Origin of the sequence: Bradyrhizobium rifense (assembly GCF_008123425.1) — a bacterium.
Classification (GTDB): domain Bacteria; phylum Pseudomonadota; class Alphaproteobacteria; order Rhizobiales; family Xanthobacteraceae; genus Bradyrhizobium; species Bradyrhizobium rifense.
On the sequence record NZ_VSSS01000087.1, the window covers coordinates 1 to 48031 of the forward strand.

The following is a 48031-nucleotide window of genomic DNA, read 5'->3' on the forward strand; positions in this document are numbered from 1 at the left end:
CAGCCTCGACGGGCAAAACACACAAATCTTCGGTCAATCCGCCTCACTAAAATGATTCCACTTTACCGAAATTCGGAAACGGCGTATGTGTCGCGTAACCCGGCCCAAGGAAGAGGGGCGTATCGCGATCGTCACGAACGCGGGCCGGATGGCGGTGGACGTAGGTCACATCGGCGCGAAGGGTTTTGCAGGGCGGGCAACCGTGAGCGAAAGCCTCGCGCACACGACCGGTGTGATCTGCGTACGGCGAAATCGTGTGGTCCTGACGCCCGGGGTCTGTGCGTCAAGTCTCGCAGTGATGCGTGTGGCCCAACCGGGCCCTCACATCAGTCATCCGCGAGACGACGGGGGCAATAGTGCATCGCTCCCCGGGGAGAGCACGACATAAGTCGTAAACCCACTGCGCAAGGAAGGCCGGATGTCTCGGCTTCACCTGTATGCCGCTGTGCAGCTTCTCGTAGCGCAACCATCGCACAGTGGACCGCGGGTGCCAGCCGGCACCCGGTCTTCCCTGCGCCCTCTTTCAATTGAGGGCAAGGCGACCAAGCAAAGCTCGGGCGAGAAAGGCCGCGAGGATGCGAAGCTGTGTCTCCACCTCGTCATTGCGAGGAGCTCTTGCGACGAAGCAATCCAGAGTTTTTCCGCGGAGGGACTCTGGATTGCTTCGCTGCGCTCGCGATGACGGCGTGGCGACGCATCGCATTTTACACGACCGTCATAGTCTCTAATACCCACTAACCAACGCGCGACTTAAAACTGTCATAATCACTAAAATGGAACGGCGGCTGCGGCCTTTTTACACGCCATTAAGCGGGGGTGCATTGGATGCGGCGGGAAAGTGCGTTGGGGACTGCAATGAGTGCCGCGAAGAAGATGCCGGGCAAACCGGCCACCGAAATGTTTGACGACATCCCGGTGCTTCAACGCAAATGGCGAGCCGCGTTGAAGCCGGGTGACCGGCTGCCACGCTATGAGGACGTGATGCTCGGCAGCTTGGGGCGGCTGGCCGACCATATCGCGTTGCTCAAGGGGGACGGCGCTCTCGAACTCTCGCGCAGCGGACGATACGTGCAGAAATGGCTCGGCGAGGAGCGCTGGGACATTCCGGTCGCCGAGCTGTCGCCGGATTGCGCCACCGCGCTGTCGGAAGCGGTGGCAAGCGCGCTCAAGAACGGACAGCCGCACCAGGCCAGCACCCATTGCGTGCGCGACGGCATGGTCCGGACCTACGATGTACTGGCATTGCCGACGGCCTCGCGCTGGGGCGCGACGCTGGTCGGCGCCTACGTCAACGAGCGCGGCGCGCAATATAATCTGCTCGACGCGATCTTCGCCTCGACCGATGACGCGGTGGTGTCGCTGGCGACCCTGCGCGATGCCAACGGCGTGCCGTTCGATCTACAGGTCGTGCACCACAACAGGAGCGCCGGGCTGCTGCTGCAGGCCGCGAGCGGAAGCCTGCTGTGGCGACGGATCGGCGAAGGAAACACGCTGCTGGCTTCGTCCGAGATCATGAATTTTCTGCTCAAGGCCGTCTCCGGTGGCCGCGGCGAGCAGCTCGAGATCGAGCACGAGGGCCGTTATCTGCGGCTCAGCGCCACCGCCTTCGCCGACGTGGTCTCGCTGACAATCTCCGATGTCACCGCGCTGAAGCGCCGCGACGCCTCGTTCCGCCTGCTGTTCGACAACAATCCGATGCCGATGTGGGTGTTCGACGCCGAGACGAAGCAGTTCCTTAGCGTCAACGACGCCGCTGTCCAGCATTACGGCTACAGCCGCGCGGCGTTCCTGCGCATGACGTTGCCCGAGATCTGGCCCCAGGACGAGTGGGACAGCCATGCCGAGGCGCTCGAACGCATCGGCGACACCTATCATTCCTCGCGCAACTGGCGGCATCTGCGCGCTGACGGCAGCGAGATCGAGGTGCTGACTTTCGGCCGCCGCGTCGCCTTCGACGATCGCGACGGCTATCTGGTCGCGATGGTCGACATCACCGAGCGGCGCAAGGCCGAGGCGCGGATCGCGCACATGGCCCATCATGACGGGCTCACCGATCTGCCGAACCGCGAATATTTCCAGAAGCGCTTGAAGCAGGCACTCGATCGGGCCGCAGGCAAGCGCGTCGGCGTGCTCTATATCGACCTCGACCTGTTCAAGAACATCAACGACTCCTTCGGGCATCCGGCGGGCGACCGCCTGCTCAAGGAGGTGGCCGAGCGCCTGGTAACCGCGGTCCGCGGCGCCAATCTCGCAGCAAGGCTCGGCGGTGACGAGTTCGCCGTGATCCTGGCGGCCGACGTCTCGCCGAACGAGGCCAGCGCCTGTGCGGCCCTGCTGATCGACATGCTGAAAGCGCCCTACGACATCGACGGCCAGGAGATGGTGATCGGCGCCAGCATCGGCATCGCGCTGTCGCCGGGCGACGGCGTGACGTCGGAAGAGTTGATGCGCAACGCCGACATGGCGCTGTACCGGGCGAAATCCGACGGCGGCGGCGTGCATCATTTCTTCGAGCGCGAGATGGATCTCCAGGCGCAGAAGCGCCGCGACATGGAGCTCGATCTGCGCCGTGCGTTTGCCAATGGCGAGTTCGAGCTGCACTACCAGCCGCTGGTGTCGATCGTCTCCGACCGTATCTCCGGCTTCGAGTCGCTGTTGCGCTGGCATCATCCCGACAAGGGCATGATCTCGCCGGCGGAATTCATTCCGGTCGCGGAGGACATCGGCCTGATCACCCAGCTCGGCGAGTGGGTGCTGCGCGAGGCCTGCGCCGAGGCGGTGAAGTGGCCTGTTGACGTCAAGGTCGCGGTCAATCTGTCGCCGGCGCAATTCCGCAGCCGCAACCTGGTTCAGGTCGTGATCTCGGCTCTGGCGCAATCCGGCCTGTCGCCGAAGCGGCTTGAGCTCGAAATCACCGAGTCGATCTTCCTGGCCGAGACCGATGCGAACCTGGCGATTCTGCATCAATTGCGCGAGCTCGGCGTCAGCATTTCCATGGATGATTTCGGCACCGGCTATTCCAGCCTTAGCTATCTCCGCAGCTTCCCGTTCGACAAGATCAAGATCGACCGCTCCTTCGTGAAGGATCTGGCACTGCGGCCCGACTGCGGCGCGATCGTGCGCGCGATCTCCGGGCTCGGGCGCAGCCTCAACATCACCACGACCGCAGAGGGCGTGGAGACCGAGGACCAGCTCGACTGGCTGCGCGCCGAAGGCTGCAACGAGGTCCAGGGTTTTCTGTTCAGCGCGGCGCGGCCCGCAGCCGACATCGCAAAGCTGCTGGCCGATTTCGGCCAGCGCGCCTCACGGGCGGCGTAACTCGTCGGGGAAGCAGTCGTAGACCAGCGCCTTGAACGCCGGCGTGATGCGGCCGCGCTCGTTCTGGGTCTGCTGCATCAGGACGTAGACCATGTCGAGCTTGGGATCGACGCCGAAATAGGTGCCGCTGCCACTGTCCCATTTCAATTCGCCGATCGATCCCGCCGGCGGCGGCTTTGCGTTGCCGGGATCGGTGCGCACGCCGATGCCGTAGCCATAGCCGAAGCCGTCGCCGGGGAAATAGAAGTAGTCGCGGGCGACGCCGGAGCCGGGGCCGACGTGATCGGTCGTCATCGCCTTGAAGGCAGCGGGGCTGAGGTAACGCTTGCCGTCGAACTCGCCGCCGTTGAGCAGCATCTGCGAGAAGCGCTGATAGTCGGTGATGGTCGAAAGCAGGCCTCCACCGCCGGATTCCCATTCGGGATGGGCGAGGCGGTCGCGCTCGCCGGCGAGCAGGATCGGGTCGTTCGGCAGCGGCCGCGCCATCCGCGTGCGCTCCTCCGGCGTCGTCAGCACGAATTTGGTGCTGGTCATGCCGAGCGGATCGAGGATGCGTTGCTTGAGGAACTGGTACAGCGTCTGGCCCGAGATGATCTCGATGACGGCGCCGAGCACGTCGGTGGAATGGCCGTAGCGCCACAGCGTCCCGGGCTGACGGGTCAGCGGCAACTTGGCGATGCGGTCGGCGAACTGCCTGTTGTTGAACGGGCCCTCGAAAATATTGGCGGCCTGATAGACCTCCATGACCCATGGGGCGCCGATATAGTCGTAGCTGATACCCGAGGTCTGCCGCAGCAGATCCTCGATGTTGACAGGGCGGACCGGCGGCTCCAGTCCGAGCGTCGATGTGCCATCGGGCTCGATGCCGACCTTGGTGTCGGCAAAGAGTGGAACGTATTTCGACACGGGGTCTTTGAGCGCGAGCTTGCCTTCGTCGATCAGCATCATCGCGCCAAGGCACGTGATCGGCTTGGTCATCGAATGAATCGAGAAGATCGTATCGGGCGTCATGGCGAGGCCCGTCCTGGTGTCGCGCACGCCGAAGGTCTTGAGATAGACCGGCTTGCCGTGCTGCTGCACCAGGATCACCGCGCCCGGCAGCCGGCCGCTCGTCACCTCGTTGTTGAAATAGTCGGTGATGCGCTCGAGTCCATCCGGCGACGGGGCGGGGATGTCGGCGGCGCGGCTCCGCGCCATCGTGCCGGCCAGCATCGCGGCCCCGACCAGAAATTCACGACGCTTCATCCGGGCTTCCTCCCTGGTCGGGAACAAAGCCGCAAGACATTCGAGGCGTCAACAAGACTTCGATTAAAAGCGCGTCACGATTTCGGAAAGGACCGGTCGCGGACGATCCTCGCTCGGCTTGGTCGGCGTGCCCACGTGAACGAGGCCGGCGAGCTTTTCGTCCGCCTTGAGGCCAAGCCCGTCCAGCACGTCGCGATCGAACGAGAACCAGCCGCTCAGCCAGCAGGCGCCGTAGCCGAGCGCGGTCGCGGCCGTGACGATGTTCATGACGCTCGCGCCTGCCGACAATTCCTGCTCCCATGCCGGCACCTTGGGATGCGGCTTGGTGAAGCTGACGATGCCGATCACCAGCGGCGCATCGGTGAGGCGTTTGCGCTCGGTCTCGATGTCGGCTGCAGGGGCGCCGGGATTCTTCCGCGCAAAGACCTTGGCGATCACCTCGCCGGCGCGCTGGCGTGCGTCGCCTTCGAAAATGATGAAGCGCCACGGCGCGAGCTTGCCGTGATCGGGCACGCGCGCGCCGATAGTCAAAATGGTCTCGAGCTCGGCCGGCGAGGGGCCGGGGCCGGTCATCTCGCGCGGCTTGACCGAGCGGCGGGTTTTCAGGAGTTCGATAGCGTCGGGCACTGCGGTTACCTCATCGGCTGGTCGTCGGGCGTGCCATGTCCAGATAGGCATGCACGCCCGCAACCGAAAGCGAGTTTAGATCGATTTCAGGGATCAGACCGCCTCGCGCATCCGCCGGACATCCGGCGGGGTGGCCTCGTCGACCAAGGCTGCGATTGCCTCCGCGGTCGTCATCACCTTCTGGCCGTCGCTGCCGAGCCGGCGGATCGAGACCGAATGCGACTCGGCCTCTTTCTTGCCGACCACGAGCAGCGCCGGGATCTTGGCCAGCGAATGTTCGCGGACCTTGTAGTTGATCTTTTCGTTGCGCAGGTCGATCTCGACCCGAAGCCCTGCGCGCCGCGCCTGCTCCAGCACCTGCTTGGCGTATTCGTCGCCTTCCGAGGTGATGGTCGTGACCACCGCCTGCACCGGCGAGAGCCAGAGCGGGAAGTTGCCGGCATAGTGCTCGATCAGGATGCCGATATAACGCTCCATCGAGCCGCAGATCGCGCGGTGCACCATCACCGGCGGTTTCTTGCCGCCGTCATGGTCGATGTAGAACGCACCGAACCGCTCCGGCAGGTTGAAGTCGACCTGCGTGGTGCCGCACTGCCAGTCGCGACCGATGGCGTCGCGCAGCACGTACTCGAACTTCGGCCCGTAGAAGGCGCCTTCGCCCGGATTGATCTCGGTCTTGATGTGATTGTTCTGCGCCTGGATCTCGCGCAGTACAGTGGCCATCACGCGTTCGGCGTGGTCCCACATCGCATCGGTGCCGACGCGCTTGTCCGGCCGGGTCGAGAGCTTGACCGTGAGATCGCCGGTGAAGCCGAAATCGGCATAGGTCGACAGGATCAGATCGTTGATCTTGAGACACTCCTCGGCGAGCTGATCCTCGGTGCAGAAGATGTGCGCGTCGTCCTGGGTGAAGCCGCGCACGCGCATCAGGCCGTGCATGGCGCCGGACGGCTCGTAGCGATGCACCACGCCGAACTCGGCGAGCCGAAGCGGCAGGTCACGGTAGCTCTTCAGGCCGTGCTTGAAGATCTGGACGTGACCGGGACAGTTCATCGGCTTGAGCGCGAACCAGCGCTTGTCCTCGGCCTCGTCGCCGGCCGACTGCGCCGCGAACATGTTCTCGCGATACCAGCCCCAATGGCCGGAGGTCTCCCACAACGACTTGTCGAGGATCTGCGGCGCGTTGACCTCATTATAGTCGCCGGTCAGGCGGCGGCGCATATAGGCGATGAGCTGCTGGAAGATGGTCCAGCCCTTCGGGTGCCAGAACACGACGCCCGGACCTTCCTCCTGGAAGTGGAAGAGGTCGAGCTCGCGCCCGAGCTTGCGATGGTCGCGCTTCTCGGCTTCCTCGATCTGCTTGAGATAAGCGTCGAGGTCCTCCTGCTTGGCGAAGGCCGTGCCGTAGATGCGGGTCAGCATCGGGTTGTTCGAGTCGCCACGCCAATAGGCGCCAGCCACCTTCATCAATTTGAAGGCGTTGCCGACCTTACCGGTCGAGGTCATGTGCGGGCCGCGGCAGAGATCGAACCAGTCGCCCTGGTAGTAGATCTTGATCGGCTCGGTGCCGGGAATGGCGTCGACCAGCTCGACCTTGAAGGCCTCGCCCTTGTCGCGGAACACCTGTTTTGTCTTTTCGCGATCCCAGACTTCCTTCGTGAAAGGTTTGTCACGCGCGATGAGCTCGCGCATCTTTTTTTCGATCGCGGCAAAATCTTCCGGCGTGAACGGCTCGTTGCGGAAGAAGTCGTAATAGAAACCGTTTTCGATCACGGGGCCGATCGTTACTTGCGTGCCCGGCCACAGCGACTGCACGGCTTCCGCCAGCACGTGTGCGCAGTCGTGGCGGATCAATTCGAGCGCGCGCGGATCGTCGCGGTTGACGAACTCGATCTTCGCATCGGCTTCGATGGGATCGTTGAGGTCGGCGACTTCGCCGTCGAGCGCCATCGCCACCGTGCGCTTGGCCAGCGACGGCGAGATGCCCTTGGCGATATCAAGACCGGTGATGCTCTTGTCGAACTGGCGCTGGGCGCCGTCGGGGAAGGTGAGGGTGACTTTGGCGGCAGGGGTCACGGGCTTCAGATTGCTGAGGGAATATTGGAAGCCGGATTCGGACTTCGCTTGATCAGACTTCGCTTGATCGGACTTGGGATCAGACTTGGGTTGATCGGATTTGAGTTGATCAGATTTGGGCTGGTCGGACATTGCTTTTCTCCTGAGGCTCACTCCTGCGAACGAGCGCAGGTAAGCGGGAACGAGCGATATATCAGGCGATTCGGCCTGTGCAATCCGGCAATTCCAAGAAAGTGGCGCGCAAAAGCCGGGGCAGCGCTCCAACTATTTCGAACGACGCCCTTTCACTGGTCGCGGGCCTGTTCTACATGCACTTGCATGGAAAGTCCCCGCGCCGGCCGTTTCACGGCAACCGCCCTGATGCTTGGCAATCTCGTCACCGGTTGCTCGGTGCTGGCGCCGGCGGGGATGCTGCCGGAATTGTCCGCCGGACTCGGGGTCAGCATCCATGCGGCCGGCCTGCTGATCACCTTCGGCGCGATCACGCTGTGCATCGGCTCGCCGCTGACGGCGTGGCTGACCAGCCGCATCGAGCGGCGGGTCTTGCTCACGACCACGCTCGCGGTGCTCGCCCTTGGCAATCTCGCCTCGGCCTTTGCGCCCGACTATGTCAGCCTCCTTGTCATCCGCCTGGTGATGCTTGCCGTCGGCGCCCTCTACACGCCTCAGGCTGCTGGCACGGCGGCGTTGATCGTGCCGGCGGAGCGGCGTGGCAGCACGATTGCCTACATCTTCCTCGGCTGGTCGTTGGCTGCCGCCATCGGCCTTCCTCTGATCACCTTCATCGCCAGCCGATATGGCTGGCGCGCGGCCTATGGCGAGATTGGCGCGCTCGGCTGCATCAGCTTCCTGTTGCTGCTGGTGCGCCTGCCGGCGGGTCTGAAGGGCACGCCCGTTGATCTGACGACCTGGAGCGCGGTCGGGCGTAGCCGGACCATCCTGTTGCTGCTTGCGATCACCATGCTGCAAATGTCCGGACAATTCGTGGTGTTCACTTTCATGGGGCCGCTGCTCAAGAAGCTCACCGATGCCGGCCCAGATGCGATCGGCATGGTGTTCGGCACCTATGGCGTCTGCGGTTTCCTTGGTGTCGTCATCGCGACCCGCATCGTCGACACCTGGGGACCTTACCGAACCTCACTGCTGTTCACATGCCTGCTACTCGTGGGCATCACGGGCTGGGCGCTCGGTGCCGGTACGCTCATGTTGATGGCAGGCACGGTCGCGATCTGGGGATTGGGTTTCGCCTCGACCAATTCGATGCAGCAGGTGCGGCTGGTCGCAGCCGCGCCGCAGCTTGCATCGGCGACCGTCGCCCTCAACACCTCCGTGCTCTATATCGGCCAGGCCGTCGGCTCCGCCATCGGCGGACTGCTGTTCGCCCGCGAGCTGCTGTATCCGCTCGGCTTCGTGGCGGCCGGCTTCGTCGTGCTGGCGCTGATCCTGGTGGTCCTGAGCCGGCCCAAGCGGGCTGCCGCTCCAGCCTGAATCGTGCGTTTTCCTGTGCTCAAGGCGCTTGGCAAACCGCGCGGGAGAGCGCTAGAAGGCCCGTCATGGGGACCAAAGAGAGTTGACTGAAATGAGGATGATTCTGGCGGTTGCCGCGGTGCTCTATTCGGCCTCCGCGTTTGCGCAGACCGACAAGCCACCGATGGTGGGGGACAAGCCGCTGGTGCAGGTGAAGCCCAAGGGGGCCAAGGCCGGCACCAAAGAGGCCGCCGCCAAGCCGGCTGCAGCACCGAAGGGCAAGCCGCAATCGATCGCGGCGCGGCTTCAGGCCTGCCTCGAAACCGACGACGGCACCAAGGACCGGCTCAACTGCTACGACGCCATTATCCCGCCGACGCCCAAGCCGAAGCCGGCGAAGGCCAAGGGCTACGCCGATTGCCGGTTCTTCAAGGAAGAGGATGAGCGGCTGGCCTGCTTCAACGGCTTTGCCGAGAGCATTCCGAAGCTGCCCAAAAGCTAGAGATCAAGAGCTGAGGTTCGAGGGCCGGGCGCCTAGTCGGCGATCCGGCTCAGCACCGCTCTGAAGGCAACGCCCGGCACTTGCAGCGCGGTGCCTTCGAACTCGGCCGTGTCGCCGTCTTCCCGGCCGGCGAGCGTCAGCGTGATCCGGTCGATGCCGAACAGCGCCTTGAACAATGGGTCGTCGTTGTAGCGCTCGGTCGAGATCTTGACCCTGATGCTGTTGCCTTCGCCCGTGTAGGTGCCGATGAAGGCAAAGGCCGAATTGCCGCCGCGCATCTTGCCATCCGTCACGTAGACCACGCCGCAGCCGGTTCCGTGAACCGTGTGGAAGTCGACCTTGTACAGTCCCTGGCGCAATGCCTGTCCCCGCGCTATTCCAAGTGCACTGGTTCAAGTGCAGTCTGGCCGGCAAAATATGGTCGTGGCCAGCAGAAGCAATCCGGTTGCTGCCGGGGATTACCGGCCATCAACATCACATTTTGATCATGGCCTGATGGAGCTGCAGTCAGCGCGGCGGAAATGCCGGCGCGCGCAATATCCGGACTAACGACCTGATGCGGAAGAGTTGGTGGCTGCGACGCGTGTCAGCGCCAGCGCCGGCGTTGCCGACATCTTCACCAGCACGTCCTTGAGCGGGTATTGCGTCCACGCGCGATTGACGTAGTCGCGGTGGGTGATGCCGTCGCCGGTTTCGACGAACACGACACTGCCGGGACGCAAGGGTCCGTCCATGTCCTCGGAAACGCCGATGCCCTTCTGTCGCAACATGCTCATCAACTCGCGGTCGCGCCGTGCGGTGTAGTGAGTATAGGAGCTGACGAAGAAGCCCGAGCGATGGCTCTCGATCCAGGACGCGAACTTGTCCATTTCGCCGTAGACCGCATCGAGCAGCACGACGCCGCGGACGCGATCGCTGATGCCGCCGACCTCGAGACTCCAGGCGGTCGGCAGGAAGCCGCCGCTATAGCCGACGATCACGATCGGCATGTTGGCAAAGGCGCGTGCGCTGTTGGGATCGCCGGTCAGCTGCGCGAGGTGGCTGGCCGACTCCTCCATGAAGCGCTTGAGGCCACCAGGCTGCCAGAATTTTCCGGCGCTGGAGTCGGCGGCATCGACGGCCATCTGCGGCGCGAGCAGGACGGCATTGGCGCCGGAATCGGTGATCTGCTGCGGCACCAGCTGGCGATCGCGTACGTCGCGCTCGAGTGTTGCGCCGTTGCCGTGGAAAAACACCACGATCACGCCAGGCTTGCGCACATCGAAATGCTCGGGGACGTGCATGAGCACGCGGCTGTCGTTGTAGGTCTCGTCCTGCCAGAACACGCGTCCGGAGTAGCTGCGGTGGCCGCGGCGGTCGCCCTTGGAGATATTCAGGAAGGGCGCGTCGGACGCAGGGTTGTTGCCGAAATAGGGGAAGGCCGAGGACTTCATGCTGACGAGGGTCGTCAGGTCCTCACGCGGCGGACGCTGGTAGGGGATCTGCGGCGCGAGCGAGGCGACCTTGTACGGCGCCTGGTCCGGCTGTTGCTGCACGGCGCGCTTGGGCGAGAAGTCCGACATCTGCCGTTGCAGCAAACTCTCGCTCGCCGAGGGGAAGCGCTCCTTGAACTGCGGAGCCGGGAAGCGATCCTCGAACGTATCGCCGCTGGCAACTCGCGAATTGGTCTTGGCGACGGTCTGATCGACGACCGGGACATTGGCCTGCGAGTTCGCCGCGAGCGCCGCAGGATTGGGCGCCTTGCCGCATTGAACCAGTGTCAGCGACAACGGCACCAATCCTGAGATCAGGGCGACCCGAAGCGCACGACGACGCGTGCCGGACACCCTGGTCCGGTCAGCACGCATGTCTGCTCTCAATTTCGGAACGGCCCCGACCATCCACCCATGACCCCAAGTCACGACCCAAGTCACACGTCCATCGGCAATCTTAAGACAATTGAGCCGACTGGCGTTTAGGCGACGTTAAGTGTCCGGAGAAACTTCCCCACATCCGGAACGACCAAAAAAGACCACGCAAACGTGTCGCGATTGTGGGAGCGACGTGCGTATTTCCGCGGCCGACTACGGGTTTATTGCCCAAAGGCGGGCACAAACGGTGGCTAATTACCTAATTTGACCGCCTCATTTAACCCTTGTTAACCCTGCTTGAATTGACTGGACCAATCTGCACGATGCCTCCCATGAGGCGTGACGCCTGAGGCTGAGGACCCAGATGACGGCATCAGATGCGGGAACCGCGCCCTGGACCGGACGGCTGACCGGCGGCTCCGGGGTTTCCGTTCTGGTCGCAACCGCAATCGTCGTGGCCGACATGATCGGGGTCGGCGTCTTCACCAGCCTCGGCTTCCAGGTCAAGGACATCCCCTCGGGCTTCTCGATCCTCGCGCTGTGGACCGTCGGCGGCATCGTCGCGCTGTGCGGCGTGTTCTCCTACAGCGAGTTGGGCGCGATGTTTCCGCGCTCGAGCGGGGAGTACAATTTCCTCGGCCGCGCCTATCATCCGGCCTTCGGCTTTCTTGCCGGCTGGGTTTCGGCAACGGTCGGGTTTGCCGCGCCCGTAGCGCTCGCGGCCATGGCTTTCGGCGAGTACGCCAAGTCCGTTATGCCTGGGGTGCCACCGATCCCGCTCGCCATCGGTGTGGTGTGGCTGGTCTCGATCGTGCAATTGACCGGCGTCAGGCACTCCTCGACCTTCCAGCTGATCTCGACCATCCTCAAGGTCGTGCTGATCGTTGTTTTCCTCGTTGCAGGCTTCGTTGTCGGTACGCCGCAGCCGATCTCCTTTGCACCGCACGCCGGTGATCTCGCCCACATTGTCAGCGCGCCTTTCGCGATCGGGCTTGTCTTCGTGATGTACTCGTTCTCGGGCTGGAATGCCGCGACCTACATCATCGGCGAGATGAACATGCCGCAGCAGAACCTGCCGCGGGCGCTGCTCGCTGGCACGCTGATCGTGCTGGTGCTGTATGTCGCGCTCAACGCGGTGTTCCTCTACTCGACACCCATCAGCGCGCTGGCCGGACAGCTCGACGTCGCAAGCGTGGCCGGCAACGCCATCTTCGGCAGTCTCGGCGGCCGGATCGTCGGCGCGATGATCTGTTTCGGCCTGATCTCCTCGATCAGCGCGATGATGTGGATCGGCCCGCGCGTGATGATGACGATGGGAGAGGACATCCCGGCGCTGCGCGTGTTCTCGAAGCGATCGGTGAGAGGCGCGCCGGCCTATGCCATCCTGTTTCAGCTTGCGGTCGCCAACCTGCTGCTGTTCACGCGTAGCTTCGCGGCGGTGCTCGACTTCATTCAGTTCTCGCTGCTGTTCTGCTCGTTCTTCACCGTCGCCGGCGTCATCAAGCTGCGCATCACCGATCCCGACCTGCCGCGACCCTATCGCGCCTGGGGATACCCGTTTACGCCGCTCATTTTCCTGCTCGTGACCGCGTCCATGATGTACTACCTCTTGACCGAGCGGCCGGTGCAGTCGCTGTCGGGGATGCTCGTCATGCTCTCGGGCCTGTTGATTTATGCAGCTTTCCGCAGGCGGCCGGTCGCCGCTGCCACGTTACACAATCGCGAATAGACATGTTTCGACCCATGAGAATTGCGGCCGTCGCTCTTGCCCTTTTGGCCGCGGCCATCTCGTCCACGCGCGCGGCCGAGGTCACCTTCGACGATACTGCGCGCTTCCTCGCAGGCATGCAGCCTTCAGCGGACTCGCCGCTGGTCGCGCTCACCAGGGACCCGTCCTGGCAGCATCACGCAAAATTCTTCGACGGTGCCTTCGCCCAGCTCGAGCAGCGGCAATTGTCGACGATCCGGAGCTGGTCGGACCTCAATCTCGCGGCGCCGCGGCCGACCATGTTCTATTTTTTCAGCGGCCCGGATTTCCTCTACGCCAACGCCTTCTATTCCAAGGCCAGCACCTACGTGCTTGGCGCGCTGGAGCCGGCCGGTGCGGTGCCCGATCTGACCAGGCTGCCGCGCGGCTCGGTCAATGCCGCGCTCTACAATGTCGAGCGCTCGCTCGGCTCGATCCTGAGCTTCTCCTTCTTCATCACCAAGCAGATGAAGGTCGACCTGCACGCCAACCAGGTCAACGGCACCTTGCCGATCCTCTACGTCTTCCTGGCGCGCTCCGGCAAAACCATCCGCAACGTCGAGACCGTCGCGCTCGACGACAAGGGCGGGGTGCACACGGGCAATGACAACCCGGGGCCGAATGCCACGCGCGGGGTCCGCATTACCTTCGCAGGCGCCGACGGCGAGGCGCGCACGCTGTATTATTTCTCGACCGATCTTTCCAATTCCGGTGCGCGCGCGGCCGGCTTCCTGAAATTCTGCGAGACGCTCGGGCCCGGTAACAGCCTGCTCAAGAGCGCATCGTATCTCCTGCACGCGGGCAATTTCACCGTCGCCCGCGACTGGCTGCTCGCCAACAGCGCGACCATCATCCAGGATGATTCCGGCATTCCGCTCGCCAACTACAATGCGCGGCAATGGCGGTTTTTCCCGTTCGGCCGTTACCTCGGCCCGATCAGCGAATTCCCCGGTCGGTACCAGGAGCGCTACGCCGAGTTGTTCACGCGGGCGCAGCCGATCGATTTCGGCGTCGGCTATCGCTGGCGGACGCATGAGTCGAACCTGCTGCTGTCGGTGAAGATCCCCGGGAGCGAGGCCGCGCCGGCCGCGGAGACGACCTCGTTTGCCGAACCGCAACCGAAACCGCGGCCGAAGCGGCCGCGTCCGCCCGAGCCAATCCCGCCGCCGCCCGGACGCTTCTTCTGGTTCCGCTAGCGCCTGCTAAAGTGCTGCCTACGTTGTCGGGCTTTGTGCCACGACGACCAGCACCTCTGCCTTCTGCCGGCCGAGGCTCCTGACCTCGTGCGGTGTCTCGCCTGAAAAATACAGGCAATCGCCCTTGCCGAGGACGAGCTCTTCGCCGTCGAGCTTGATCGCGATCTTGCCGTTGATGACGAATAGCAATTCCTCGCCTGCATGCGAGGCCCGCGTCGCTGATTTATGCGGCGGGCTCAAGAGGAATGGCTCCATCATCTTGCGGGTGCGGCCGGTCACCAGCGGGACCACGCCAAACGTGTCCTGGAACAGCGGCACATTGCCATCTTCGCGGCGGAACAGCGTGTAGCGCGGCGCGGGCTCCGCGTTGGGGTCGAAGAAATTGGCAACATTGACCTCGAGCGCGGCGGCCATACGCAGGAGCGCCGCGAGCGAGGGGATCTTCAGGTTGCGCTCGACCAGCGAGATGTAACCGCGCGTTAGGTCGCTCTGCCTGGCGAGCTGGTCCAACGTCAGGCCCTTGGCGATCCGCGCCTGGCGGATATTGGCCCCGACCGCTGTCGCTTTGCTGACGTCAAGCACGCATGAGTCTCCGAACTGCTGATGCTTCTTTTGCAACAGATGCCGTCCGACTGCCAGCCCGGCGGCGCGGGCGGCCCGTCCGGGCGGCTGGCAGATGTATTCCTAAAGAAAACTCATGCGCAGAAATTTCAAGCAGGAGCGCGAATATTGTGAGCAGATGCGCTGGTATATCGCGCAAAATCGCCAAAAAATGGGGCAAATGACGCGTTCTGCCGCGATCAGTGGCAATCGCCGCGTTTCACGATATTGATTTCCAGCAGTAAACATGATCGATTTTGACCGTCCCGGCTGCCGATGGGCTCCGCGGACCGAACCAACTGCTTTTCCCTGGCGCCGGTACCTTTTGGAGAGATCGATGACCGTAGCAGACGACATAGCCCTGAACGTAGCGCCGGACGAGGCGGCGAGCTTGCGACGGATCGTGTGGTCGAGCGTGATCGGCACCGCGGTCGAATGGTACGATTTCCTGATCTACGGCACGGCGACCGCACTGGTCTTCAACAAGGTGTTCTTCGCCGCCGGCAACCCCGCGCTCGCCACCATCGCGGCCTTCGGCACCTACGCGGTCGGATTTCTGGCGCGACCGCTCGGTGCTGCGATCTTCGGTCACTACGGCGACCGGGTCGGTCGCAAGGCGATGCTTGCAATCACGATCATGGTGATGGGCATCGGCACCTTTCTGATCGGCCTGCTTCCGACCTACCAGCAAATAGGCATCGCCGCGCCGCTGCTGCTGATCGGATTGCGTTTCCTCCAGGGCATCGGCCTCGGTGGTGAATGGGGCGGCGCGGTGCTGATGGTGGTCGAGAACTGTCCGACCCACCGCCGCGGCCTGCTCGGCAGCATGGTGCAGGTCGGCAATCCCATCGGCAATCTCGCCGCGATCGGCATGTTTGCGCTGGTGGCAAGCCTGCCGGAAAGCGACTTCATGACTTACGGCTGGCGGATTCCGTTCCTGATCTCGATCCTGCTGGTTGGCGTCGGTCTCTATATCCGCCTCAACATGGAGGAGACCGCGGCGTTCCGTCAGGTTCAGGCCAAGAAGGATGTCGCGAGCCTGCCGCTGGTCGAGATCTTTAGGCATCATCGCAAGCCCTTCTTCACCGCCGTGGGGCTGAAGATCTCCGAGATTGCCTATGCCAGCATCGGAGGCGTGTTCGTGATGTCCTACGCCACGGCTAATCTCGGCCTGTCCCCCACGGTGGTGCTGAACGGTGCGTTCGCGTCATCACTGGTCGCGCTGTTCGCCATTCCCTTGTTCGGCTGGCTGTCCGACGTCGTCGGCCGCAAGAGGATGTTCTACGCGAGCTGCCTGTTCTCGGCGCTGTTTGCCTTCCCGCTGTTCTGGCTGCTGAACACCCGCGATCCCACCATCGTCATCTGCACCATCGTGGTCGCGATCACCTTCGGCCAGATGGTGATGTTCGGCATCGGCGCGCCCTGGTACTCTGAGCTGTTCTCCGCACGGCTGCGGTACAGCGGCGCCTCGCTCGGGTTTCAGGTCGGTGCGGCAATCAGTGGCGGTTTGACGCCGCTCATTGCAGCCTCGCTGATGGCCTGGAGCGGCGGCGCCACCTGGCCGGTGTCGCTGCTGCTGATCGCTTGCGCCGCCATCACGGCGACCGCAACCACGTTCGCGCCGGAAATGGCGAACAAGGAACTGACCTGATCCCGCAGCGCGCCGCTGCTTGCGGCGCGCCATCGCTTCTCACAAGGATTTTGCCATGCTCGATACCATCAGCGCCGGTTCGGCGCAGAGCGCGGCACGCCTCGGCTGGACCGGCGTGGTGCGCTTTCTTCATCTCGCCCCGCGTGCCTTTCTGCCGATGCGCGCCGCGGAATCGATCACTCTCGTCGCCGGCCGCGGGATCGAGGGCGACCGCTACATGATCGGCAACGAAGAGGGGTTTTACTCGCACAAGCCTGAAGAGGGCCGCCAGGTCACCCTGTTCGAGCTCGAGACGCTGGTTGCGCTGAGACGCGACGCCGGCATCGCGCTCGGCCCCGAGGAGCACCGGCGCAACGTCACCGTCGAGGGTGTGCCGTTGAACCATCTGGTCGGCCGCCGCTTCTGGCTGGGCGAGACCCTGCTGGAAGCAACGCGCCTTTCGATACCGTGCCGACATATCGAGGAGATCACCGGCAAGGCGATCTTCGATCCCCTGATCAACCGCTCTGGCCTCAACTGCAAGATCCTGCAAGGCGGCATCGTCAGGGTCGGCGACACCGTGCGGAACGTGACATGAAGGCGCGCCCGATCACGACGGTCAAGACGGTCGTCGCCGGCATCGAGGAGGCTGGTGCAGGCATCAAGCTGTTCACGCTGACCGACCCGGACCAATGGGAGCTGCCGCCGTTCAAGCCTGGCGCGCATATCGACCTGCATCTGCCGAATGGGCTCGTGCGGACCTATTCGCTGTGCAACGAGCCCGCCGACAACACGCGTTATGTCGTCGCGGTCAAGCGCGAGGCGGACGGACGCGGCGGTTCGCGCACCCTTCACGACGAGATCGGGATTGGCGATGTCATCGGCGTCTCGCTGCCGCGCGGCGGCTTAGACCCTAGTGCAGACATCGCACGCCATGTCTTCATCGCAGGTGGCATCGGCGTGACGCCGTTCCTGTCGATGGCGCGGCACCTCGCGCGAACGGGGGAGGCCGACTTCACGCTGCATCTGATTGTGCGCGAGGAGGTGCCGCTCTCCGCGCACCTCGCCTCGCTGATTGATGCGAGCAGCGTCGTCGTGCATCGCACGTCCCGGGCTGGGCGACCTGATCTTGCGGCGCTGGTCGGGGAGGGCGGATCGGAAACGTTTGTCGCCTGCTGCGGCCCTGAAAGCATGACTGACGATTTCGAGCGTGTGACCGCAACGTGGCCGGCAGCCAATGTTCACGTCGAGCGCTTCGTCGCACCGCCGCCCGTCATCGATCCCGACACAAAACCCTTCACGCTGTCATTGCTGCGCTCGGGCACCGAAATCCAGGTTCGGGCCGGCCAGACCATGCTGGACGCCTTGCAGGAAGGTGGCATCGACGTCGGAGCCTCGTGCTGCGGCGGCATCTGCGGCGCCTGCAAGGTCGGATGGATCGAAGGCAAGCCCGTGCACCGCGACCGTATCCTGTCGCCCTATGAGCGTGAGCGCTATCTCATGGTTTGCGTCGCGGGGTCAGACGGGGAGCGGTTGGTGTTGGACCTCTAGGCTACCAGTGCACGCTCTGGCTCGGCACGATGAATGCCGTCGTGCCGGGCGGCGTTGCAAGGCTTGTCGCCAGATACCAGCCGGAGCCGACGACGAGCACGAGCAGCGCGACGATCGCGATCATGTCGATGGTTCGGGGATCGTGATCCCGCGGATGAAAGCCAAGATGCGGACCAAGCCTAAAATGAAAATGAGGGCTGATTTTCCAGCGCATTGTTATTTCCTCCCTGGGGAGCAACACAACAACGCGAGGAAAAAGTTCCTGTTCCGCTCAGAGCTGCGATGCGCAAAGCACCGCAGCATGCTTACGAACCGTTGACGCCGCGCCAGCGGCCGTAGCGCCAGGGCAGGTACCAGCGCGCAGCTTTCGGCGCGGCGAGAGGCACGTTGTCGATGCCTGAGGTGCCGAATGGGTTGCAGCGCAACAGGCGTGCTAGCGTCATCCAGCCGCCGGCCCAGAGTCCGAACCGCTCGATCGCCTCATCGCCATACACGGAGCAGGTCGGCAGATGGCGGCAGTTGTAGCCGACCAGCGGCGACAGGGTGTGTCGATAAAGCCAGATCAGCGCGCGACCGAATCTGCGGGGTAGCCGCATCGCTTCGTTAGCGGGGGTGGAACATTGCTCGCAAGTTGAGTGCTTCATGTGCGCTGTGCCGACATCCTGTGCGCGCTGATGTGCAGTTCCAATGCAGGGAACAGCGGGCTGTTGTGTCCACGCCATAGTTTGCCTGCTTTCTGGGAGCACTGCAGCAAGTACCTATGGACGATCTGTATTCCCCCGGATACCATTTTTGTGACGTTCATGTGAGACTCACTGGAACGTCGAAACGGGGCTTGCCTGAACGCTCTTGGGGCTTGGGGAAGGGACCAGTTTGAAAGTTCTGAGGTCGCTCAATCTACGTGGCTGGTTGCTGGTGGGAACCGCCGCTTGTGGGGTCGTGTTGGCCGGTGCCGTCGCGACCTTCGGCTCGTCGGCCAGCGCTGGCGCTTCACTCGAAGAGCGCAAGCTGCCGATGAAATTCGGCTGGGTCGCCTGCGAGCCCAACTGCCGCGGTTGGGTCAGCGCGGTCGGCATCATCACTGCTGATACACCGAAAGATTTCGACGACTTCGCCCGCGGACGCCAGCTCGGCGGCGCGACCGTCGTGCTCGATTCCAGCGGCGGTTCCGTCAACGACGCCATCACGCTCGGCCGGCGCTTCCGCAATCTCGGCCTTCTCACCACCGTCGGCATAACTCAGCAGGGCGGCGGCGGGCAGAGCGCCCGTCCGGCGGTCGCCTCGGAAGCCTATTGCGAATCCATGTGCGTATTCCTGCTGCTGGCCGGCAAGAAGCGCTACGTGCCGGAAGCGGCCCATGTCCGCGTCCATCAGATCTGGATGGGCGACCGCGCCGATGACGCCAAGGCGGCGAGCTACAGCGCGCAGGATTTGATGATCGTGGAACGCGACATCGGCCGGCTCGCCAAATACACTTTTGACATGGGTGGGGCCGGCGACCTCCTGTCGCTCGCGCTCAACGTGCCGCCCTGGGAAGATCTCCATGAGCTCGACGCAGCCGAGCTGAAGCTGACCAATCTCGTGACGACCGATCTGGTGGCTGACGTGCTGCCGCATGTGGACGTCATGGCGCCTGCGCTGGCGGAGCTTGGGCCGAAGACGCAGGCAAGGTTCGGCGAGGAGCAGGCGCAGCCTGCCAAGTCGACCAAGACGGCGGAAGCTGTGGTCCCCACCGGGACCGTGGCAGCACCGGCCGCGGCACCACAGAAGTAAGAGCTTCAGTCCAGGCTCAGCCCTGCGCGGTGGCCGGCTGCTTCGCCTTGGCCTCGATCTGGCCGATCGCGTCCACCACGGCATCGAAGGTCAGCAGCGTCGAAGCGTGGCGCGCCTTGTAGTCGCGGACCGGCTCGAGGAATTTGATTTCCTCCCACTTGCCTTCGGGAGGCGAACCATTCTCTTTCAGCATCTTGCGAACGGTTTCGCGTAACTCACGGAGTTCGCTCGCAGTCGAGCCGACCACGTGACTTGCCATGATGGATGAAGAGGCCTGGCCCAGCGCGCAGGCCTTCACGTCATGCGCGAAGTCGGTGACGGTGTCGCCCTCCATTTTGAGGTCGATCTTCACAGTCGAGCCGCACAGTTTGGAATGGGCGGTGGCGCTGGCATCGGGGGCCGACAACCGCCCGAGGCGCGGAATATTCCCGGCCAGCTCGATGATCCGCTTGTTATAGATGTCGTTCAGCATGTGATGGAGTCCAGCACTTACCTGCCGGATCGGCCTTGGCGGGCGCGATCCATGGTCCTATATAGGGTCGGAACTGGCGGAAAAACAGTCCGGCGGTGCGTCGGCGATGATCCAGATCTGCATTGCCGGCGTTCTTGCCAAGAGACCTCTTTCGCCAAATACTGTTCTCTTCAGGCGTCCGGCGGCTTGTCCGCCCCGTCTGCCGGTGACACTCCGGCCGCGAGGCCGTCGAACGGAGTCGATATGGACGCTGCAATCAAATCCATCCGCCCGAGCAAGCCCTCTGACAAGCAGCTCGAGAGCCGCCCGGCCGAGCTCGATCCTGCCGAATTCCTCGCGGCCGCCGTCCGCGCCGACCAGCCGCGCCCGGCGCGTGCCGAGGCTGAAGCTGCGGTCAAGACGCTGCTCGCCTATATCGGCGAGAACACCGGGCGCGAGGGCCTGCTCGATACGCCGCGCCGCGTCGTCGAGGCCTTCGACGAGCTCTATCAGGGCTACCACCAGTGCCCCGCCGAGGTGCTCGACCGCACTTTTGGCGAGACCGCCGGCTATGATGACTTCGTGCTGGTGCGCGACATCGAGTTCACCTCGCAATGCGAGCATCACATGATGCCGTTCTACGGCAGGGCACACATCGCCTATACGCCGGTGGAACGCGTCGTTGGCCTGTCGAAACTTGCGCGCCTGACCGACATCTTCGCCCGCCGGCTTCAGACCCAGGAGCATCTGACGGCGCAGATCGCAGCCGCGATCGATGAGATCCTGAAGCCGCGTGGCGTTGCCGTCCTGATCGAGGCCGAGCATACCTGCATGTCGGTGCGCGGCGTCGCCAAGCATGGCGCCTCCACCTTCACCAGCCGCTACACCGGCATGTTCCGCGACAACCCGGCGGAGCAGGCCCGCTTCCTGTCCATGGTGCGAGGCATGACGCGCTGACCTCGCGAACAACTGGCGAGATTTGTCGTGTCCGCTCACTCCCACGAGATCGAGGAAGGCCTGGCCTTCCTCCCCAAGTTCGATGCGAACGGCCTCGTGACCTGCGTGGCGACGGACGTCGCCACCGGTGACGTGCTGATGGTCGCGCATATGAATGACGAGGCGCTGCGCAAGACTATTGCCACCGGCGAAGCCTGGTACTTCAGCCGCTCGCGCAATGCCTTGTGGCGAAAAGGTGAGACCTCAAGTCAGACCCAGCGCGTGGTCGAGATCCGCACCGATTGCGACCAGGACGCGGTCTGGCTTCGCGTCGAGCAGATCGGCGCCGCCTGCCACACCGGCCGCCGGTCCTGCTTCTATCGCAAGGTCGAGGCCGAGGGCGGTGGTGCAAAGCTCGTCTTCGTCGATGCTGACAGGCTGTTCGATCCGAACGCGGTCTACAAGAAATAGCGAGCTGTCATTCGGGGGCGCGAAGGCGCGAGCCCGGAATGACTCGGGGAGGGGTCGCCCACGGAATTAACCCCGCGTTAACCATAATTGTCCCACGGTGGGACGATCAGGCGTCCGAATTGCCGGCGCCGCTCAAACGCCGCGCGGGCCGGTCACGCCATCATGTCGGTCGACAATTCCAATGCCTCGCAGACGGCCGCAACCGACTCATCGCGGCGCGTTGCGGGCGCGATCAAGCAGGCTTCGAGCCAGACCGGCGTCAGCTTCGAATACATGCTGACCACCGCCAAGATGGAATCGGATTTCGATCCGTCGGCCGGCGCCACCACCTCGTCTGCCCATGGGCTCTATCAGTTCATCGACCAGACCTGGCTCGGTACGGTGAAAGAGGCGGGCCCCCAGCTCGGCTATGGCAACTATTCCGACGCCATCAGCAAGACCTCGTCGGGCACCTATACCGTCGACGATCCCTTCATGAAGCGCTCGATTATGAAGCTGCGCGACGATCCCGAGGCCGCGTCCAGCATGGCGGCGGCATTGACACAGTCCAACAGTTTCAAGCTCACCGGGCTGCTCGGCCGTAGGCCGTCCGACAGCGAGCTCTACATGGCGCACTTCATGGGCGTCGGCGGCGCGGCGAAACTGATCGCCAATGCCGAGGACAACCCGCAGGCCGTGGGTGCGCGGCTGTTTCCCAATGCGGCCTCCGCCAACCGCTCGATCTTCTACGCCAAGGATGGCCGTGCGCGCAGCGTTTCCGAAGTCTATTCGGTGCTGAACGCGCGCTATGCGAGCGCCTCGAATGCGAGATCCACGCGCAGCGCGATGGCGATGTATGGCGACACGCCGTCGACGACGCAGGTCGCGAGCGCCAACGGCGTGCAGCCCACCGTGCCGATGGTCAATGGCGCCGCCTATCTCCAGACCTTCCCGGATGCACGCGGCGTGACGCCGGTGAGCGCGACATCGTCGACGACGGTCGCTGACAACACGCCGATCACGCCGGCATTCCGTTCGATCTATCAGCCCGGCGATGCGACCCAGCCGGTCTCGACGACGGTGCAGAAATTGTGGGGCAACAACGCCTCGCTCACCTCGGTTGCGTCAGCGACGCCCGACGTGCGGCCGCCGCAGCCGCTCGATCTGTTCAGCGATCGCACCGGCGCGTTCTCGAGCTAGTTGCGCGATCGCAGCCGTTAGGCTGCTCTGTTCCCTTAACAAATCATCAACAAAACCAGCCAGTTATGGTGAACGCTTTGTTAAGCGTCGTGGTTTATTTTGTGTTGCAGGTGACAAGCCGTCACCGTTTCGTTTTTTCGTTGCGTAAGCCGGAAGCACAATGATTGTTCGGCAGTTCATCAATTGGATCAGGACTGCGCCCGCCGGTGAGCGGGCGGAGGCAACGCGGGCACTGGCCCGGGCCTGGCTGATCTCGGATCTTTCTCACGACGACCGTGTCGCTGCCGAAGGCGCGCTGCTGATGCTGCTCGACGATCCATCGCCGCTGGTACGGCAGGCGATGGCCGAGGCGTTTGCGCGCAGCACGGATGCGCCGGCGTCGATCGTGCGGGCGCTGTCGGCGGACCAGCCGACCGTGGCGCTGCCCGTGCTCGAACATTCGCCGCTGCTGATCGATGCCGATCTCGTCGACATCGTCGCGACCGGCAATGACGAGGTGCAATGTGCGGTCGCCCGCCGCATCGCGCTGCCGGTCTCGGTCTGCGCCGCCATTGCCGAGGTCGGCTGCGCGGCCGCTGCGCTGGAGCTGATCGAGAATCCTCACGCCGAGCTGGCACCGTTCTCGTGGAATCGCATCGTCGAGCGTCACGGCCATCTCGCCGCGATCCGCGAGGCGATGCTGGTGCTGGACGACATTCCGGCCGCAACGCGCGCGGCGCTGGTGGCAAAGCTCTCCGAGACGCTGGCGCAGTTCGTCGTGGCGCGGAACTGGCTGAGCGCCGACCGTGCCGAGCGCGTGACGATTGAGGCGCGCGATCGCTCCACCATGAACATCGCGGCGCGCTCGCGCGGCGACGACATGCAGGGCCTGGTGAAGCATCTGCGGATCACCGGCCAGCTCACCGCGGGCCTGATCCTGCGCGCGCTGCTGTCGAGCAATCTCGAACTCTTTGATGCGGCACTGGCCGAATTGGCCGATCTGCCGCTCGCGCGCGTCTCCGCGCTGCTGCACGACCGTGGCGGCAACAGCCTGCACGCGCTGCTCCGTCGCGCCGGGCTGCCCGAGGCGACGTTTGCGGCGTTCCAGGTCGCGCTCGATGCCTGCCACGAGCAGGGCTTTGTCGACACCGACGACACCGCGGCGCGGCTGCGTCGGCGCATGGTCGAGCGCGTGCTCACCCATTGCGAGACCGACCGCGGTGCCACCGAGCCCCTGATGGTCCTGCTGCGCCGCTTCGCCACCGAATCCGCGCGCGAAGAGGCAAGGTTGTTCTGCGATGAGCTCGTCGCGGAAGACACAATCGATCCGGTGTATGACGATCTGATCGCGGCGTAACGAGACGCCGTAGGGTGGGTCCGAAGGCGTAACCCACCTCTTTAATTTCGGCGGTGACAGAAGTGGTGGGTTACGCTGCGCTAACCCACCCTACACTCTCTGCAATGACGAGAGGAAAGCGCTATTCCGCCGGCACGATGCTCGGCGCGAGGATCACTTCGAGATGCTCGGGGCGGTCGCGGTTGACGTCGGCGAGGTAGTCGTCGGCGACCTTGCGCAAACGGCGGCTGAGCTCGGCGGAGACGCTGATGCTGTCGAGCTTGGTGTTCTCGTGCACGATGGCGAGGATCGCGTTGATGTGGTGCGTGAACAGCTCGGCTGGTACCCTCTCGAGATCCGGCGCGTGCTCGAGGATGCGACACAGGCTCTCGGCAGCGCCCGCCGCGGCCGGAAAACCGAACGTGGCGGCGTCGCCCTTGATGTCGTGCGCGGCGTGGAACAGCTCGTCGCGCCGTCCCTTGGTGAAGCCGTCGTTGCGGATGGCGACGTAGGCAGACGACAGCCGATTGACCTCGGTCGTCATCCAGATCTTGAACTCGCCGGACAGATCGGCAAGCGCCTGCTCGGCGCGTGCGATCGGATCGTCCATGTCCTTTTTATCGACCCGGCGCAGAACTTTACGCAGCGGATTGGGCTGCGTGATGATTTGATGCGTGGCGAAGGCCTTGACCTCGATGTCTCGTGCGCTGTTCTTCGCCATGATGCCTGCCTCGTCGGGTGAGACGTTGCGCTAGATGGAGGAGCGGGCCTTGTCGAGCAGCGAGGGCTGCTGGAGCACCTCGTGCTTTTCGCCGACGCGGCGCTCCGGGCCCATATAGGCGGAGTTGGTGTTGCGGCGCCGGTCCGGGCCGAAATAGGTCTTGGTCTTGATGAAGGGCCGGGGACTGGCGACCACGTTGAGAATGCGCTGGTAGAGGCCCTTGGCCGAGATCGGCTTGGCCAGGAATTCGGTGACGCCGGCATCGCGCGCGACTGTGACGCGGCGCTTCTCGGAATGGCCGGTCAGCATGATGATCGGTGCGTAGGGGTTGCCCTTGGAGTCCGGCTGCCGGATCATCTGCGCGAGCTCGAGCCCGTCGAAGATCGGCATCGCCCAATCGGTGATGACGATGTCGGGCACGTAGTGGCTGTACATTTCCAGCGCGGTGGCGCCGTCCTCGGCCTCGTAGACCTCTCGCGCGCCGAACGAATGCAGCAGCGTCCGCAGAATGCGGCGCATGTGCGGATTGTCGTCGCAGACGAGGAAGCGCAGCTTGTTGAAGTCGATGCGAAACATGACGCCAAGGCCAAAGGGTCAACTTTCATTAACCATATCGCGCGGAGGGTTAACGAAGCGTTGCGAACGGGCGTCCGGCCTGCCCCCGGGCAGGGAGCTCAGTAGCCGAATTGCTCGCGCAGGATCCGTTCCTCCAGGCTGTGGCCGGGATCGAACAGCATGCGCATCGAGATGGTCTTGTCCGACAGGATCTCGACGCGCCGGACCCTGCGTACCTCCTCATGGTCGGCGACGGCTGCGACGGGCCTCTTGTCGTCTTCCAGCACCTCGATCACGACATAGGCGGTGTTGGGCAGCAGGGCCCCGCGCCAGCGCCGCGGCCGGAAGGCGCTGATCGGTGTCAGCGCCAGCAGCGCGGCGTTGATCGGCAGGATCGGCCCCTGGGCGGAGAGATTATAGGCGGTCGAGCCTGCCGGCGTCGCCACGATGATGCCGTCGGCGATCAGCTCGGGCATGCGCTCGCGCTCGTCGATCAGGATGCGCAGGCGCGCCGCCTGGGAGGTCTGGCGGAACAGATAGACCTCGTTGATGGCGTGATGCAGGTGGACGCGGTCATTGGTATCGGTCGCGCGCATCAGCAGTGGGTTGATCTCGGATTCATGCGCCGCCTCAAGCCGCGCGCGCAGATCGTGCGCCGAGTATTCGTTCATGAGGAAGCCGACCGTGCCGCGGTGCATGCCGTAGATCGGCTTTCCCGAGCGCATGTGCTGGTGCAGCGTCTGGAGCATCAGCCCGTCGCCGCCGAGCGCGACCACGACGTCGGCCTCGCCCGGATCGCAATTGCCGTATTGCGTGGTGAGCTGGTGGAAGGCGGCCTCTGCCTCGCTGCTCGGGCTGGCGACGAAGGCGATCCGGTCGTATCGCGATGGCTTGGTCATGGCTTCCAGGCAGGTGTCGCTGGCTTGAGAAAGAGTTCCGCCGAGGTCGTCTATACGACCTGGGCCTCTATTGTCGAGGATGCCGCCCGGCAAGGCAAACGGGTCGGTTGGGGACGGCAAAAGCCATGCAGATCGGCCCGGAAAGCCCTTCCGGGGCCCCCGATCCCCCAAACTGTCGCAATTGCCGGCTACAGCTGCGGCCAGCGACCGACGGGCAGGTCAGGGAGAACAATCATGATCATGAGCTTGCCGACGCTGCGCTACGCGGGGCTGGTGCTGGCGGTGTCTGCCTTCGCGTTCGCGGGGTTGGCGCCCGGAGACTCGGCGCGCGCGGACGATCCGCCGCAGCCGCGCAACGAGGCGGCGGCGCCCGTGGGACAGAAGGGCGGGCGCGGCGGCAATGCCGCGCAGGCCTCGCCATCGACCGCCGACCAGCATCGTCTGCCGGGCGACCAGACCACCAGGCAGACCCTCGATCTGCCGGGCCGAACCCTCAACTTTGCCGCGACCGCCGGCTCCATCCGCATATTCGACGAGAAGGGGGAGCCGCTCGCCGACATCGCCACCACGTCTTATGAGCTCGACGGTGCCGATCGCGCCACGCGCCCGGTGACGTTCCTGTTCAACGGCGGGCCCGGCGCCTCGTCGGCGTGGCTCCAGTTCGGCGCGGCCGGGCCGTGGCGGCTGCCGCTCGACGGCGAGGGGCTGTCGCCGTCGGCCTCACCCGAGGTGAAGCCCAACGCGGAGACCTGGCTCGATTTCACCGATCTCGTCTTCATCGATCCCGTCGGCACCGGCTACAGCCGTGTCATCGCGAGCGGCGAGGATGCACGCAAGCGGTTCTATTCGGTCGATGGCGACGTCAATTCGATTGCGCTCGTCATCCGCCGCTGGCTCGAGAAGCACAACCGCCTAACCTCGCCGAAATATGTCGCGGGCGAGAGCTATGGCGGCATTCGCGGGCCGAAGGTCGTGCGCCAGTTGCAGATTCAGCACGGCGTCGGCGTCAAAGGATTGATCCTGGTGTCGCCGCTGCTGGATTTCCGCGAGTTCACGGGCACGAGCCTCCTGCAATATGTCGCGACCTTGCCGAGCTACGTGGCAGTCGCGCGCGAAGCCAGAGGGCCGGTCAAGCGCGCCGATCTCGCTGACGTCGAGACCTACGCCCGCGGCGAATTTTTAGCCGATCTCGTCAAGGGCGAGGCGGACAAGGAGGCCACCAATCGCCTGGCCGACAAGGTCGCCGAGCTCACCGGCATTGATCAAGCTGTGAGCCGCAGCCTTGCCGGGCGCTTCGACGTCGGCGAATTCCGCCGCGCGCTCGACCGCAAGAACGGCATGGTGACCGGGCGTTACGACGCCTCCGTGCGCGGCCTCGATCCCTATCCGGATTCGAGCAGTTCGCGCTTCGGCGATCCCTCGGGCGATGCGCTCCAGGCGCCGCTGACGAGTGCCGCTGTCGATGTGCTCACGCGAAAACTGAACTGGCGGCCCGACGGCTCCTATGAAGTCCTCAACGGCGCCGTCGAGCGCAACTGGGACTTTGGTGGCGGCATCAACCCGCCGCAATCGCTGTCGGAGCTGCGCCAGATCCTTGCGACCGATGCGAAGCTGAACGTGCTGGTCGCGCACGGCCTGTTCGATCTCGCCACGCCCTATTTCGGCACGAAGCGGGCGCTCGATCAGCTGCCGGCCTTCGTAACGTCGCGGGTGAAGTTCGTCGTCTATCCCGGCGGCCACATGTTCTATTCGCGCGATGGCTCGCGGCAGGCGCTGCGTGGTGAGGTCGAGGGATTGATCAGGGAGTAGGGGATCGGCGAGGCATGCTTCATTGCATGGCGAGTGGATCCTATCGTTCTCCACGCCGGAACGGTTGCATCAGCGCCTGCGGGACCCGCGCACGCCGCGCCATCACAAGCAGGGCGACGATCGACATCACGTAGGGAAGCATCAGGAAAAGCTGATACGGCACAGCCTTGCCAACGATATGCTGGAGGCGGAGCTGATAGGCGTCGAAGAGTGCAAACAGCAGCGCGCCGAGAAGCGCCCGTGTCGGGCGCCATGATGCGAAGACGACGAGTGCGATGCAGACCCAGCCACGTCCCTGGACCATTGTCGGGAAGAAGCTGTTGAAGGCCGACAGGGTGAGAAACGCACCGCCCAGGCCCATGAGGGCGCTGCCGAACGCGATCGCACCGACCCTGATGGCGATCGGATCAAGCCCTTGGGCCTCGGCCGCATGCGGATTCTCTCCCACGATCCTGATGGCTAGCCCCAATGGCGTGGCGCCCAGCAGGTAACCGAGCAACAGGGCGAGCAGAATCGCGACGTAGGTGGGAGCCGTCTGGTGGAACAGCGCCTCGCCGAGAAACGGAAAGTTCGAGAGCAGCGGGATCTGGAGGACCTGGAATGGCACGATTGTCGGTGGCGAACCGGACACGGGGATCGCGAGACGGAAGATGAAATAGGCCAGGCTCGACGCGAACAGCGTGATGCCGAGGCCTGCGACATGTTGGGAGACACCGAGCGGGACGGTGAGAAGCGCATGCAGCAGACCGAACGCAGCCCCAGCGAGTGCCGCGGCGAGCAAACCGAGCCAGAGATCGCCGCCATGATAGACGGTCAGCCAGCCGACCATGGCGCCGAATGTCATGATACCCTCGATGCCGAGGTTGAGAACACCCGACCGTTCGCAGAGCAGCGCGCCGAGCGTGCCGAAGATGAGCGGCGTTGCGATGCGAAGCATGGCTGCCCAGAGGCCAGCGGATGCGAAAAGGTCCAGTGCGGCGGTCAACGGCGGATCCTGTAATTGGTCAGGACCAGCGCCACCAGCACGGCCAGCAGCGACAAGGCCACGATGACATCGGCAATGAAGCTCGGCACGCCGAGCCCGCGGCTCATCCCATCCGACCCGACGAATATTGTGGCGACGAAAATGGCCGTGACCACGACGCCGATCGGGTTCAGGCCTGCGAGCATTGCGACGATGATACCAGTGTAGCCAAAACCGGGCGACAGGTCGGTCGTGACATATCCTTTCACGCCGAGAACCTCGATCGCACCGGCAAGGCCGGCGAGGCCGCCTGAGATGCAGGCGACCTTTACGAGCAGACGATTGACCTTGATGCCGGCGAAGGTGGTCGCCGCGGGGTTGAGGCCTGCGGCGCGAGTCTCGAGGCCGAACACTGTTCGCTCCTGGACAAGCCAGATCAGGAGGGCGAGGCCGATAGCGATGAGAAATCCGATATGAAGCCTGGAGCGCGAAACGAGCTTGGGAAGAAATGCATCACCAACGATCGGTACCGACTGGGGCCAGCCGAAGGCCATGGGGTCCTTCAGCGGGCCGTCGATCATCATCGACACCGTCAAAATCGTGATGAAGTTCAACAGAAGCGTGGTGACCACTTCGTCGACTCCGAACCGCAGTCGCAGCCCGAGCGGGGCGAGCATCAATATCGCGCCGGCCGCGGCGCCCGCGACCATCAGGATCGGAATCAGTGCTGCGCCGGGCAGTTGTAGCCCATGTTGCGAGCCCAGCATCGCCGCGACAAGCGCTCCGGAATAGAACTGGCCTTCGGCACCGATATTCCACAGACGCGTCCGGAAGGCGACGGCCACCGCGAGGCCGGTGAGGATCAATGGTGTCGCCCGCGTGAGCGTTTCGGTGATCGAGGATTTTGAACCAAATGCGCTGATCAGGATGCGCCGGTAGGCCTCCAGGACCGGCGCGCCGGTCATCGCAATGAGAATGCCGGCGAGCAACAGCGCGACCAGAACGGCGCCGAACGGAGCCGCAACGGCGAGCGTCACTGGAACACTGGCGCGTCGTTCGAGCCGCATCAAGCCATCTCGCTCCAGGCGCCAGCCATCATCAGGCCGAGCCGGCGCGGTTCTGCATCCTCGATCGGGATCGACGGCGAGAGACGGCCGTTAGCGATCGCCTGGACCCGATCGGCCAGTTGCAAAATCTCGTCGAGATCCTCCGAGATGAGAAGGACCCCGGCGCCGGCGCGACGTGCGGCGAGGATTTCGGCGTGGACGGCTGCAACCGCGCCTTCGTCGAGCCCCCGTGTCGGCTGGGCCGCAACCAGAATACGCGGTGAGGTCAGAAGGTTTCGTCCGAGAATGAGCTTCTGCATATTGCCGCCTGACAGCAGGCGGATCGGTGTGTCGGGCACGCCGCCGCGGACATCGAACCGCTCGATGATGGTTTTCGCAAAGGCGCGCGCACCTGATCGGCGAACCAGGCCGAAGGCTGAAAAGCGCCGCTCGCCGATCCGCTCCAGCACGGAATTTTCCCACAGCGTCATGTCGCTGACTGTGCCATCGACATTCCGGTCCTCGGGAATGCGGGCAACACCGCATGCAACGAACGAGGCCGGCGTCGGCTCCGTAACGGTTGCTCCAAGAAGCTCGAAGCTGCCCGCGGTCGGCTTGACGAGGCCTCCGAGAAGCCGCCCGAGCGTCGACTGTCCGTTGCCCGACACGCCGATGATGCCGAGCGTCTCGCCGGCGCGCAATTCGAAGGAAATATCCGAAAGCGGCCTGAAGCCAGCGACACAGACATTTTCAGCTCGCATGACCAGCGCGCCGGGTTGTTGTGCCTCTCGGGCGGGCCGCGTGACGGGCCGCCCCACCATCAGCTCGGCAAGTTCGTTCTTGTTGGTGTTCGCCGTGATGCGTTCGGCCGTGACCTTGCCGCCGCGCAACACGACGATCCGATCGGCGGCGGCAAGAATTTCATGCAGCTTGTGCGAGATGAAAATGAGCGAAAGGCCCTTCGCAGCCATGACACGCAGCGTATCGAACAGCTTCTCGGCCTCCTGCGGCGTCAGCACGGCGGTCGGTTCGTCAAGGATCAGGATGCGGGCGTCGCGATAAAGCGCCTTGAGAATCTCCACCCGCTGTCGCTCCCCGACGGAGAGATCGCCCACCCGGGCGTCGGGGTCGATCGCAAGGCCGAAACGCCTGGCGATCTCCGTGAGCTTGACGCGCGCGCGCCGCCAGTCACCTCGAAGCCGACCGATGCTCTCTGTGCCCGCAACGATGTTTTCCAGCACGGTCAGATTTGCCGCGAGTGCAAAGTGCTGATGGACCATGCCGATACCGGCGTCGATTGCTGCACGAGGGCGCCCGGGTTGCAGCTCGCGGCCGAAAGCGACGACGCGACCTGCATCCGCTGCGTAGTGACCGAACAAAATGTTCATCAACGTCGTCTTGCCGGCGCCATTCTCCCCGAGCAAAGCCAGCAATTCACCCCGCCGCAAGTTCAGCGTGACATCGTCGTTCGCGATGAGCGAACCGAACCGCTTGGTGATCCCCTCCAGGCTGAGGACGATATCGTTCATCGCGGCAACCCGGCGATCGGCGCGGCGAAATGCCACGGCACGGCCCTTTGCAGCTGACGCGCAAGGCGCAGGAGCAAGCCATCGGCTGCGATGGGGCCGATCAATTGCACGGACAGGGGAAGGCCCCGGTCGTCAATCCCGTGTGGGATCGACAGCGCCGGTGTGCCACCCACATTTGAAATCATCGCGTAGGGAGCGAAATCCGTCATTCGCCGCCAGTGCAGGTCGACATCGCCGTGGTCCATGGGAAAGGACCCAATGAGCGGCGGCGGTCCGCTCAACATGGGTGTGATGATCACATCGACCTCATCAAACAGCCGCCAAAGAGCGTGCGCGACACGGACGGCGGTGAGCTCGGTATCCTGAAGTTCGCGTGCGGTGATGGCAAGTCCACGCTGCACGACGGCGGCGGTCAGCAACTCCACGGCGGAGACGTCGTCAAGTGTCCGTGCCAGATTGACCGAGATGATCCTGTCAAAAACCAGAGCGGCGTCGCGAGCGAGAGGATTGAGAATTTCGGGACCAATATTTCTGATCGTATGGCCGGCTCCCGCCAGCACGGACCCTGCATGACGCACGGCTTCGCGATAGCTGGGCTGGATCGGTGTGCCTTCGCTGACCTCGGAGCAGAGCCCGATACGCAGGCCGCTGGGAGGGATGTCGAGGCGATCGGCCAGCGGCTTGCCAAGGTCGGGATCGGGGTAGGGACCGGCGGCCGCTCCACTACAGCAATCGAGGGCGACCGCAGTGTCGCGGAGGGTGCGGCTGACGACGAGCTCGGAGGCGAGACCGCCGATGTGGTTTTGGAAGCTCGGTCCTCCGGGGACAGCACCACGACTCGGCTTCAGCCCGACGAGACCGCAACAGGCCGCCGGAACACGAATCGAACCGCCGGCGTCCGTGGCGTGCGCCAGTGCCACCACGCCCGCGGCCACGGCGGCCGCGGCACCTCCGGACGATCCGCCGGGCGTCCGAGACGGATCGAGAGGATGGCGCGCGATCGGTCCCAGAGCCGGCTCGCTGCTCAGCGACAGTCCGAACTCTGGAACAGTGGTAAGGCCGAACGGAACAAGTCCGGACTTACGGAAGCGCTGCGCAAGCTCGTCATCGCTGCCGGCGGGCACTGGTTTGAGCGAGCGCGAGCCACAGACGACGGGAAGGCCCTTGGCCGCCGCGCCGAGGTCCTTCATCAGGAAAGGGACGCCCCAAAAAGGACCGCCATCTTCTTGCGCGAGCGGTCCACGGCGTGCGTCGATCGCTGCGGCCTGCTGCTGACCAATGTCCTCAGCGAGGTGGCTGATTGCGCCCAACTCGCCAACGGCGCTTGCGCGCTCGAGGGCTGCTTCCAGGACTTCGCGGCTGGTCGTTCGTCCAGCACGAATGGCTGCACCGAGGGTCACACCATCCTGGGGATCGGGTGCGTCTGTCAAAATGCACATCCCCGAAGGACTGGGAGAAACGGTGCCAGTCAACTCCTCAAGAAACTAGGTTGGTTCTTTGGGGTCGACAGGAACGGTGAAGCTGCCGGATTTGATCGCGTCCCGCTTGGCTTCCATTGCGGCGATCGATTCCGGAGCGACCAGGGTCTTGCTGAACACGACGTCGTTGCCTCCCGCCTTCATAAAGCTGAAGGAGGAGTAGTCCTTGCCCGCCTTGGCGCCGGCTTTCGCGTCAGCGATTGCCGCGTCGAGAATGGGACGGAAGTACCACATCGCGTTGGCAAACACCGTGTCCGGGTAGCGTGGCGTGTAATCCAGCAGCGAACCTATCGACTTGATCTTCTTCTCCTTGGCCGCGTCGGCCGTACCGATGCGCTCGCCAAAGAGGACGTCCGCCCCGGCGTCGATTTGCGCGAGGCCGGATTCGCGCGCCTTGGGAGGATCGAAGAAAGTGCCGATGAACCCGATCAAGAATTTGGCGTCGGGCCGGATTTCCTTCACGCCCGATCGAAACGCGTTGATCAGGATGTTGACTTCCGGAATCGGGATCGCACCGACCGTGCCGAAGGTGCCGCTCTTGGAAAGAGGTGCGGCGAGCATGCCGGCGAGATAGGCCGCCTCATGGTTCCATGTGCCGAAGGTGCCGAAATTGTCTCCTGACGGCTTGCCGCTCGATCCCATCAGGAACGCGGTTTGCGGATAGTCGGCGGCCAATTGGCGCGCCTGAGCCTCGACCGCATAGGATTCCCCGACGATCAGCTTGTGGCCCTGTTCGGCATACTCACGCATGGCGCGTGGATAGTCAGTGCCAGACACGCCTTCCGAAAACACATACTCAATGACGCCGTCCTTGGCGGCGGATTGCAGCGCTTCGTGCAGTCGTGAATTCCAGGCATTTTCGACGGGCGAGGCATGGATGCCGGCGACCTTGAGTTTCTCGGCGGCAAATGCGCGCGGCGCTGCGAGCGCAAGGCCGCCTGCTGCTGAACCCGTAAGGAATTTGCGACGTGACACTGAGAACATCATCTTCAACCATCCACGACAATCGCTTGCGATCTTCAAGGAGAGTTGAAGTCGGAGGAAAATTTGTCAAGCCCACAGAATGGGCGCAATGTGCCCTGGCCGAGAGTGTTGGGTCTGCGCCCAGACGCGTAGTCGCTATCGCTTCTTCTTGTGTGGCTGATACCGTCGCGCGATCTCGCGCGCCACGACGGCCGCCGGCTTGACGTTGGCGCCGGCGATCCAGATGTCGCTGACCTTGCCGCGCTTGTCGCGGATGCGGCGCACCGGCTCGCCATGGCTGGAATAGCCGGCTGCCCAGGCGAGCTTGCCGGTGTCGCGGCCGGTGACCTCGATCTCGGCGGCATCCATGAACGGGTTGTTGAACTGCGGATTGGCGATCAGCACCCGGTTGCCCATCGGCACGAAGTCGGTCGCACCCCAGATCGTCCACCAGCGGCCGGTCCAGTCTCGCACGCGCCGGTCGGGCGCGCCGCGGGTCTTGAACACGCGCAGGATCTGCATCGCGCCGTCCATCCAGAACGGGGCCACGCCGTCGATGGAGTTGCTGAGGATGCTGATCGCGAGTTCGCATCCGGGGATGGAGCAGGTCCGGGAGATGTAGCCCTGGAAGCCGCCGCCATGGCCGAACCAGTCCCAGCCGTCGGTCTTGCCGGCGTTGACGCCGAGGCCGTAATAGCCCTCGAAACTTTGCGGGACGCGCCAATGGTTTCGCGTCATCTCGCGGCGGCTCGCGACTGACAGCACGCTTTTCCTGGCATTGGGGGCGAGCTGGGCAAAGAAACGCGCGGTGTCAGCGGCGGTGGCGACGAAGCCCGCGGCGGATGCCATCGCGTGCGCCGGATTATCGCCGGGGATGACGCAGCGCTCGCCGAGCGGCAGCTTGCGCGTATGGCCGCGCGCTAACAGCGCGCCCCTGGGAAGCGGCGTATTCGGCTCGGTCTCGCGAAGGCCTGCAGGCTCGATGATCTCGCGCTTGATCCAGCCGGAGTAGGGCTCCTTGGCCACGGCTTCGATGACGAGGCCCATCAGGCCAAAGCCGTGATTGGAATATTTGAAGCGCGTGCCGGGCTCGATCGCGGGAGGCCCCTTCAACTCGGCGAGCAGCTCCCTGGTGTTGAGATAGGGACGGCTGTCGATGAACTGACCGGAATCGGCGCCGTCGCGCGTCAGCCCGGCGCTGTGCGAGAGCACCTGCGCAATCGTGGTCTCCGCCACACGCGGATGCAGGCCGCTCACATACTGGCCAACGGGATCGTCGAGCCTGAGCTTGCGCTGCTCGCGCAGCTTCATGATGCCGGCCGAGGTAAAGCTCTTCGAGTGCGAGGCGATGCGGAAGCGGTGGCGCGGGGTGAGCTTCTCGCCGGTGTCGAGATTGGCAAGACCGAACGCCTGCTCAGCGACGACCTCGCCGCGATGGACGAAGGCGACCATGACGCCCGGCTGCGGGAAGGTGGTCTGCTGGAATTCGATCCAGGAGCCGATGTAGTCGATCGCGGATCGCAGCCACGTGTCCATTGCGCACCAATTTGCGAGGGGATCGGTTGCGGGAAGCTAGCCGAGAAAGCAGAACGGGCACAACCCGGAAGGTTGTGCCCGTTCGCGTGATGCGAAGATGCAATGTCTTTAGTAGACGAGCGTCGCGCCGGTCGGCTTGTCGAGTGCGGCAGCCAGCGAGCGATACTCGGAGCTGTCGGTGCCGGCGAGCATGGCGATCTTGTTCAGGTGATACTGTGCCTGTTCGCGGTTGCCCTGCTCGAGCTGCCAGAGGCCGAAATACTGCCAGGTGCGGACGTGGTTCGGATCGTCCTTCAGCGCGATCTCGTAATAGACCTTCGACGACTGGTAGTCGCCGAGCTTGCGATAGGAGTAGCCGATCAGGTTGGCGACGTCGGCGACGTCGTCACGCTTGAGCGACTTCAGCTGGCCGATCGCGCCGGTGTAGTCGTGATTGTCGTAGATCGTGGTGTAGGCGGTGCGATAGGCCGCGAGGAATTTCGGATCACTGACGGAAGAGCTCTTCTTCTTGCCCTTCTTGGACGAGTTGTCCGATTTCGGCGGTGTGGAGGGCTCATCGCTGCCCGCCGCATAGGCGCTGGTTAGCACCGGTGCGGCCGCCAGCGACATGGCGACGAGTCCCGGCACAACAAGCATTGAGAGTTTGCGCATTGAAGTTCTCCCGTATGGAACGTGGCGATCCTACACGATTGCTCGAATACCGGAACACCCGGTACGCAAAAACATTCCCGGCACCCCGGTCTATTCGCATTTCCTCAGATGACAAACTTGTCATCCAGATGAACGGAAGCTGCCAGCGGGCTTCAGACAGGGTTCAGTGCGCTCCCCCTAGGCTCTGACCCATGATCGAAGGGTTGGCGAGAGGGCGCCCGCCTCAAGATCCTTCCAAGAGGAGACCAACCATGTTGAAGACCATTTCCGCAGCCTTGCTCGCAGCTTCCGTCATCGCAGCCCCGGCCTTCGCCGCTGAAGCCGGCAAGACCACGGCGACTGCACCGGTGATCAAGGCGGACCAGACCAAGAGCAAGGTCTCGACCACCGCCGCCAAGCCCGACGCCGGCGTCAAGGCCGACGCCAAGACTGAGGGCAAGACGGACGGCAAGACCGCCGACATCAAGTCGACCGCCAAGCCGGATGTGAAGGTCGATGCCAAGGTCGATACCAAGACCAAGGCGATGAACGCCAACGCTGCGATCACGCCGGACGAGCACAAGACCGTGCGGACGCATCGCCATCACCACAAGCATCTGTCGGCCAAGAAGTCGCTGAAGACGCCGTCGGCCCTTACCAAGCCGGCGGTGACCACCGAGAAGCGCAGCTAACGACTGACCCCGCGCGGCGGCATCCCTGGATTGCCCTGCTGCCGCGTGCGGAGTTCAGGCCCGGCTCGCTCGTCACGCCCCGCGCGCAAGCGCGAGGCGCTGGCGGCGGGCCGGTGCAGCGTTTGCGGAAGCGAATTCCTTTTGCACAACCTTGGAGCTAGAAACATCTCCGAGTCCGATTGGCTGGAGAATGTGATCCCTTGGGGCGATTGACGAAATGCGCGGCGATCCTTGTGCTGCCTCTGGCGCTCGCGGCCTGTTTCGGCAGCGATGGTGATCGCCCATCGCTGATGGAGGGAGGCCAGGCCGGAGGGCCGCAGCCGTTTCCCGATAATTTTCGCACCGACGCACTGGCCCTGATGCGCGCCTATCTCAACAATCCGGTCGGCGTGCGCGACGCCAGCATGGCCGATCCGGTGGAGCGGGAGATCGGCGGGCGGCAGTTCTATGTCAGTTGCCTGCACTTCACGCCGCGTGAGACAGATGGCACCTACAAAGCGATGCGTGAGCGCGCCATTGTCTACGTCAACGGCCGGGCCGACCGCGTCATCGATCGCGCCAACGAGATCTGCGCTGGCGCGGTTTACGCACCCTTTCCAGAACTGGAAAAGATGACGCGGTAGCGCCAAGCCGGCCTTCATTGGGCGGTGCTAGGACAAGGTCCGCCGGAGTTGCTGGATCACATTTCGGCGAGCTTTGAACGGATCGGTTTTGCCTTGCGACAAATCGTTACGGCTGGACTTGTGCGGACGACAAAATCTGTCGGCGCAGGCCAACGTGATGGAACAAAAGCGCGATGTTACCGCTCCGTCACAGTCACGAACGATCAACGTTCCGGCATTGCCGCGAAGCAACCAAATTCACGCCACGTTGTTTCCTAAGGGTCGATTTGAAAGAACGGGGATGACCATGAAGATGATTTTGCTCGGTGCAGCAGCTCTGCTCGCGCTGGCCGCACCGGCGGCCGCAGCGGACATGCAGCCGCGCACCTACACCAAGGCTCCGGCCTACACGCCGCCGCAGGTGATCTACAACTGGACCGGCTTCTATATCGGCGGCCATGTCGGCGGTGCGTTCGCCGGCGACAGCAGCTTCCAGTCGAGCAACGCCCGCTTCCTGGGCGGCCTGCAGGGCGGCTTCGACTACCAGTTCGCGCCCAATTGGGTGGTCGGTGTCGAAGCCCAGTATTCCTGGCTGCCGACCAATAATAACGGCGCCACGTTCCCGCTGGGGACGCAGGTGACGTCGAACACCGACCAGCTCGGGTCGGTGACCGGCCGCATCGGCTACACTTGGGGCCCGGCGCTGGTCTACGCCAAGGGCGGTTACGCCTGGCGCAACGGCGGCCTCGGCGTCAACATCGCCGGCGTGCCGCAAGCCTTTACCACGACCGGCAACAGCAAGGACGGCTACACCGTCGGCGCCGGCCTCGAATACATGTTCGCGCCGAACTGGTCGGCCAAGGCCGAATACCAGTATTACAACTTCGGCAGCACGACGATCACATCCGGTCCGGCCGACGTCGTCGGCGTCCGCGGCCGGGAGGACGAGCATACCGTCAAGGTCGGTGTGAACTACCGCTTCGGCTGGGGCGGTCCGGCGGCCTCGCGCTACTGATCCGCCGCGCACGGCACGACCACAATCTGACAAAGGCCGGCTTCCCGCCGGCCTTTCGTTTGCCGGCCCCATGCCGACCTCTTGTTTGCCTTGCGTGAACCATCTGGCGCGTCATTTGCAAGCAAACAGTCTGGCGCGCGCCTTCTCACGCGTGTCACGGGGATCGGGTAAAGCAAAAATAATTTTTGCGACTTACGGAACTCGCGCTCCGGAAAGCGTTATTACTGAATTGCCGGGCTGGTGGGACAACGAACATGCGTATCTTGGCGTCGGTGGCGGTGGTCTCGTGCTTCATCGCCCTGCCGTGCTCTGCCCAAACAATCCTCAAATCCGAGCCTCTGATGTTGGCACCTTATGAGGTGGCCTTCGTGAAGGACGCCTCCTGTCCGTCGGGCAAGGTGCTGAAGGTGACGGGAGCAATCCGCGGGTTGCACCGCCGCAAGGCCTGCGTGGCGCTTGCCGGTGAGCAGGCCTCACTGGCAACCGCGACGCCCTGAGGCACTCGGCCAGCCTTCGGCCTCACGAGTTGAGCTGAAGCTCGATCCTGGATTCCCGGTCGGCCTCCGCCTTGTTCTTGGCGGGGTCCTCGCCTTGGGCGGCCTGGCACGATTTGATCTCATAATCATTGTCGAGCACCCGGCGCGGACCCTGCCGCTCGTCGTCGGTGCCGACGTCCACGACCAGGCCGCTCCGTTGCGCGAGTTTCCAGACGTCGGCCTCGCTCGGATAGGCTTTGCTGATCTGGCTGTCGTTGCAGAACAGGGCGTAGGGCATGCTTCCCGCTCCAGGAAAGCGCGTTAACGACTTCATGGCGCGAGGGGTTCCAGGTTGATCACGGGGCCGTGATCGGCAGCCGTGAGCGAGGGTCGGGCAGCCGAGCCCTGAGTCCTTAACGAGTCCTGAATCCCCAAAAAAAGAAACTTTGGGACTCGTTTGGCGGAATCAGCGGATGTTTCCGGCCATGACGACCGACCTGAAAACCTGCTGCGGGCACATGCTTCTGCCACTGACGCTGGCACTTTTCGGTGCCTGTGCAGCCAATCTCTGGCTGGTGTGGTCGTGGCTGTAAGGTCTTGGCTGTAAGGTCCTGGTCGTAGGCGGGCCGGCCCTACTTTTGGGCCGGCGGGGCGGCATCGCGGATCGCGGCGCGCAGCTTGGTCAGGGTCGCCGCGCAATACTCGTCGCGCTCGCGCTCGAACCGCTCCTGATGCTTTCTGAAACTGGCGATGCGAGCCTGCATTTCGCTGCGGAAATCGCCAGCAATCCGTGGCGGGGGGACCGGCAGCGGCGGCTGGGGCGGCGGAGCGACCGGCGGCGGCGGATCCGCTTGCAGTGGCTCGAACGCGACGGTCACCGCCCGGACGGAGACGATCTCTGCCGCCAGGACTGGCGCAGCCGCAACGGTATCCGGCTGACGGATGTCGTCCTTCTTGCCGGAAACCGATTGGACGAAGGCCAGTGTCTGCGCGATCAGCGCGTCGCGCTCCCTGATCCACTTCATGATCCACCACCCTGTTAGAGCTATTCCATCAAAGCCGGGGCGCCGAATCAAGCAGGCTGTCTGCAAGGGATTGCACATTTTTCCCGTACGCCCGACATTGGATGGATGGATTCCAGGGCCGAACAGTCGGAGGAAGCGCAGGGCCTGCGGCTCGTGCGCGCCTTTCTGTCATTGCCGCCTGAGAAGCGGGCGGAGGTGATCGCGTTCGTCGAGAATCTGGTGCGCGCCAATGCCCGGCCCGAGGAGGGTCAAGAGGCCTCTCCGACCTGATCGCAAGCTAGCGCTGGAGTGGATTGACGTTGGACACGAACGGGGCGCCGACGACCCGGACCGGCACCTCGGCTGTGGCATCGATCGGCCGGTTGTCGGCGACCTGTTTCTCCGGGCCTTGCCCGAATACCGGCTCGAACAGCGCAAGCGTGCCGGTCACGACGGCACAGCACAGCGCGACGGCGCTCAGCAGGACCGCGTTTCGGTTTTCTTCCCTGATCCGCATGGGCCGACAACGGGTGCCGCGAGCGATTGGTTCCGAGTCGCCCACGCGGCACCAGACATCCGTGAAGGCGCCCCGACCTTACGCGCCAAGCTTACGGACGAGCACCGGAACGTTATTTTTTCGTAAGGCCACCCCTGCCATTTAGTATTAAATTTTAACATTGGCAGGTTCCAATGGCGCCGCTGGGGCTGCTTCGGTCGCGTAGGCCGAAAATCATTGGAAGGCAGGGATGAGTTTTTTGAACAATTTGAAGATCGTGTTGAAGGTTGCGCTGATCGTGGCCGTCATGGGCTGTGCGATGGTCGCCATCGCCGGATTCGGTACGCGCGAACTCTCCGCGACCGTCGACGGGTTCGGCGAGCTTGTCGCCGAGCAATCGTCGGCGCTCAACCTGACGCGGGCCCAGCGCCGCGCCGAGACCTATCACGCGGCTCTCTATGCGGTCATGACCGAGACGACTGAGGCGGGCAACGCCAACCGCCTGAAGATCGCGACCCAGAACCGCGATGAAATTCGCCAATTCCTGGATGCGGCCGAGCAGGACAACCCGGCGCGCGTGACCGAGATCAGGAGCATCGGCAATCAGTTGAAAGCCGTGTTCACCAGTTGCGATCCGGTGCTTCAGGCCGGAGCTGCCGCGAACAGCACGGAGGAGAATGCCAAGGCTGCCGACCGTGCGCACAAGGAGTGCGACCCGGTGATCGACGCGGCCCTGACGCGCATTGTCCAGTTTGTGTCCGAGACGTCCCAGGCGGTTGCCAAGCGCAAGGAAGCCATCGACCGCGACGCCAAATCCGCAACATGGACTGTGATGGGCGTCAGCGCCGGTGGTCTCGTGCTGGGCATTGCGATCGCACTGTTCATCGGTCTCAAGGCGATGTCGCAGCCGATCGCTCGGCTCAAGCTCGCCATGGAGGGCCTCGCCCGCAACGATCTCAAGACCGAGGTGGCCGAGAAGGACCGCCGCGACGAGATCGGCGACATGGCCAGGACGGTCGAGGTGTTCAAGACCAACGCGCTCGAGGTCGAGCGGCTCAAGGCGGCGCAAGCGGAGACTGAGAAGCTCGCCGCCGAACAGCGCCGCCGCGACATGGTCAACCTGGCCGACGGCTTTGAGCGTGCGGTGGGCGAGATCATCGAAACCGTTGGGTCCGCATCCACCGAGCTCGAAGCATCGTCATCCACGCTGGCAACCACTGCGCAGCGCGCGCAGGAGTTGACCTCGGTCGTCGTGGTTGCCTCGGGCGAGGCCACCGGCAACGTCCAGTCGGTTGCGACCGCGACGGAGGAGCTGTCGTCCTCGGTCAACGAGATCAGCCGGCAAGTGCAGGAATCCGCGCGGATGGCGAGCGAGGCCGTCAATCAGGCCCGCACCACCACCGAACGGGTCAGCGAGCTCTCGGTCGCGGCGACGCGGATCGGCGACGTCGTCGAGCTGATCAACACCATTGCCGGCCAGACCAATCTTTTGGCGCTGAACGCGACCATCGAGGCTGCGCGTGCCGGAGAAGCCGGCCGCGGCTTTGCGGTCGTCGCCTCCGAGGTGAAGACGCTGGCGGAGCAGACCGCCAAAGCAACCGGCGAGATCAGCCAGCAGATTTCCGGCATCCAGACCGCGACGCAGGAATCCGTCAACGCGATCCGGGACATCTCCGCGACCATCGAGCGGCTGTCGGAAGTGTCCTCGACCATCGCCGCGGCCGTCGAGGAGCAGGGCGCCGCGACCCAGGAGATCGCCCGCAACGTGCAGCAGGCGGCTCATGGTACCCAGCAGGTCTCGACTAACATCACCGACGTCCAGCGCGGCGCGGCCGAGACCGGCTCGGCGTCCACGCAGGTGCTCTCGACTGCGAAGATGCTGGCGACCGACAGCACCCGGCTGAAGGACGAGGTCGGAAAATTCCTGCGGACGGTGCGCGCGGCCTGAGCTCGCGCGACGTAAGGTCCGGCGGCCTAGTGCCGCCGGCACGCCGCCGCTCCTATTGCGGCAGCAAGAACGCCGTCGCGATCACGAAAAGGAAAGCCGTCGCCACGACGGCTGCGACCGCTCCGGCGATGATCTTGGCGTTTTCTCGGCCGGTGTTGGAAGGCATGCTGCCCGCACTCTACCTCATGTTGAACTCTGATCCAATCTGTGGTCAGTAGCCGTCCCCGCGGCGCAAAGCGGCCAACTCCATTCCCGAAGGCTACGCCATGAGCGATGACGTCAGTGACGGCTGGGCCGCGTCGGCGTCTGCATGGATCGTCGAGCAGGGCGAGCACGGTGACTATGGCCGCCGCTTCGTGTTGGATGCACCGATGCGGGCGCGCGTCGAGGGGCGCGGCTTCCGCAATGCGCTCGACTTCGGCTGCGGGGAAGGGCGGTTCTGCCGCATCATGCAGCGCGCCGGCATCCGCACCACCGGCGTTGATCCGACCGAAGCGCTCCTGGCGCGGGCCCGCGAATTGGACCCGTATGGTGATTATCGGCTCGGCTGTGCCGAGACGATGAAGGTCGAAGCGGAGTTCGATCTGGTTGTCAGCTATCTCAGTCTGATCGACATGCCGGATCTCGCGGCGGCGATCGCGAAGATGGCGGCCGCGCTGCGGCCGAGCGGCACGCTGCTGATCGCCAACCTCACGAGCTTCAACACCGCAGGCCAGCCTGACGGCTGGACGCACGACGGCGAAGGCGTCGCACGCTTCTCGATTGCTCACTACATGGATGAGCGGTCGATCTGGGTGAGCTGGAACGGCATCCGGCTCCAGAACTGGCATCGTCCGCTCAGCACTTACATGACGCTGCTGCTCGATCAGGGACTTCAGTTGCGCCTGTTCGCCGAACCGGAGCCCTCAGGCGGCGATCCCGACAGAATTGCGCGTCACCGCCGCGTGCCCTTCTTCCACATCATGGAGTGGCAGAAGCCGGACTAAGCTCAGACCGCGAGCTTGGCCTGGAAGAACCGCGTGACCCGATCGATCGCATCCTGGGTCATCGGGTCGGTGTTCGAGAAATCAAAGCCGTGGGCTTTGCCTGGATAGGACACGAATTCGGTCTCGGCGCCGACCAACTTGCCGAGCGCGACCAGTTGCCGACCTTCCGCGATCGGGACATTCTTGTCCGCTTCGCCGTGCAGCGCGATCAGAGGCGGCAGGTGCTTGACCTTAGTAGCCATCGCCTGGGGCATGCCGCCATAGAGTACCGCGAGGGCTGCAATGCGGCTGTCGCGCGCGGCGGCCTCGGCGGCGATGTAGCTGCCCAGCGAGAAGCCGAGCAGGCCGATGCGTCCCGAACTGTCGGAGCGATCGAGGACGGCCGTCACCGTGGCCGCGACCGTATCGGCCCAGCCGTCGAACCGCGTCGTCTCATAGGCTTCGCGGCTCTCATGCGCGGCGGACGTCAACGCAGCCATGTCGGCCGGCGTCATGTAGCGGAGAAAATAGGTGTCGATGCCTTGTGCCGTCAGCGCGTCCGCATATCGCTCGTAAGCGCCGGCCTTGATCTCGATGCCGCGGGCGCCGTGCAGCGCGATCACAGCGGGACGCCTCTCCGATCCGGCCGCCGCAAAACGCGATACGGAGAGGCTGTCGCCGCCGGAGGTGACCTTGAACTCTTCGCCGGGAGCGCCGTGTGTGGCGATGGGCGAGAGCATGGTGGCAAGGCCGGCCAGGGCCGTCCGGCGGGTGATCATCAGCGAACTCGCTCGAGAGAGATTCCGGATTGAATCCCTCGCGCGTATAGTATGCTTGCGACGGAATCTTGACGCGAGTTTTCCCGATGATCTCCCATCGTCCCTCCGTGCTCGCCCATGAGCGGTTCGTTGCCGACCGCGAGAATTTTGCCGGCCTCGACCTCGCCGCGCGCTTCGAGCGGATCGAACGAACCAACCTGTGGGGTGCTGCGACGTCGGTCTCGGGTCTCGGCTCAGAGGATCGCGCCACCGCGGGGATCCGCGAGACGCTGCCCGCCCTGTTGCAGCGGCTCGGTGCACGTTCGCTGCTCGATGCGCCATGCGGCGATGCTGGCTGGATCGGCAGTATCAAACTCGATGTCGATTATACCGGCATCGACATCGTGCCGTCGCTGATCGCGGCCAACATGGCGCGCGTGGGGCGAGGCGAAGTACACGGGCGTTTTCTGGTCGCCGACATCACGCGCGATCCGCTGCCGGGTTGCGACGTCATCCTGTGCCGCGACTGCCTCGTGCATCTGAGCTTCCAGAACATCGCGCGCGCCGTCGCTTGCTTTCGCGCAAGCGGCGCACAATTCCTGCTGGTGACGACGTTTCCGGAGTGGGAGGACAATGGCGATTGCGAGGACGGCGACTGGCGCGCGCTCAACATGACCAAGGCGCCGTTCCACTGGCCGCCCCCGCGCGAACTGATCGATGAGCGCTGCGACGAGGGTGATGGCGGCTGGCGCGACAAGAGTATCGGGCTCTGGCGGTTCGATGACTTGCCTGAAGGCGGTGCAGAGTCTGTCTGACAGGGCACTCGGCCATCATCGCCGTGACGTGCGATGCGGCAGGACCAGTACGCCCGTCACGCGTTGTCCGACAATGCTTTCGATCGCCTTCGCGATATCGCCGCTGAATTCAGCGCTGATGACACCGGCCATGTACTCGCTCTTGGCGTAGGCGGTGATGATCCCGTCGGACAGTTCCCCGCAGTGAAACCCCTGGAAATATGTATCGTATGTCTTGGCACCGAGGACAAAATTGAGTTTGGCCTGAACGGCCAGATTTTCTTCGTCTGTCAAAATAGCCATGCGAGCTCCGATTCCGCCGGTTCGAGATACGGAGCGGGACGTGGAGGGTTGCGCATGAGGCCATGAGAAATTTGCCGGATTAGAACCTCCGGACATCGAAGCAATAGACGCAAGGAGTGTGATTGATGATCGATGCCAGATGCAGTTGTGGCGCAGTCGTAGTTTCGCTTCCGGGACCGACCAATCTGGTCGCGGCCTGTCACTGTATCGAATGCCAGCGGCGGAGCGGCGCGCCCTTTGGCGTCGGTGCGTTCTATTCGGCCGATTCCGTCACGATTTCAGGGACACCGAAGGAATATGCGCGTCCCGCCGAGAGCGGCGGCACGGTCCGCTCCTATTTTTGTCCTGACTGCGGCTCGACCGTTTATTGGAAGGCCGACAATCTGCCGGCCATGATCGGCGTCGCCGTCGGCGCAATCGCTGACCCGAATTTCGCGGCGCCAATCAAATCGGTCTTCGAGCGGTCGAAGCATGTGTGGGTGACTATCGACGGCGCGGGCGTCGAGCATCTTCAACAAGGCAGCCTGCGGAAGACGTCGAGCTGACGAACGCGCATCGAGCGTGGTGCCGGCTGAGGGGATTGAACCCCCGACCTTCGGTTTACAAAACCGCTGCTCTACCGCTGAGCTAAGCCGGCCACTTGCAAGGAACCCATCCGGGTTGCCGGCTGGCGCCGGCGCATCCGTTTATGCGCGATCGCAATACCAGACTTGTCCGGGAAGTGCCAGAACCCGCGGTGGCGTCGGCCGGCATGAAACAGGCGGCCCCTTTTTGGGGCCGCCTGAGCCATTTCGACTGAGTTTTGAGGCCTACTGGCAGAGGTGCTGCCGGCCGTCGTCACCCTTGAACCACGTGCCGGGCCTGCACACGATGCCGTTGCGGGCGGCATAGGCATCCCAATTGCCATACCAGCCGGGCCCGCTGCGGTCGTAGCTCGCATAGGAATTGCCCCAGCCCTGGAACGGCGCGGCGGCGACCGTTGCTGCGGTGCCGACGGCGGCGCCCGCCACCGCCCCTGCCGCGTCGACCGGCCAGAAGCCCGATTGTCCCTGATCATTCGGGTTCACTTGCCGATGGGCCATGTGCCGGCGGCGATAGGCGCGATCCGTGGTGGGATTGCCGGGGCTGAGATTTTGGCAAGCGGGATCCTGGAACAATCCCGAGCAGCGGGCTGCATTATCGGCTGCAGTTTGCGCGAAGGCTGGTGTGGCCAGCGTGGACGCAACGATTGCGGCCAAGCCAAGAAGCTTCAGGCTCGTCATGGCATTCTCTCCATGTTGTTGAGACCTGTGCTAAGCGCGATGTGACGCTGTCGTTCCGCGTTTTCTGGCCCGCCGGGTCACATCGACGTGAGCCCGCTCAGGATGTGCAATCCGTGCCAAGCAACCTTGTCCACTTGAGCGGTGTAACGGCTGCCTCTCCCGTTAACGCTTCACTAGCGTGCTTCGCGGCATTTGAGCGGCGCGCGATCCTTACGCGTTAGGCTTACCGGAATTTGGTCAACGCGCCTTAACCCTCTCTACGCTGCAATCCGTTAGGTTGTGATCCGGACAACCGGAATACTTCCATGCGCGCATCCGCGCTCGCGGCCTTTTTGATCGGACTGCCCGCAACGGCCTTTGCCGGTGGCGGCTTCGATATCGTCGTGCCCAGCCGTCCCGGCGTGCCCATCATCATCAACAATATCGATGCGTCCTATAGCGTCGTCGAAGGTGTCTGGGGCCTGGGAAAGAACGTCCAGGTACAGCCCACGATCTATGGCGGGCGCTACGTGGCCGAGCGGCAGCCCACCGATGTCGGCCATTATTATCCGAGCATGGGCTTGCAGCCCGGCTATGGCCGCCTCGAGATCGAGCCGCCCGCGAACCGCAAATTGCCGCAGCCGGCAGAGAGCTATCACCAGAGCTGGGGCGCGTCGTCCGCGCCGCTGCCGCCGCAAATGGATGTACCGGTCAATCCACCGCCGGTGATTCTCGCGCCTGAGATCAACGACCAGCCACGGCGCCGTCGACCACGGCCGCATGCAGAAATGCCCGGCAAGCCGCCGGGTTAAGAAACGTCCAAATCCAAAAAACGAAAATCAACAGGAGAGAGTAATGCGTCAGATGATTTCGGGACTGGTCGCGGCGGCTGCCGTGATGTTCGTGGGCGCTGCGCCCGCCATGGCCTGCGGCTTCAACCCGTGCCAGCCGGTTGCCCCGGTCTATTCCGGCTGCAACACCGGTTGCGGCGGTTATGGCTACGGCGCCGGTTATGGTTATGAGCGCCTCGCGGAGCCGACCTCGCAATATTACTACGTCAACCAGGGCCCGACCTACACCGGTCCGGGCGCCTTCGCGCCGACTCCGACCTACCAGGAAGACGCGGTCGTCGCGCCCGCCAATTATGGCTACGGCTATGGCTATCGCGCGGCTGCCTATCATCACCGCCCGTACTACCGTCCGTATCGCTACGGCTACGGCCCGCGCTACGGCTATCTGCCGCGGACGCATTACGGCTATGGCCCGCGCTATGGCTACGCCCATCGCTACGCGCCCGCGCCGTATTACGGCGGCCACCGCGTGCTGCGCCGCTATTACTGATCTCTGATCGGTTGCGCCCAATGAAGCGCCCGTCCGCGTGATGCGGACGGGCGTTTCGTTTTGTCTCCAAAACAACCCCCATGCACAGTAGCCGCGGATAGCGAAATCAAGGACTTGAAGCGCAACGGGATCGAGATGAGGGATCATCGCGCATTGCCTCGTTGATCGAGCCCGAGTTTTTCCGAAAAACAGAAATGCGCTTGACCCGTCGAGGCTGGGCAAGTTTTTTGGGAGTTGATGTAGGATTCGTCTTATGGCGAATCGCACATTCAAGACCGGCGAGAGCCGGGAGCAACCCAGTCTTCTGCCTGCGCGGATTGAGGACTATGTCG

The 48031-nt window shown here is 63.9% G+C and carries 50 protein-coding genes and 1 tRNA gene; 25 read left to right on the forward strand and 26 right to left on the reverse strand.

Going from position 1 to position 48031, the window contains the following annotated elements; genetic code table 11:
* Positions 1-855 precede the first annotated feature (855 nt).
* On the forward strand, positions 856-3318 hold the full coding sequence (locus FXB40_RS43370) for an EAL domain-containing protein (protein ID WP_148778359.1): 2463 nt from the start codon (positions 856-858) through the stop codon (positions 3316-3318).
* Here the strand turns inward: FXB40_RS43370 and FXB40_RS43375 are convergent.
* From FXB40_RS43375 to thrS, 3 genes are all read right to left on the reverse strand, one after another.
* Positions 3304-4563, reverse strand: coding sequence for a serine hydrolase domain-containing protein (locus tag FXB40_RS43375; RefSeq protein ID WP_148778360.1), 1260 nt, complete (start codon positions 4561-4563; stop codon positions 3304-3306). The two genes, FXB40_RS43370 and FXB40_RS43375, sit on opposite strands and share 15 nt — an antisense overlap.
* A gap of 63 nt (positions 4564-4626) precedes the next feature.
* A complete protein-coding gene (locus FXB40_RS43380; RefSeq protein WP_187437533.1) occupies positions 4627-5190 on the reverse strand; it encodes a nitroreductase family protein in 564 nt (187 codons plus the stop codon).
* Between the two features lie 93 nt (positions 5191-5283).
* Entirely contained in the window at positions 5284-7398 is a 2115-nt protein-coding gene (gene thrS, locus FXB40_RS43385) for a threonine--tRNA ligase (protein WP_187437534.1), read from the reverse strand.
* Positions 7399-7584: 186 nt separating this feature from the next.
* On the opposite strand from thrS, the gene FXB40_RS43390 reads away from it, so the two are divergent.
* Entirely contained in the window at positions 7585-8754 is a 1170-nt protein-coding gene (locus tag FXB40_RS43390; RefSeq protein WP_148778363.1) for an MFS transporter, read from the forward strand.
* Positions 8755-8845: 91 nt separating this feature from the next.
* Entirely contained in the window at positions 8846-9235 is a 390-nt protein-coding gene (locus FXB40_RS43395; RefSeq protein WP_148778364.1) for a hypothetical protein, read from the forward strand.
* 32 nt (positions 9236-9267) lie between these two features.
* On the opposite strand, the gene FXB40_RS43400 is transcribed toward FXB40_RS43395, so the two are convergent.
* Positions 9268-9594 (reverse strand): GrlR family regulatory protein, encoded by a 327-nt coding sequence (locus FXB40_RS43400; protein WP_148778365.1) that lies wholly within the window; start codon positions 9592-9594, stop codon positions 9268-9270.
* A 186-nt stretch (positions 9595-9780) separates the two neighbouring features.
* Entirely contained in the window at positions 9781-11082 is a 1302-nt protein-coding gene (locus FXB40_RS43405) for an alpha/beta hydrolase (protein WP_246208327.1), read from the reverse strand.
* Between the two features lie 367 nt (positions 11083-11449).
* Between FXB40_RS43405 and FXB40_RS43410 the strand changes: the two genes are divergently transcribed.
* Positions 11450-12814, forward strand: a complete 1365-nt coding sequence (locus FXB40_RS43410; protein ID WP_148778367.1) for an APC family permease — start codon at positions 11450-11452, stop codon at positions 12812-12814.
* 2 nt (positions 12815-12816) lie between these two features.
* Complete coding sequence (locus FXB40_RS43415) at positions 12817-14028, forward strand: hypothetical protein (RefSeq protein WP_148778368.1); 1212 nt, start codon at positions 12817-12819, stop codon at positions 14026-14028.
* Positions 14029-14046: 18 nt separating this feature from the next.
* Here FXB40_RS43415 and FXB40_RS43420 read toward each other — a convergent pair whose 3' ends face one another.
* Positions 14047-14610: a helix-turn-helix domain-containing protein gene (locus FXB40_RS43420; protein ID WP_148778369.1), complete on the reverse strand. Its 564-nt coding sequence runs from the start codon at positions 14608-14610 to the stop codon at positions 14047-14049.
* A gap of 355 nt (positions 14611-14965) precedes the next feature.
* On the opposite strand from FXB40_RS43420, the gene FXB40_RS43425 reads away from it, so the two are divergent.
* Genes FXB40_RS43425 through FXB40_RS43435 form a run of 3 tightly spaced genes read left to right on the forward strand, consistent with a single transcriptional unit; the run spans position 14966 to position 17809 of the window.
* Complete coding sequence (locus FXB40_RS43425; protein ID WP_148778370.1) at positions 14966-16279, forward strand: MFS transporter; 1314 nt, start codon at positions 14966-14968, stop codon at positions 16277-16279.
* A 55-nt stretch (positions 16280-16334) separates the two neighbouring features.
* On the forward strand, positions 16335-16856 hold the full coding sequence (locus FXB40_RS43430; RefSeq protein WP_148778371.1) for an MOSC domain-containing protein: 522 nt from the start codon (positions 16335-16337) through the stop codon (positions 16854-16856).
* Positions 16853-17809 carry a PDR/VanB family oxidoreductase gene (locus FXB40_RS43435; RefSeq protein ID WP_148778372.1) on the forward strand — a complete coding sequence of 319 codons (957 nt, stop codon included), beginning with the start codon at positions 16853-16855 and terminating at the stop codon, positions 17807-17809. The genes FXB40_RS43430 and FXB40_RS43435 overlap by 4 nt, the downstream gene beginning before the upstream one ends.
* Before the next feature lies 1 nt (position 17810).
* Here the strand turns inward: FXB40_RS43435 and FXB40_RS43440 are convergent, their stop codons facing one another.
* Both FXB40_RS43440 and yidD read right to left on the reverse strand, forming a co-directional pair.
* Positions 17811-18023, reverse strand: a complete 213-nt coding sequence (locus FXB40_RS43440) for a hypothetical protein (RefSeq protein WP_148778373.1) — start codon at positions 18021-18023, stop codon at positions 17811-17813.
* Between the two features lie 91 nt (positions 18024-18114).
* On the reverse strand, positions 18115-18453 hold the full coding sequence (gene yidD / locus FXB40_RS43445) for a membrane protein insertion efficiency factor YidD (protein ID WP_148778374.1): 339 nt from the start codon (positions 18451-18453) through the stop codon (positions 18115-18117).
* A gap of 229 nt (positions 18454-18682) precedes the next feature.
* Between yidD and FXB40_RS43450 the strand changes: the two genes are divergently transcribed.
* The gene (locus tag FXB40_RS43450; RefSeq protein ID WP_187437535.1) at positions 18683-19582 is read left to right on the forward strand and encodes a COG3904 family protein; all 900 of its coding nucleotides are present in this window, start codon (positions 18683-18685) and stop codon (positions 19580-19582) included.
* 16 nt (positions 19583-19598) lie between these two features.
* Here FXB40_RS43450 and FXB40_RS43455 read toward each other — a convergent pair whose 3' ends face one another.
* Complete coding sequence (locus tag FXB40_RS43455; RefSeq protein ID WP_148778375.1) at positions 19599-20054, reverse strand: iron-sulfur cluster assembly scaffold protein; 456 nt, start codon at positions 20052-20054, stop codon at positions 19599-19601.
* 243 nt (positions 20055-20297) lie between these two features.
* Between FXB40_RS43455 and folE the strand changes: the two genes are divergently transcribed.
* From folE to FXB40_RS43475, 4 genes are all read left to right on the forward strand, one after another.
* A complete protein-coding gene (gene folE, locus FXB40_RS43460; RefSeq protein ID WP_148778376.1) occupies positions 20298-20990 on the forward strand; it encodes a GTP cyclohydrolase I FolE in 693 nt (230 codons plus the stop codon).
* A 27-nt stretch (positions 20991-21017) separates the two neighbouring features.
* Positions 21018-21440, forward strand: a complete 423-nt coding sequence (gene hisI, locus FXB40_RS43465) for a phosphoribosyl-AMP cyclohydrolase (RefSeq protein WP_148778377.1) — start codon at positions 21018-21020, stop codon at positions 21438-21440.
* Positions 21441-21602: 162 nt separating this feature from the next.
* The gene (locus tag FXB40_RS43470) at positions 21603-22619 is read left to right on the forward strand and encodes a lytic transglycosylase domain-containing protein (protein ID WP_187437536.1); all 1017 of its coding nucleotides are present in this window, start codon (positions 21603-21605) and stop codon (positions 22617-22619) included.
* Positions 22620-22779: 160 nt separating this feature from the next.
* Positions 22780-23955, forward strand: coding sequence for a DUF2336 domain-containing protein (locus FXB40_RS43475; protein ID WP_148778378.1), 1176 nt, complete (start codon positions 22780-22782; stop codon positions 23953-23955).
* Positions 23956-24076: 121 nt separating this feature from the next.
* Here FXB40_RS43475 and FXB40_RS43480 read toward each other — a convergent pair whose 3' ends face one another.
* The 3 genes from FXB40_RS43480 to FXB40_RS43490 all read right to left on the reverse strand — a co-directional run bounded on the left by FXB40_RS43480 (position 24077) and on the right by FXB40_RS43490 (position 26109).
* Positions 24077-24655 (reverse strand): Hpt domain-containing protein, encoded by a 579-nt coding sequence (locus tag FXB40_RS43480; RefSeq protein WP_148778379.1) that lies wholly within the window; start codon positions 24653-24655, stop codon positions 24077-24079.
* Positions 24656-24685: 30 nt separating this feature from the next.
* On the reverse strand, positions 24686-25231 hold the full coding sequence (locus FXB40_RS43485; protein ID WP_148778380.1) for a response regulator: 546 nt from the start codon (positions 25229-25231) through the stop codon (positions 24686-24688).
* A gap of 98 nt (positions 25232-25329) precedes the next feature.
* Positions 25330-26109, reverse strand: coding sequence for an NAD kinase (locus FXB40_RS43490; RefSeq protein WP_148778381.1), 780 nt, complete (start codon positions 26107-26109; stop codon positions 25330-25332).
* 234 nt (positions 26110-26343) lie between these two features.
* On the opposite strand from FXB40_RS43490, the gene FXB40_RS43495 reads away from it, so the two are divergent.
* On the forward strand, positions 26344-27918 hold the full coding sequence (locus FXB40_RS43495) for a S10 family peptidase (protein ID WP_148778382.1): 1575 nt from the start codon (positions 26344-26346) through the stop codon (positions 27916-27918).
* Between the two features lie 40 nt (positions 27919-27958).
* On the opposite strand, the gene FXB40_RS43500 is transcribed toward FXB40_RS43495, so the two are convergent.
* From FXB40_RS43500 to FXB40_RS43530, 7 genes are all read right to left on the reverse strand, one after another.
* Positions 27959-28855, reverse strand: coding sequence for an ABC transporter permease (locus FXB40_RS43500; RefSeq protein ID WP_430648188.1), 897 nt, complete (start codon positions 28853-28855; stop codon positions 27959-27961).
* A 44-nt stretch (positions 28856-28899) separates the two neighbouring features.
* Positions 28900-29949 (reverse strand): ABC transporter permease, encoded by a 1050-nt coding sequence (locus FXB40_RS43505; protein ID WP_148778384.1) that lies wholly within the window; start codon positions 29947-29949, stop codon positions 28900-28902.
* A complete protein-coding gene (locus FXB40_RS43510; protein ID WP_148778385.1) occupies positions 29949-31457 on the reverse strand; it encodes an ABC transporter ATP-binding protein in 1509 nt (502 codons plus the stop codon). Before FXB40_RS43510 ends, FXB40_RS43505 begins: the two co-directional genes overlap by 1 nt.
* Complete coding sequence (locus FXB40_RS43515; RefSeq protein WP_246208328.1) at positions 31454-32887, reverse strand: amidase; 1434 nt, start codon at positions 32885-32887, stop codon at positions 31454-31456. Before FXB40_RS43515 ends, FXB40_RS43510 begins: the two co-directional genes overlap by 4 nt.
* Before the next feature lie 54 nt (positions 32888-32941).
* Positions 32942-33922 carry a BMP family protein gene (locus FXB40_RS43520; RefSeq protein ID WP_148778386.1) on the reverse strand — a complete coding sequence of 327 codons (981 nt, stop codon included), beginning with the start codon at positions 33920-33922 and terminating at the stop codon, positions 32942-32944.
* Positions 33923-34054: 132 nt separating this feature from the next.
* Positions 34055-35434, reverse strand: a complete 1380-nt coding sequence (locus FXB40_RS43525) for a serine hydrolase domain-containing protein (protein ID WP_148778387.1) — start codon at positions 35432-35434, stop codon at positions 34055-34057.
* 108 nt (positions 35435-35542) lie between these two features.
* Positions 35543-36085 (reverse strand): tetratricopeptide repeat protein, encoded by a 543-nt coding sequence (locus FXB40_RS43530; protein WP_148778388.1) that lies wholly within the window; start codon positions 36083-36085, stop codon positions 35543-35545.
* A 251-nt stretch (positions 36086-36336) separates the two neighbouring features.
* On the opposite strand from FXB40_RS43530, the gene FXB40_RS43535 reads away from it, so the two are divergent.
* The 4 genes from FXB40_RS43535 to FXB40_RS50255 all read left to right on the forward strand — a co-directional run bounded on the left by FXB40_RS43535 (position 36337) and on the right by FXB40_RS50255 (position 38870).
* Positions 36337-36756: a His-rich protein BRANT gene (locus tag FXB40_RS43535; protein WP_148778389.1), complete on the forward strand. Its 420-nt coding sequence runs from the start codon at positions 36337-36339 to the stop codon at positions 36754-36756.
* 227 nt (positions 36757-36983) lie between these two features.
* A complete protein-coding gene (locus FXB40_RS43540; protein ID WP_148778406.1) occupies positions 36984-37379 on the forward strand; it encodes a hypothetical protein in 396 nt (131 codons plus the stop codon).
* A 286-nt stretch (positions 37380-37665) separates the two neighbouring features.
* Positions 37666-38373, forward strand: a complete 708-nt coding sequence (locus tag FXB40_RS43545; RefSeq protein WP_187437537.1) for an outer membrane protein — start codon at positions 37666-37668, stop codon at positions 38371-38373.
* Positions 38374-38627: 254 nt separating this feature from the next.
* Entirely contained in the window at positions 38628-38870 is a 243-nt protein-coding gene (locus tag FXB40_RS50255) for a DUF6719 family protein (RefSeq protein ID WP_148778391.1), read from the forward strand.
* A 22-nt stretch (positions 38871-38892) separates the two neighbouring features.
* On the opposite strand, the gene FXB40_RS43555 is transcribed toward FXB40_RS50255, so the two are convergent.
* Positions 38893-39147, reverse strand: coding sequence for a hypothetical protein (locus FXB40_RS43555; protein ID WP_148778392.1), 255 nt, complete (start codon positions 39145-39147; stop codon positions 38893-38895).
* Positions 39148-39481: 334 nt separating this feature from the next.
* Positions 39482-39874: a hypothetical protein gene (locus tag FXB40_RS43560; RefSeq protein ID WP_148778393.1), complete on the reverse strand. Its 393-nt coding sequence runs from the start codon at positions 39872-39874 to the stop codon at positions 39482-39484.
* 105 nt (positions 39875-39979) lie between these two features.
* On the opposite strand from FXB40_RS43560, the gene FXB40_RS48510 reads away from it, so the two are divergent.
* The gene (locus FXB40_RS48510; RefSeq protein ID WP_187437538.1) at positions 39980-40144 is read left to right on the forward strand and encodes a hypothetical protein; all 165 of its coding nucleotides are present in this window, start codon (positions 39980-39982) and stop codon (positions 40142-40144) included.
* Positions 40145-40151: 7 nt separating this feature from the next.
* Here FXB40_RS48510 and FXB40_RS43565 read toward each other — a convergent pair whose 3' ends face one another.
* The gene (locus FXB40_RS43565; RefSeq protein WP_148778394.1) at positions 40152-40370 is read right to left on the reverse strand and encodes a hypothetical protein; all 219 of its coding nucleotides are present in this window, start codon (positions 40368-40370) and stop codon (positions 40152-40154) included.
* Positions 40371-40599: 229 nt separating this feature from the next.
* Between FXB40_RS43565 and FXB40_RS43570 the strand changes: the two genes are divergently transcribed.
* Together FXB40_RS43570 and FXB40_RS43575 are read left to right on the forward strand one after the other, a co-directional pair.
* Positions 40600-42297: a methyl-accepting chemotaxis protein gene (locus tag FXB40_RS43570; RefSeq protein WP_148778395.1), complete on the forward strand. Its 1698-nt coding sequence runs from the start codon at positions 40600-40602 to the stop codon at positions 42295-42297.
* Positions 42298-42563: 266 nt separating this feature from the next.
* Complete coding sequence (locus tag FXB40_RS43575; protein ID WP_148778396.1) at positions 42564-43283, forward strand: class I SAM-dependent methyltransferase; 720 nt, start codon at positions 42564-42566, stop codon at positions 43281-43283.
* 2 nt (positions 43284-43285) lie between these two features.
* On the opposite strand, the gene FXB40_RS43580 is transcribed toward FXB40_RS43575, so the two are convergent.
* The gene (locus FXB40_RS43580) at positions 43286-44041 is read right to left on the reverse strand and encodes a dienelactone hydrolase family protein (protein WP_246208330.1); all 756 of its coding nucleotides are present in this window, start codon (positions 44039-44041) and stop codon (positions 43286-43288) included.
* Between the two features lie 86 nt (positions 44042-44127).
* On the opposite strand from FXB40_RS43580, the gene FXB40_RS43585 reads away from it, so the two are divergent.
* Entirely contained in the window at positions 44128-44835 is a 708-nt protein-coding gene (locus FXB40_RS43585; protein ID WP_148778397.1) for a class I SAM-dependent methyltransferase, read from the forward strand.
* A 15-nt stretch (positions 44836-44850) separates the two neighbouring features.
* Here FXB40_RS43585 and FXB40_RS43590 read toward each other — a convergent pair whose 3' ends face one another.
* On the reverse strand, positions 44851-45117 hold the full coding sequence (locus tag FXB40_RS43590; protein WP_148778398.1) for a hypothetical protein: 267 nt from the start codon (positions 45115-45117) through the stop codon (positions 44851-44853).
* A gap of 125 nt (positions 45118-45242) precedes the next feature.
* On the opposite strand from FXB40_RS43590, the gene FXB40_RS43595 reads away from it, so the two are divergent.
* The gene (locus FXB40_RS43595) at positions 45243-45662 is read left to right on the forward strand and encodes a GFA family protein (protein ID WP_148778399.1); all 420 of its coding nucleotides are present in this window, start codon (positions 45243-45245) and stop codon (positions 45660-45662) included.
* A gap of 17 nt (positions 45663-45679) precedes the next feature.
* On the opposite strand, the gene FXB40_RS43600 is transcribed toward FXB40_RS43595, so the two are convergent.
* Positions 45680-45754: transfer RNA gene (locus FXB40_RS43600), tRNA-Thr, on the reverse strand.
* A gap of 172 nt (positions 45755-45926) precedes the next feature.
* Positions 45927-46379, reverse strand: a complete 453-nt coding sequence (locus tag FXB40_RS43605; protein WP_148778400.1) for a hypothetical protein — start codon at positions 46377-46379, stop codon at positions 45927-45929.
* 305 nt (positions 46380-46684) lie between these two features.
* Here FXB40_RS43605 and FXB40_RS43610 point away from each other — a divergent pair, with 305 nt between their 5' ends.
* Positions 46685-47170, forward strand: coding sequence for a hypothetical protein (locus tag FXB40_RS43610; RefSeq protein WP_148778401.1), 486 nt, complete (start codon positions 46685-46687; stop codon positions 47168-47170).
* 43 nt (positions 47171-47213) lie between these two features.
* Positions 47214-47699, forward strand: a complete 486-nt coding sequence (locus tag FXB40_RS43615; RefSeq protein WP_148778402.1) for a hypothetical protein — start codon at positions 47214-47216, stop codon at positions 47697-47699.
* Positions 47700-48031: the final 332 nt, after the last annotated feature.

Bases quoted from the DNA above. Each gene is read 5' to 3' on its own strand.
- FXB40_RS43370 (WP_148778359.1), top strand. From the start codon at position 856: ATGAGTGCCGCGAAGAAGATGCCGGGCAAACCGGCCACCGAAATGTTT.
- FXB40_RS43375 (WP_148778360.1), bottom strand. From the start codon at position 4,563: ATGAAGCGTCGTGAATTTCTGGTCGGGGCCGCGATGCTGGCCGGCACG.
- thrS (WP_187437534.1), bottom strand. From the start codon at position 7,398: ATGTCCGACCAGCCCAAATCTGATCAACTCAAATCCGATCAACCCAAG.
- FXB40_RS43390 (WP_148778363.1), top strand. From the start codon at position 7,585: ATGGAAAGTCCCCGCGCCGGCCGTTTCACGGCAACCGCCCTGATGCTT.
- FXB40_RS43395 (WP_148778364.1), top strand. From the start codon at position 8,846: ATGAGGATGATTCTGGCGGTTGCCGCGGTGCTCTATTCGGCCTCCGCG.
- FXB40_RS43405 (WP_246208327.1), bottom strand. From the start codon at position 11,082: ATGCGTGCTGACCGGACCAGGGTGTCCGGCACGCGTCGTCGTGCGCTT.
- FXB40_RS43410 (WP_148778367.1), top strand. From the start codon at position 11,450: ATGACGGCATCAGATGCGGGAACCGCGCCCTGGACCGGACGGCTGACC.
- FXB40_RS43415 (WP_148778368.1), top strand. From the start codon at position 12,817: ATGTTTCGACCCATGAGAATTGCGGCCGTCGCTCTTGCCCTTTTGGCC.
- FXB40_RS43425 (WP_148778370.1), top strand. From the start codon at position 14,966: ATGACCGTAGCAGACGACATAGCCCTGAACGTAGCGCCGGACGAGGCG.
- FXB40_RS43430 (WP_148778371.1), top strand. From the start codon at position 16,335: ATGCTCGATACCATCAGCGCCGGTTCGGCGCAGAGCGCGGCACGCCTC.
- FXB40_RS43435 (WP_148778372.1), top strand. From the start codon at position 16,853: ATGAAGGCGCGCCCGATCACGACGGTCAAGACGGTCGTCGCCGGCATC.
- FXB40_RS43440 (WP_148778373.1), bottom strand. From the start codon at position 18,023: ATGCGCTGGAAAATCAGCCCTCATTTTCATTTTAGGCTTGGTCCGCAT.
- yidD (WP_148778374.1), bottom strand. From the start codon at position 18,453: ATGAAGCACTCAACTTGCGAGCAATGTTCCACCCCCGCTAACGAAGCG.
- FXB40_RS43455 (WP_148778375.1), bottom strand. From the start codon at position 20,054: ATGCTGAACGACATCTATAACAAGCGGATCATCGAGCTGGCCGGGAAT.
- folE (WP_148778376.1), top strand. From the start codon at position 20,298: ATGGACGCTGCAATCAAATCCATCCGCCCGAGCAAGCCCTCTGACAAG.
- FXB40_RS43470 (WP_187437536.1), top strand. From the start codon at position 21,603: ATGTCGGTCGACAATTCCAATGCCTCGCAGACGGCCGCAACCGACTCA.
- FXB40_RS43475 (WP_148778378.1), top strand. From the start codon at position 22,780: ATGATTGTTCGGCAGTTCATCAATTGGATCAGGACTGCGCCCGCCGGT.
- FXB40_RS43480 (WP_148778379.1), bottom strand. From the start codon at position 24,655: ATGGCGAAGAACAGCGCACGAGACATCGAGGTCAAGGCCTTCGCCACG.
- FXB40_RS43485 (WP_148778380.1), bottom strand. From the start codon at position 25,231: ATGTTTCGCATCGACTTCAACAAGCTGCGCTTCCTCGTCTGCGACGAC.
- FXB40_RS43490 (WP_148778381.1), bottom strand. From the start codon at position 26,109: ATGACCAAGCCATCGCGATACGACCGGATCGCCTTCGTCGCCAGCCCG.
- FXB40_RS43495 (WP_148778382.1), top strand. From the start codon at position 26,344: ATGATCATGAGCTTGCCGACGCTGCGCTACGCGGGGCTGGTGCTGGCG.
- FXB40_RS43500 (WP_430648188.1), bottom strand. From the start codon at position 28,855: ATGCTTCGCATCGCAACGCCGCTCATCTTCGGCACGCTCGGCGCGCTG.
- FXB40_RS43505 (WP_148778384.1), bottom strand. From the start codon at position 29,949: ATGCGGCTCGAACGACGCGCCAGTGTTCCAGTGACGCTCGCCGTTGCG.
- FXB40_RS43510 (WP_148778385.1), bottom strand. From the start codon at position 31,457: ATGAACGATATCGTCCTCAGCCTGGAGGGGATCACCAAGCGGTTCGGT.
- FXB40_RS43520 (WP_148778386.1), bottom strand. From the start codon at position 33,922: ATGATGTTCTCAGTGTCACGTCGCAAATTCCTTACGGGTTCAGCAGCA.
- FXB40_RS43525 (WP_148778387.1), bottom strand. From the start codon at position 35,434: ATGGACACGTGGCTGCGATCCGCGATCGACTACATCGGCTCCTGGATC.
- FXB40_RS43530 (WP_148778388.1), bottom strand. From the start codon at position 36,085: ATGCGCAAACTCTCAATGCTTGTTGTGCCGGGACTCGTCGCCATGTCG.
- FXB40_RS43535 (WP_148778389.1), top strand. From the start codon at position 36,337: ATGTTGAAGACCATTTCCGCAGCCTTGCTCGCAGCTTCCGTCATCGCA.
- FXB40_RS43545 (WP_187437537.1), top strand. From the start codon at position 37,666: ATGAAGATGATTTTGCTCGGTGCAGCAGCTCTGCTCGCGCTGGCCGCA.
- FXB40_RS50255 (WP_148778391.1), top strand. From the start codon at position 38,628: ATGCGTATCTTGGCGTCGGTGGCGGTGGTCTCGTGCTTCATCGCCCTG.
- FXB40_RS43555 (WP_148778392.1), bottom strand. From the start codon at position 39,147: ATGCCCTACGCCCTGTTCTGCAACGACAGCCAGATCAGCAAAGCCTAT.
- FXB40_RS43560 (WP_148778393.1), bottom strand. From the start codon at position 39,874: ATGAAGTGGATCAGGGAGCGCGACGCGCTGATCGCGCAGACACTGGCC.
- FXB40_RS48510 (WP_187437538.1), top strand. From the start codon at position 39,980: ATGGATTCCAGGGCCGAACAGTCGGAGGAAGCGCAGGGCCTGCGGCTC.
- FXB40_RS43565 (WP_148778394.1), bottom strand. From the start codon at position 40,370: ATGCGGATCAGGGAAGAAAACCGAAACGCGGTCCTGCTGAGCGCCGTC.
- FXB40_RS43570 (WP_148778395.1), top strand. From the start codon at position 40,600: ATGAGTTTTTTGAACAATTTGAAGATCGTGTTGAAGGTTGCGCTGATC.
- FXB40_RS43575 (WP_148778396.1), top strand. From the start codon at position 42,564: ATGAGCGATGACGTCAGTGACGGCTGGGCCGCGTCGGCGTCTGCATGG.
- FXB40_RS43580 (WP_246208330.1), bottom strand. From the start codon at position 44,041: ATGATCACCCGCCGGACGGCCCTGGCCGGCCTTGCCACCATGCTCTCG.
- FXB40_RS43585 (WP_148778397.1), top strand. From the start codon at position 44,128: ATGATCTCCCATCGTCCCTCCGTGCTCGCCCATGAGCGGTTCGTTGCC.
- FXB40_RS43590 (WP_148778398.1), bottom strand. From the start codon at position 45,117: ATGGCTATTTTGACAGACGAAGAAAATCTGGCCGTTCAGGCCAAACTC.
- FXB40_RS43595 (WP_148778399.1), top strand. From the start codon at position 45,243: ATGATCGATGCCAGATGCAGTTGTGGCGCAGTCGTAGTTTCGCTTCCG.
- FXB40_RS43605 (WP_148778400.1), bottom strand. From the start codon at position 46,379: ATGACGAGCCTGAAGCTTCTTGGCTTGGCCGCAATCGTTGCGTCCACG.
- FXB40_RS43610 (WP_148778401.1), top strand. From the start codon at position 46,685: ATGCGCGCATCCGCGCTCGCGGCCTTTTTGATCGGACTGCCCGCAACG.
- FXB40_RS43615 (WP_148778402.1), top strand. From the start codon at position 47,214: ATGCGTCAGATGATTTCGGGACTGGTCGCGGCGGCTGCCGTGATGTTC.